This window comes from Pontibacillus sp. ALD_SL1, assembly GCF_017355605.1.
In genome coordinates this window covers 3,052,659-3,110,329 of record NZ_CP062974.1, presented here as the reverse complement: position 1 = coordinate 3,110,329, position 57,671 = coordinate 3,052,659, and the positions used below count along the sequence as shown (strand labels likewise).

59 protein-coding genes and 1 other RNA gene (1 of these 60 only partly in view) are annotated in these 57,671 nt (G+C 40.2%); 31 read left to right on the top strand and 29 right to left on the bottom strand.

Annotation, left to right across the window (positions count from 1 at the left end; all coding sequences use genetic code 11):
* Nucleotides 1–1,126 carry the 5' portion of an alanine dehydrogenase gene (ald, locus tag IMZ31_RS15790; RefSeq protein ID WP_207528236.1) on the bottom strand. 5 nt of this gene lie to the left of the window's left edge, so the window shows 1,126 of its 1,131 coding nt (coding positions 1–1,126); it begins with the start codon at nt 1,124–1,126; its stop codon lies beyond the left edge, outside the window.
* Between the two features lie 122 nt (nt 1,127–1,248).
* Entirely contained in the window at nt 1,249–2,487 is a 1,239-nt protein-coding gene (locus IMZ31_RS15785; protein ID WP_207528235.1) for a PucR family transcriptional regulator, read from the bottom strand.
* A gap of 298 nt (nt 2,488–2,785) precedes the next feature.
* Between IMZ31_RS15785 and IMZ31_RS15780 the strand changes: the two genes are divergently transcribed.
* Nucleotides 2,786–4,201 (top strand): alanine/glycine:cation symporter family protein, encoded by a 1,416-nt coding sequence (locus IMZ31_RS15780; protein ID WP_207528234.1) that lies wholly within the window; start codon nt 2,786–2,788, stop codon nt 4,199–4,201.
* A 96-nt stretch (nt 4,202–4,297) separates the two neighbouring features.
* On the opposite strand, the gene IMZ31_RS15775 is transcribed toward IMZ31_RS15780, so the two are convergent.
* Entirely contained in the window at nt 4,298–5,233 is a 936-nt protein-coding gene (locus IMZ31_RS15775) for a YndJ family protein (protein WP_207528233.1), read from the bottom strand.
* Between the two features lie 63 nt (nt 5,234–5,296).
* Here IMZ31_RS15775 and IMZ31_RS15770 point away from each other — a divergent pair, with 63 nt between their 5' ends.
* Nucleotides 5,297–6,202: a TIGR01777 family oxidoreductase gene (locus tag IMZ31_RS15770; RefSeq protein WP_207528232.1), complete on the top strand. Its 906-nt coding sequence runs from the start codon at nt 5,297–5,299 to the stop codon at nt 6,200–6,202.
* 162 nt (nt 6,203–6,364) lie between these two features.
* Nucleotides 6,365–7,300 (top strand): type I pantothenate kinase, encoded by a 936-nt coding sequence (gene coaA, locus IMZ31_RS15765; protein ID WP_036782344.1) that lies wholly within the window; start codon nt 6,365–6,367, stop codon nt 7,298–7,300.
* Nucleotides 7,301–7,609: 309 nt separating this feature from the next.
* Here the strand turns inward: coaA and IMZ31_RS15760 are convergent, their stop codons facing one another.
* From IMZ31_RS15760 to IMZ31_RS15730, 7 genes are all read right to left on the bottom strand, one after another.
* Nucleotides 7,610–8,374: a LysM peptidoglycan-binding and 3D domain-containing protein gene (locus tag IMZ31_RS15760; RefSeq protein WP_207528231.1), complete on the bottom strand. Its 765-nt coding sequence runs from the start codon at nt 8,372–8,374 to the stop codon at nt 7,610–7,612.
* A 372-nt stretch (nt 8,375–8,746) separates the two neighbouring features.
* Nucleotides 8,747–9,529 (bottom strand): 3D domain-containing protein, encoded by a 783-nt coding sequence (locus IMZ31_RS15755; protein WP_207528230.1) that lies wholly within the window; start codon nt 9,527–9,529, stop codon nt 8,747–8,749.
* A 228-nt stretch (nt 9,530–9,757) separates the two neighbouring features.
* Complete coding sequence (gene ptsP, locus IMZ31_RS15750; RefSeq protein WP_207528229.1) at nt 9,758–11,479, bottom strand: phosphoenolpyruvate--protein phosphotransferase; 1,722 nt, start codon at nt 11,477–11,479, stop codon at nt 9,758–9,760.
* A gap of 3 nt (nt 11,480–11,482) precedes the next feature.
* Nucleotides 11,483–11,749, bottom strand: a complete 267-nt coding sequence (locus IMZ31_RS15745) for a phosphocarrier protein HPr (protein WP_207528228.1) — start codon at nt 11,747–11,749, stop codon at nt 11,483–11,485.
* Nucleotides 11,750–11,804: 55 nt separating this feature from the next.
* Nucleotides 11,805–13,754 carry a PTS fructose transporter subunit IIABC gene (locus IMZ31_RS15740; protein ID WP_207528227.1) on the bottom strand — a complete coding sequence of 650 codons (1,950 nt, stop codon included), beginning with the start codon at nt 13,752–13,754 and terminating at the stop codon, nt 11,805–11,807.
* A 15-nt stretch (nt 13,755–13,769) separates the two neighbouring features.
* Entirely contained in the window at nt 13,770–14,684 is a 915-nt protein-coding gene (gene pfkB, locus IMZ31_RS15735) for a 1-phosphofructokinase (RefSeq protein ID WP_207528226.1), read from the bottom strand.
* Nucleotides 14,681–15,433, bottom strand: a complete 753-nt coding sequence (locus IMZ31_RS15730; protein WP_207528225.1) for a DeoR/GlpR family DNA-binding transcription regulator — start codon at nt 15,431–15,433, stop codon at nt 14,681–14,683. The genes pfkB and IMZ31_RS15730 overlap by 4 nt, the downstream gene beginning before the upstream one ends.
* 301 nt (nt 15,434–15,734) lie before the next feature.
* Here IMZ31_RS15730 and secG point away from each other — a divergent pair, with 301 nt between their 5' ends.
* From secG to rnr, 4 genes are all read left to right on the top strand, one after another.
* Nucleotides 15,735–15,971, top strand: a complete 237-nt coding sequence (gene secG / locus IMZ31_RS15725; RefSeq protein WP_188652114.1) for a preprotein translocase subunit SecG — start codon at nt 15,735–15,737, stop codon at nt 15,969–15,971.
* A gap of 98 nt (nt 15,972–16,069) precedes the next feature.
* Complete coding sequence (locus IMZ31_RS15720) at nt 16,070–16,240, top strand: hypothetical protein (protein WP_207528224.1); 171 nt, start codon at nt 16,070–16,072, stop codon at nt 16,238–16,240.
* Between the two features lie 233 nt (nt 16,241–16,473).
* Nucleotides 16,474–17,223 (top strand): alpha/beta hydrolase, encoded by a 750-nt coding sequence (locus IMZ31_RS15715; RefSeq protein WP_207528223.1) that lies wholly within the window; start codon nt 16,474–16,476, stop codon nt 17,221–17,223.
* 47 nt (nt 17,224–17,270) lie between these two features.
* Nucleotides 17,271–19,619: a ribonuclease R gene (gene rnr, locus IMZ31_RS15710; protein ID WP_207528222.1), complete on the top strand. Its 2,349-nt coding sequence runs from the start codon at nt 17,271–17,273 to the stop codon at nt 19,617–19,619.
* A gap of 42 nt (nt 19,620–19,661) precedes the next feature.
* Here the strand turns inward: rnr and IMZ31_RS15705 are convergent, their stop codons facing one another.
* Nucleotides 19,662–20,519, bottom strand: a complete 858-nt coding sequence (locus IMZ31_RS15705; protein WP_207528221.1) for a GNAT family N-acetyltransferase — start codon at nt 20,517–20,519, stop codon at nt 19,662–19,664.
* Between the two features lie 156 nt (nt 20,520–20,675).
* Between IMZ31_RS15705 and smpB the strand changes: the two genes are divergently transcribed.
* The 6 genes from smpB to IMZ31_RS15675 all read left to right on the top strand — a co-directional run bounded on the left by smpB (nt 20,676) and on the right by IMZ31_RS15675 (nt 24,123).
* On the top strand, nt 20,676–21,140 hold the full coding sequence (smpB, locus tag IMZ31_RS15700) for an SsrA-binding protein SmpB (RefSeq protein WP_036782375.1): 465 nt from the start codon (nt 20,676–20,678) through the stop codon (nt 21,138–21,140).
* Between the two features lie 135 nt (nt 21,141–21,275).
* Nucleotides 21,276–21,634, top strand: a transfer-messenger RNA (tmRNA) gene (ssrA, locus tag IMZ31_RS15695).
* A 293-nt stretch (nt 21,635–21,927) separates the two neighbouring features.
* Entirely contained in the window at nt 21,928–22,377 is a 450-nt protein-coding gene (locus tag IMZ31_RS15690; protein ID WP_207528220.1) for an SgcJ/EcaC family oxidoreductase, read from the top strand.
* 49 nt (nt 22,378–22,426) lie between these two features.
* Nucleotides 22,427–23,068: an NAD(P)-dependent oxidoreductase gene (locus tag IMZ31_RS15685; RefSeq protein WP_207528219.1), complete on the top strand. Its 642-nt coding sequence runs from the start codon at nt 22,427–22,429 to the stop codon at nt 23,066–23,068.
* A gap of 167 nt (nt 23,069–23,235) precedes the next feature.
* Nucleotides 23,236–23,529: a DUF3817 domain-containing protein gene (locus tag IMZ31_RS15680; protein ID WP_207528218.1), complete on the top strand. Its 294-nt coding sequence runs from the start codon at nt 23,236–23,238 to the stop codon at nt 23,527–23,529.
* A gap of 30 nt (nt 23,530–23,559) precedes the next feature.
* On the top strand, nt 23,560–24,123 hold the full coding sequence (locus tag IMZ31_RS15675) for a DUF4256 domain-containing protein (RefSeq protein ID WP_207528217.1): 564 nt from the start codon (nt 23,560–23,562) through the stop codon (nt 24,121–24,123).
* Between the two features lie 109 nt (nt 24,124–24,232).
* Here IMZ31_RS15675 and IMZ31_RS15670 read toward each other — a convergent pair whose 3' ends face one another.
* On the bottom strand, nt 24,233–25,858 hold the full coding sequence (locus IMZ31_RS15670) for an FAD-dependent monooxygenase (RefSeq protein ID WP_207528216.1): 1,626 nt from the start codon (nt 25,856–25,858) through the stop codon (nt 24,233–24,235).
* A 500-nt stretch (nt 25,859–26,358) separates the two neighbouring features.
* Between IMZ31_RS15670 and IMZ31_RS15665 the strand changes: the two genes are divergently transcribed.
* Entirely contained in the window at nt 26,359–28,515 is a 2,157-nt protein-coding gene (locus tag IMZ31_RS15665; RefSeq protein ID WP_207528215.1) for an MMPL family transporter, read from the top strand.
* A 376-nt stretch (nt 28,516–28,891) separates the two neighbouring features.
* On the top strand, nt 28,892–30,124 hold the full coding sequence (locus IMZ31_RS15660; protein ID WP_207528214.1) for a dicarboxylate/amino acid:cation symporter: 1,233 nt from the start codon (nt 28,892–28,894) through the stop codon (nt 30,122–30,124).
* Between the two features lie 45 nt (nt 30,125–30,169).
* Here IMZ31_RS15660 and IMZ31_RS15655 read toward each other — a convergent pair whose 3' ends face one another.
* Nucleotides 30,170–31,114 carry an arginine deiminase family protein gene (locus IMZ31_RS15655; protein ID WP_207528213.1) on the bottom strand — a complete coding sequence of 315 codons (945 nt, stop codon included), beginning with the start codon at nt 31,112–31,114 and terminating at the stop codon, nt 30,170–30,172.
* A gap of 133 nt (nt 31,115–31,247) precedes the next feature.
* Here IMZ31_RS15655 and IMZ31_RS15650 point away from each other — a divergent pair, with 133 nt between their 5' ends.
* On the top strand, nt 31,248–32,552 hold the full coding sequence (locus tag IMZ31_RS15650; protein WP_256438010.1) for an amino acid permease: 1,305 nt from the start codon (nt 31,248–31,250) through the stop codon (nt 32,550–32,552).
* Nucleotides 32,553–32,683: 131 nt separating this feature from the next.
* Here IMZ31_RS15650 and IMZ31_RS15645 read toward each other — a convergent pair whose 3' ends face one another.
* Both IMZ31_RS15645 and IMZ31_RS15640 read right to left on the bottom strand, forming a co-directional pair.
* Entirely contained in the window at nt 32,684–33,442 is a 759-nt protein-coding gene (locus IMZ31_RS15645; protein WP_242705584.1) for a YqcI/YcgG family protein, read from the bottom strand.
* A 70-nt stretch (nt 33,443–33,512) separates the two neighbouring features.
* Entirely contained in the window at nt 33,513–34,145 is a 633-nt protein-coding gene (locus IMZ31_RS15640) for a LysE family translocator (RefSeq protein ID WP_207528212.1), read from the bottom strand.
* A 194-nt stretch (nt 34,146–34,339) separates the two neighbouring features.
* Between IMZ31_RS15640 and IMZ31_RS15635 the strand changes: the two genes are divergently transcribed.
* Nucleotides 34,340–34,690 carry a VOC family protein gene (locus IMZ31_RS15635; RefSeq protein ID WP_207528211.1) on the top strand — a complete coding sequence of 117 codons (351 nt, stop codon included), beginning with the start codon at nt 34,340–34,342 and terminating at the stop codon, nt 34,688–34,690.
* Nucleotides 34,691–34,736: 46 nt separating this feature from the next.
* Here IMZ31_RS15635 and IMZ31_RS15630 read toward each other — a convergent pair whose 3' ends face one another.
* Nucleotides 34,737–36,440: a M3 family oligoendopeptidase gene (locus IMZ31_RS15630; RefSeq protein WP_207528210.1), complete on the bottom strand. Its 1,704-nt coding sequence runs from the start codon at nt 36,438–36,440 to the stop codon at nt 34,737–34,739.
* 289 nt (nt 36,441–36,729) lie between these two features.
* Here IMZ31_RS15630 and IMZ31_RS15625 point away from each other — a divergent pair, with 289 nt between their 5' ends.
* The 3 genes from IMZ31_RS15625 to IMZ31_RS15615 are packed head-to-tail and all read left to right on the top strand — an operon-like array spanning nt 36,730 to nt 38,896.
* Complete coding sequence (locus IMZ31_RS15625; protein ID WP_207528209.1) at nt 36,730–37,521, top strand: transporter substrate-binding domain-containing protein; 792 nt, start codon at nt 36,730–36,732, stop codon at nt 37,519–37,521.
* An 18-nt stretch (nt 37,522–37,539) separates the two neighbouring features.
* Nucleotides 37,540–38,187 carry an amino acid ABC transporter permease gene (locus IMZ31_RS15620; protein WP_188652087.1) on the top strand — a complete coding sequence of 216 codons (648 nt, stop codon included), beginning with the start codon at nt 37,540–37,542 and terminating at the stop codon, nt 38,185–38,187.
* Entirely contained in the window at nt 38,180–38,896 is a 717-nt protein-coding gene (locus IMZ31_RS15615; RefSeq protein WP_207528208.1) for an amino acid ABC transporter ATP-binding protein, read from the top strand. The genes IMZ31_RS15620 and IMZ31_RS15615 overlap by 8 nt, the downstream gene beginning before the upstream one ends.
* Nucleotides 38,897–38,973: 77 nt before the next feature.
* On the opposite strand, the gene spxA is transcribed toward IMZ31_RS15615, so the two are convergent.
* Nucleotides 38,974–39,369 carry a transcriptional regulator SpxA gene (spxA, locus tag IMZ31_RS15610; RefSeq protein WP_207528207.1) on the bottom strand — a complete coding sequence of 132 codons (396 nt, stop codon included), beginning with the start codon at nt 39,367–39,369 and terminating at the stop codon, nt 38,974–38,976.
* Between the two features lie 760 nt (nt 39,370–40,129).
* Between spxA and IMZ31_RS15605 the strand changes: the two genes are divergently transcribed.
* Both IMZ31_RS15605 and pruA read left to right on the top strand, forming a co-directional pair.
* Nucleotides 40,130–41,047: a proline dehydrogenase family protein gene (locus IMZ31_RS15605; RefSeq protein ID WP_305849394.1), complete on the top strand. Its 918-nt coding sequence runs from the start codon at nt 40,130–40,132 to the stop codon at nt 41,045–41,047.
* Nucleotides 41,048–41,090: 43 nt separating this feature from the next.
* Nucleotides 41,091–42,638, top strand: a complete 1,548-nt coding sequence (pruA, locus tag IMZ31_RS15600; RefSeq protein ID WP_207528206.1) for an L-glutamate gamma-semialdehyde dehydrogenase — start codon at nt 41,091–41,093, stop codon at nt 42,636–42,638.
* A 39-nt stretch (nt 42,639–42,677) separates the two neighbouring features.
* On the opposite strand, the gene IMZ31_RS15595 is transcribed toward pruA, so the two are convergent.
* Nucleotides 42,678–43,094, bottom strand: a complete 417-nt coding sequence (locus tag IMZ31_RS15595) for a VOC family protein (protein ID WP_207528205.1) — start codon at nt 43,092–43,094, stop codon at nt 42,678–42,680.
* Between the two features lie 221 nt (nt 43,095–43,315).
* On the opposite strand from IMZ31_RS15595, the gene IMZ31_RS15590 reads away from it, so the two are divergent.
* The gene (locus IMZ31_RS15590) at nt 43,316–44,596 is read left to right on the top strand and encodes a PucR family transcriptional regulator (RefSeq protein WP_207528204.1); all 1,281 of its coding nucleotides are present in this window, start codon (nt 43,316–43,318) and stop codon (nt 44,594–44,596) included.
* Between the two features lie 55 nt (nt 44,597–44,651).
* On the opposite strand, the gene IMZ31_RS15585 is transcribed toward IMZ31_RS15590, so the two are convergent.
* Entirely contained in the window at nt 44,652–45,197 is a 546-nt protein-coding gene (locus tag IMZ31_RS15585; protein WP_207528203.1) for a PadR family transcriptional regulator, read from the bottom strand.
* Between the two features lie 146 nt (nt 45,198–45,343).
* Between IMZ31_RS15585 and IMZ31_RS15580 the strand changes: the two genes are divergently transcribed.
* The 3 genes from IMZ31_RS15580 (at nt 45,344) to IMZ31_RS15570 (ending at nt 47,498) form a co-directional block, all read left to right on the top strand.
* The gene (locus IMZ31_RS15580; protein ID WP_207528202.1) at nt 45,344–45,583 is read left to right on the top strand and encodes a hypothetical protein; all 240 of its coding nucleotides are present in this window, start codon (nt 45,344–45,346) and stop codon (nt 45,581–45,583) included.
* 105 nt (nt 45,584–45,688) lie between these two features.
* A complete protein-coding gene (locus IMZ31_RS15575; RefSeq protein WP_207528201.1) occupies nt 45,689–46,399 on the top strand; it encodes a GntR family transcriptional regulator in 711 nt (236 codons plus the stop codon).
* A gap of 208 nt (nt 46,400–46,607) precedes the next feature.
* Nucleotides 46,608–47,498, top strand: coding sequence for a glycine betaine ABC transporter substrate-binding protein (locus tag IMZ31_RS15570; RefSeq protein WP_207528200.1), 891 nt, complete (start codon nt 46,608–46,610; stop codon nt 47,496–47,498).
* Between the two features lie 48 nt (nt 47,499–47,546).
* Here IMZ31_RS15570 and IMZ31_RS15565 read toward each other — a convergent pair whose 3' ends face one another.
* A complete protein-coding gene (locus IMZ31_RS15565; RefSeq protein WP_207528199.1) occupies nt 47,547–47,732 on the bottom strand; it encodes a YqaE/Pmp3 family membrane protein in 186 nt (61 codons plus the stop codon).
* A 179-nt stretch (nt 47,733–47,911) separates the two neighbouring features.
* Between IMZ31_RS15565 and IMZ31_RS15560 the strand changes: the two genes are divergently transcribed.
* The 5 genes from IMZ31_RS15560 (at nt 47,912) to IMZ31_RS15540 (ending at nt 50,947) form a co-directional block, all read left to right on the top strand.
* Nucleotides 47,912–48,715: a VLRF1 family aeRF1-type release factor gene (locus IMZ31_RS15560; RefSeq protein WP_207528198.1), complete on the top strand. Its 804-nt coding sequence runs from the start codon at nt 47,912–47,914 to the stop codon at nt 48,713–48,715.
* Nucleotides 48,716–48,884: 169 nt separating this feature from the next.
* Nucleotides 48,885–49,190 (top strand): antibiotic biosynthesis monooxygenase family protein, encoded by a 306-nt coding sequence (locus IMZ31_RS15555; RefSeq protein ID WP_036782451.1) that lies wholly within the window; start codon nt 48,885–48,887, stop codon nt 49,188–49,190.
* Entirely contained in the window at nt 49,187–49,546 is a 360-nt protein-coding gene (locus IMZ31_RS15550; protein ID WP_207528197.1) for a hypothetical protein, read from the top strand. The genes IMZ31_RS15555 and IMZ31_RS15550 overlap by 4 nt, the downstream gene beginning before the upstream one ends.
* Nucleotides 49,547–49,557: 11 nt before the next feature.
* Entirely contained in the window at nt 49,558–50,205 is a 648-nt protein-coding gene (locus tag IMZ31_RS15545) for a cobalamin B12-binding domain-containing protein (protein ID WP_207528196.1), read from the top strand.
* Nucleotides 50,177–50,947 carry an STAS domain-containing protein gene (locus tag IMZ31_RS15540; RefSeq protein WP_207528195.1) on the top strand — a complete coding sequence of 257 codons (771 nt, stop codon included), beginning with the start codon at nt 50,177–50,179 and terminating at the stop codon, nt 50,945–50,947. Before IMZ31_RS15545 ends, IMZ31_RS15540 begins: the two co-directional genes overlap by 29 nt.
* A gap of 124 nt (nt 50,948–51,071) precedes the next feature.
* Here the strand turns inward: IMZ31_RS15540 and crcB (IMZ31_RS15535) are convergent, their stop codons facing one another.
* From crcB (IMZ31_RS15535) to IMZ31_RS15495, 9 genes are all read right to left on the bottom strand, one after another.
* Nucleotides 51,072–51,428: a fluoride efflux transporter CrcB gene (gene crcB / locus IMZ31_RS15535; RefSeq protein WP_242705583.1), complete on the bottom strand. Its 357-nt coding sequence runs from the start codon at nt 51,426–51,428 to the stop codon at nt 51,072–51,074.
* Nucleotides 51,425–51,808 carry a fluoride efflux transporter CrcB gene (gene crcB / locus IMZ31_RS15530; RefSeq protein WP_207528194.1) on the bottom strand — a complete coding sequence of 128 codons (384 nt, stop codon included), beginning with the start codon at nt 51,806–51,808 and terminating at the stop codon, nt 51,425–51,427. Before crcB (IMZ31_RS15530) ends, crcB (IMZ31_RS15535) begins: the two co-directional genes overlap by 4 nt.
* A gap of 59 nt (nt 51,809–51,867) precedes the next feature.
* The gene (locus IMZ31_RS15525; RefSeq protein ID WP_207528193.1) at nt 51,868–52,275 is read right to left on the bottom strand and encodes a Fur family transcriptional regulator; all 408 of its coding nucleotides are present in this window, start codon (nt 52,273–52,275) and stop codon (nt 51,868–51,870) included.
* A complete protein-coding gene (locus IMZ31_RS15520; RefSeq protein ID WP_207528192.1) occupies nt 52,272–53,123 on the bottom strand; it encodes a metal ABC transporter permease in 852 nt (283 codons plus the stop codon). Before IMZ31_RS15520 ends, IMZ31_RS15525 begins: the two co-directional genes overlap by 4 nt.
* A gap of 13 nt (nt 53,124–53,136) precedes the next feature.
* A complete protein-coding gene (locus tag IMZ31_RS15515) occupies nt 53,137–53,892 on the bottom strand; it encodes a metal ABC transporter ATP-binding protein (RefSeq protein WP_207528191.1) in 756 nt (251 codons plus the stop codon).
* A gap of 16 nt (nt 53,893–53,908) precedes the next feature.
* On the bottom strand, nt 53,909–54,859 hold the full coding sequence (locus IMZ31_RS15510; protein WP_242705582.1) for a metal ABC transporter solute-binding protein, Zn/Mn family: 951 nt from the start codon (nt 54,857–54,859) through the stop codon (nt 53,909–53,911).
* Between the two features lie 515 nt (nt 54,860–55,374).
* Complete coding sequence (locus tag IMZ31_RS15505; RefSeq protein WP_207528189.1) at nt 55,375–55,545, bottom strand: hypothetical protein; 171 nt, start codon at nt 55,543–55,545, stop codon at nt 55,375–55,377.
* Between the two features lie 16 nt (nt 55,546–55,561).
* Complete coding sequence (locus IMZ31_RS15500; protein ID WP_207528188.1) at nt 55,562–55,939, bottom strand: permease; 378 nt, start codon at nt 55,937–55,939, stop codon at nt 55,562–55,564.
* A gap of 160 nt (nt 55,940–56,099) precedes the next feature.
* Nucleotides 56,100–57,653, bottom strand: coding sequence for an MFS transporter (locus IMZ31_RS15495; protein ID WP_207528187.1), 1,554 nt, complete (start codon nt 57,651–57,653; stop codon nt 56,100–56,102).
* Nucleotides 57,654–57,671: the final 18 nt, after the last annotated feature.

Sequence of the window (57,671 nt, the reverse complement as noted above, 5' to 3'; positions counted from 1 at the left end):
TTGAAAAGAAGACGGCGTTTAATGCTTCATGAGCTGGTGTGTATGAATATCCAAGGTCCTTGGCAACAGCTTCATAAGTGACGTGTCCATTCGCTGTATTTAAGCCTTTCTGTAAAGCCTGGTTATCTTCAATGGCTTTAGCAACACCTTTGTTAGCGATTTGAAGAGCGTATGGAATCGTAACGTTCGTTAAGGCGATTGTAGAAGTACGTGGAACAGCTCCTGGCATGTTGGCCACCGCATAATGAACAACACCGTGCTTCACGTACGTTGGGTCATCGTGTGTTGTAATATGATCCACTGTTTCAATAATACCACCTTGGTCAATGGCTACGTCAACTAGAACAGATCCTTGCTTCATTTCTTTCACCATATCTTCTGTAACAAGTTTCGGTGCTTTCGCTCCAGGTATTAGAACAGCTCCGATGACTAGATCTGATTCTTTTACTGCTTCAGCGATGTTTAGAGGGTTTGACATCATTGTGTTGATCTCGTTTCCAAAGATATCATCAAGCTGGCGCAGACGCTCAGGGCTAAGGTCAATCATCGTTACGTCAGCACCAAGTCCAACAGCGATCTTAGCTGCGTTTGTACCTACAACACCGCCGCCGATGATGGTGACTTTTCCACGTTTCACTCCAGGTACCCCGCCAAGAAGAATCCCAAGGCCGCCTTTTGGTTTTTCAAGGAACTGAGCTCCGATTTGAGCTGACATGCGTCCAGCTACTTCACTCATTGGTGTTAAAAGTGGTAGTGTGCGATTTGTTTCAACCGTTTCATATGCAAGAGAAATAACGCCTTTTTCAGTTAGAGCTTGTGCTAACTCAGGTTCGGCTGCAAGGTGCAAGTACGTAAATAAAATCAAGCCTTCGCGGAAGTAGCCGTATTCAGATGGCAGTGGTTCTTTTACCTTCATCACCATTTCTTTCTCCCATGCTTCAGCTGCTGCACTTACAATGGTCGCTCCGGCATCTTTGTAGTCCTGGTCTTCGAAACCGCTTCCAATTCCGGCAGTCGTTTCAACAAATACATGATGACCTGCATTTACAAGATTTAAAACCCCGGCTGGTGTGATCGCAACCCGATTTTCGTTATTTTTTATCTCTTTTGGAATCCCGATGAACAATTCCCTCATCCCCTTTGCCTGTAATCGATTTTGTACTTCCGATTATAGATGGGGGATGAACGGATTGCATTGTGTAAAATAGAAAAACTCAGATTCATCTTTTGTAGAAATCAACAATGGCCTTATTGTTTCAGGCGTTCAATCATTAAATCTAGGTATAGTGTAATTTTTTGGTTCGGATCTTTAAAATTAAATCCTGTTAGATTCGTAACTCGCTTTAAGCGATAGTTCAGTGTGTTGGCGTGAACGTGCAAAGCTTTCGATGCTTCGTTGACGTTACTATCGCATCGCAAGAATTCGCTTACGGTTTCAAGTAGGTCTGTTCGATGCTTCTGATCATACTCGCGGAGGGTTTCAATATATTGATTGGTGTAATGATCACGTATGCGCTTTTCGTATAAGAAATCGATAAATTGATAGATTCCGAGCTCTTGATAGCTGTAAATGCCTTCAACTTCATTAGGAAAACGGTCTTTAATGGATAAGACGTGTAACGCTTCTTTGTAGCTGTCTTGGATGTGGACAGGGTTTTTGTACAATGTACCTGCAGCTCCTTTTAGGAACTCTACGTTGACACGGTCTTGTATTTTATCAACAAACGTTTTAACGAAATCATTAATCTCCTTGCCTGGTGCTTCGCTTGAATGTGGGCGAACGAGGAGGATTAATTGGTTGGAATCAATCGCGCTACATACAATACCGACTTGTCTTGATGCTTCGATATAGTAGTGGATATGCCTTTCTAAAGATTGATGGATATCTTCCTCAAACTCAAAAACGACAATCGCTAAGGATCCTTCTAATTGTATGTGATATTTGCGTGCTTGGCTTTGAATCGTTTCAAGATCAGTTAAGTGCTCGGTCAGTAGTTGCCAGAAGAACTCTTTATGATCTTCTTCTGATTTGCGCTTTTTAATTTGAAGCTGCAACATTTGGTTTTTTACTACTTTGGCAGCTTTCTTAAAAAGATCGAGATCTTCATCGGTTACATCCCAGTGCACTTGAGCCCAAATAAACCCAAGGATTTCGTTATTTTTCCGAACGGATATGGCTACTCGTTTCCCTAAGCCAACTTCTTCGATAGCTGGAATGATAACAGGCTCTTCGCTTTCAAATAGTTGGGGGATGACTCCGTTCTTCCATAGTGTTTTTATAACGTTTTCTGGAACTTTTCTTCTCATAATTGTTGCAATTCTGGCTGGGTCAACGTTCTCATCGTGAGTGCTATATGCCAATATGCGGTGATTTGAATCTTCTATTGTAACTGGACAATGCAACAGATCGCTAATCCGATCGGCCAGCTCTTCTAAAGAGCGAAATGGTCCTTTAAATGGATCTTGGCTCCCGTAATGCGTTCCCAAGGCAACCTCACCTTCTTTCTGTTTAAGCTCTGTATCTATCCTTATGTTAGGAATTATATAGGTATTGAAAATCAAATCCCCTGGTACATTTTAAGCCACATTCATATGGAAAATCTATAAGAATTTGTGGTATTTCCTAAAGCTTACTCAATCCAATTGTTGTTTTCAACAATTGAAAGCGCTTAAAATTTTACGATTTCACAAATACCTCTTCAAAAATGAGTGATAAAGTTTATAATGGGATAATGTTAACGCCCAAAACTCACAAAAAGGATACATCGAGAGCAGGGGGGAAATGATGTTAGACGTATTAAATCAAATCAACGATGTACTATGGGGAACGCCTAGCTTAATTCTCTTATTTGGGACAGGTTTATTTCTAACCATTATGTTAAGAGGGTTACAGTTTAGGAAGCTAATGTATGCATTTAAACTGGCTTTTACGAAAGAAGAAAAGTCAGAATCTTCATCCAATGCTGAAGGGGATATCAGCAACTTTAAGACGCTTATGACGGCTTTGTCCGCTACAATTGGGAACGGGAATATTGCCGGAGTAGCTACCGCTTTAACGCTTGGAGGCCCTGGTGCTATTTTTTGGATGTGGATTGTAGGACTACTAGGGATGGCAACAAAATATGCAGAGGCCCTGCTTGCTATGAAGTACCGGGTGAAAAATGAGAACGGAGAATATTCCGGAGGTCCTATGTACTATGTAGAACGAGGTCTCGGGAAGAAATGGAAAGGGCTTGCGATTGCATTTGCTTTCTTTGGTGCTTTTGCAGCTTTAGGGATTGGGAACAGTGTTCAATCAAATACCATATCAGATGTAATGGATGAGAGCTTTCATATTAATGGTTGGGTAACAGGAGCTGTGCTGGCTGTATTAACAGGTCTGATTATTTTTGGCGGAATTCAGCGAATTAGTACGGTTGCTGGGTTCTTTGTTCCGGTTATGGCCTTTCTGTACATAGGCGGATCCATGCTCATCATCATTATGAATTATGAAGCGATCGTGCCTGCGTTTGAAATGATCTTTAACTACGCATTTAGTCCTGTATCCGCAGCGGGTGGTTTTGCGGGAGTTGTGGTAATGGAAGCCGTTCGAAGCGGGGTTTCACGAGGAATCTTCTCCAATGAAGCAGGTCTTGGTACTGCAGCTCTGATTGCCGGAAACGCAAAGACAGATCATCCGGTTAAACAAGCTCTTGTAGCTATGACAGGCACCTTTATCGTAACGATTATTGTGTGTACGATGACGGGCCTTGTTCTTATTATGACAGGATTCTGGGATCCTTCTGGTGGTTCCATTTCGGGTGTAGAGCATGCGGCAGATCTTGATGGAGGTGCATTAACGAGTGCAGCCTTCGGACATGCTTTAGGAGCAATAGGAGAGTACATTGTAGCTTTCTCTGTTATCTTCTTTGGCTTCTCGACCATTGTAGGGTGGTATATGTACGGAGAGAAATGCTTTGAATACTTACTAGGTCTTCGTTACATTATCCCGTACCGCTTTATTTACATTTCAGCAACCTTTATGGGAGCTGTGATGAAGCTTGATCTTGTATGGGCATTTGCTAATATGGCCAATGCACTTATGATGATTCCAAACTTAATCGCTTTATTGCTTCTATATAAAGTTATCGTTAGTGAAACGAATTCCTACTTTAACGACTATTTGCATAAGAATCGTAACGCTTACCGAAAAGCAAGCTAATGGAATGCTAGACGGAAGTTGAATAATGACTTTAATATCGTCTCTTTTGAAGAGATTCACTACAAAAATAACCTGCCCCTTTTGGCAGGTTATTTTTTATGTCATTTTTTCATGCCATAAACCAAGAATCATAAATAAAGAGAAACCAAAGCTATTAACAAATCCGTGCACAAATACCATAAGAGGAATATCAAGTACTGAAATCTCACTTATATGGCCATATCCATAAAGGAAAGCAAAGCTCATGGATACAAAAAGGGAAAAGAAAGCGATTATGAAAGAAACTCTGGCTTTTGGTTTCTTTACGTTTGGTACGATGAAACCTAAACTTAAGAGTGCAAACAGAGCTATGGGCACCACAAATTCAACCACCGACAAGAATTCAATTAGAGGGGACACAGGAGAAAATGTAATCCCTAAGGCTACAAAGATCGGGCCCAAAAGTAAAAACGCTCCTAGGCCGTTATAAACCCTTCTCACCAAGCGTTGCCTGGAACGAATCAACCTTCCCATTAAACCGAACGATATAATTGTAATAAAAGCTGCATAATGGAAGTGGATAGACGTTAATAAAATAAGAATATCTTGAAAATGTAGAACGTCTATATTTAATCGATGTAACGAAAGCCAAGCTCCCCCAATGACGATATAGATCATACCAGCATGGATAAGAAGCTCTTGCATCGATTTCCATGCCTTTGTTTTGAAAAAGGAAACGAGTCCGTAAATCGTAATGAATGCCGTGAATCCAAACCAAGGAAGTGATAGGATGAAAGATAAAGAGCCTCTTTCTAGCAAAAAACTAATACACGCCAACACAAAGCTGAACGGGTGTATGTTTAGTAAGGCGCGGTAAAGGTTTGTTTGCTCTGTTTTAGCAAGAGCAAGCATCAAAGGTATAAGCGTTCCGTAAGCAAACACAAGTAATAGTTGCACATATTGTTCAGTATGGATACTGGTAAAGGCCATCTGTAAGACTATGAAAATAATAAAAATCGTAAAACCGAATAGGGAGCGTTTTTTCTCTATCATGGGATCACCTCATTTAAATCTTAAACGAAAAGTCATTATGGGAAAAGAAGAGAGGGAGAGAGGTTGAACATATTAATTAGTGGAGGAACAGGGTTCATAGGTAGTCATATTGTAAATTATTTCGAACAGAAGGGCCATAAGCTATTGATCCTTACACGTGGGAGCACAAGAAAAGTGGGACCAAGAGAATACATACAATGGCTAACCGATCAAAAAGATGAAATAGACCACTTGTCTAATGTAAAAGTAGACGTAGTTATAAACTTAGCGGGGGATCCGATTGATCAAGGTCGATGGTCAAGCGAGAAGAAAGAGCGAATTCTAAACAGCCGTATAAACGCAACAAAGCGAATGATAGAAATTGTGAACCATCTCGAGGAGAAGCCTGAGGTCTTTATTCAAGGCTCAGCGATTGGCTATTATGGATACTCGGAGGATGACAAGTTTACAGATCGAAGTCTATCGTTAATTAATAGTTTTCCAAGTGAAGTGTGTGATGTGTGGGAAAACACTCTTCATCATTTAAACCACTCAGACATTCGAAAGGTTATAGCTCGTATTGGGATTGTTCTTCATCCTCGTGAGGGAGCGTTGTCTAAGCTTCTCATTCCTTACCGGTTATGGGCAGGAGGAAAGGTTGCTTCTGGAAGTCAGTACGTCTCTTGGATTCATTTGGAGGACCTTATGCGTATTATTGATTATCTAATAGCTGATCAGACAATTTCAGGCCCTGTAAATTTAACTGCCCCCCATCCGGTTACTATGGATGACTTTGGGCGCACAATCGCTTCTGTGATCAGTCGGCCATACTGGTTCCCTCTTACAGAATGGATGTTAAAGGTTGCTTTTGGAGAGAAGAGTATTATTTTAATGAAGGGAAGTAAGGTCCTTCCAGAACGACTACTTAATTCTACTTTTTCCTTTAAGTATCCTACAGTGAGGAAAGCGCTATCAAATCTTCTGGAATAATTTTTGATACTACTAGAAAGCTTTCGTATCAAGGGTTCAAGGCTTGCTGGAAGATGGTACGTGATGCTCGACATAATTCGATACGGTGGTACAATTAGAAACGCTGTGGTAAATTATGAATATTATAGTTCTTAAAATGTAGACAAAGGTATGTGAAACAGTATGAGTAGTTATTCACCGTATTGGATGTTCCAAAAAAACGAATGGGCGAAGCTTCGAGCTAATGTACCGATGACCCTGTCTCCCATACAAATTGAAAATGTAAAAGGAATTAATGAAAAGCTCGACATAGAAGAAGTTTCAAATGTTTATCTTCCATTAAGTAGATTACTTAATTTATATACGAAAGCTTCTCATGAGCTTCATTCGGTAACAGACCGTTTCATGGGCCAAAAAACGAAACAGGTTCCATTCATTATTGGTGTCGCAGGTAGTGTTGCTGTCGGAAAGAGTACGATCTCAAGGATTATGCGTGAACTGCTCTCTGAGTGGGATGAACATCCTAGTGTAGACATCTTAACCACGGATGGCTTTTTATTCCCTAATGAAGTATTAGAGGAGAAGGGAATCATGAATAGGAAAGGGTTTCCGGAGAGTTATGATATAAAGAAATTGATTGACGTTTTGGCAGATTTGAAGTCAGGTCGACCAGACGTAGAAGCACCTGTCTATTCACATTTAACGTATAATATCTTACCAGATGAAGTTCAAGTATTAGACCAGCCGGATATCGTCATAGTAGAAGGAGTAAATGTATTGCAAACTCCAAAAACGCGAGGTGCCGATCCTGGTACATACGTTTCTGATTTCTTTGACTTTAGTATTTACGTAGATGCAAATGAAGATGATTTATTGAAATGGTATACAGAACGTTTTATGAAGCTAAGAGATACGGCTTTCCAGGATGAGCGCTCTTATTTCCATAATTACTCTGGTTTATCTAATGATGAAGCCATTGCCATGGCAGAAGATATATGGCGAAGGATTAACTTAAGGAATCTTCATGAAAATATTCAGCCGACACGTAACAGAGCGGATCTTATTCTTCATAAAGATCGTGATCATTTAATTGATTCGATTATGCTTAGGAAGGCATGATTTTATATGAAGGTGCAAAATCGTTTGGGCGATTTTGCGCCTTCTTTTATGTGGGTAGGGCCGTTATGTTATTGAGAGCGGGGGGGGGCTGGGAAACGACTCGCTTTCCGCGGGAGCGCGGTGAGCCTCCTCGAGCTTCGCTCTGTGGGGTCTCACCCTGCCCTCTTGTCCCGCAGGAGTCTCGCCGTTTCCCAGCCCCCCCTGGCTAGATTTTGGTTAACGGCCCCACTTAATGTAGTGACTAGAACATATAAAAAAGCCCAAAGCTGCTTTCAGCTTTGGGCTTGTAAATTTAAATATGGGAAGGAATTAGTCTAAGATTGTTACGTCTACTGATTTACGACCCCAGTTTAGTGCTTCTGATTGGGATGGGATGAAGACGTCGATTCTGTTTCCTTGGATGTCTCCGCCGATGTCACCAGCTACTGCTTTTCCGTATCCTTCTACATATACTTCAGTGCCTAGTGGGATTACGTTAGGGTCAACTGCGATTACTTTACGATCTGGGTTTTCAAGAAGGTTGATGCCTGTTTTAGTGATGCCTGAGCAGCCAACGCAGTTTGCTGTATAGGCTGTTGATTCCATTGTGATCGTCTTTTGTTCTTGTTGCTCTGTTTGAACTTGTTTTTCTTCTGTTTTAGGTTGTGCAGGTTGTGTGCTTGCTACAGTTGCTTTTTCTTTTGTAGCTACGTTTCCACCGTTTACATTCAGGGTATTACCTGAATAAATCGTATTTGAGCTTAAGTTATTCCATTGTTTTAGTTCATTCACACTTACATTATATTGTTGACCGATGGCGAATAGTGTATCGCCAGGTTTAATGGTATAAACACTGCTATCAGCAGTTACTTTACTTTCTCCGTTGCGGTTCACTGTTAGTTTTTGGTTCGGAAAGATTAAGTTTGATGTTAGATTATTTTGTTGTTTTATTTGTTCAACGGACACATCGTAATCCTGAGAGATACCCCATAATGTGTCGCCGCTCTTGACGTCTACTTCTTCTGCGCTTGCTGTGATCGCTGTTGTTGTAGAAATCGTTGCTACAGCAGCTAGGGATAGAAATAGTTTTTTCATTTTGTTGACCTCCTAGGAATTACAATAGCCTTGAGCTGTTGAAATTCACAATTTATTGAGTAACGAATTAACTCTATGGACAACTATAACAAGTTCATGGGAAAAGCCCAACAACAGAATGACAACAATGTGATTGCAATTCTAACAAGGATGTTACATGCATTTTACAATGTGGGAAAAATAGAGAAAAGGGCCCTTTTAGAGGATCTTTTTCTCTATTTTTCTGCAATGAAGCTGAGTGAGTGTTTCCGTTGACGTTAGTGCTGGGTAGGTGGGCCGGGAAACTACTCGCTTTAGCTGTCGGGTGCTTATAAAAAAGCCCAAAGCTACATTTAGCTTTGGGCTTGTATCATTTATCTATGATGAGTTTCATTAGTTTAAGATCGTTACGTCTACTGTTCTGCGGCCCCAGTTTAGAGCTTCTGAGCGAGATGGGATGAAGACGTCAATTTTGTTTCCTTTTATGGCTCCGCCTGTGTCACCGGCAATAGCTCTTCCGTATCCTTCTACATAGACTTCAGTGCCTAGTGGAATTACGTTAGGGTCAACTGCGATTACTTTCTGATCTGGGTTTTGAATAAGGTTGATCCCTGTTCTTGTGATGCCAGAGCAACCTGTGCAGTATGCTGTATAGGCTGTTGATTCCATTGTGATGGTCTTCTGTTCTTTTTGTTGTGTCTGAACTTGTTTCTCTTGTGTTTTAGGTTGTGATGGCTGTGTGCTTGCTACAGTTGCTTTTTTCTTTGTTGCTACGTTTGCGCCATTCACGTTAAGGGTATCGCCTGAGTAAATCATATTCGAGCTTAAGTTATTCCAGTGTTTTAATTCATTTACGCTTACATTATATTGTTGACCAATGCCCCAAAGTGTATCACCAGGTTTAATCGTGTAAACACTGCTGTTCGATGGTGCCGTTGTTTTTTGAGCAACTTGACTGTCTTCGCTGCGGGTCACTGTTAGGTTTTGGTTCGGGAAGATTAAGTTAGACGTTAGGTTATTCAGTTGTTTGATTTGTTCAACGGACACATCGTAATCCTGAGAGATTCCCCATAACGTGTCGCCGCGCTTCACGACTACTTCTTCTGCACTTGCTGAGATTGCCGTTGTTGAAGAAATCGTTGCTACAGCCGCCAGGGATAGAAATAGTTTTTTCATTTTGTTAACCTCCTGGGAATTATAATAGCCATGAGCTGTTGAAATTCGCTTTTTTTTGAGTAACGAGTTAACTCTATGGACTACTATACCAAGCTAATCGCAAAACCCCAACAACAGAACGGCTACAATATGATTGCAATTCTAACAAGCATGTTACATACATTTTACAATGTCGGAAAAATAGAGAAAAGGACCCTTTTAAAAGGGTCCTTTTTAGTATCTAAACTACTATTTTTGTCCTGTTTTTGCTTTAACGAACTCAACAACGTCTTCAGCTGTATCCATAGAAAGGATTTCTTCTTTGTAAGAAGTCATTTCTTCCTGAGACAAGCTTAAGATCTGTGTACGAGCTGGAAGGATAGATGTTGCGCTCATAGAGAACTCATCTAATCCTAGTCCAAGAAGGATAGGGATTGCAATCTCATCTCCTGCCATTTCGCCACACATGCCAGCCCATTTGCCTTCAGCATGAGCTGCTTCAATTACGTTATTAATTAGGTTAAGGATCGCAGGGTTGTATGGCTGGTAAAGGTATGAAACGCGTTCGTTCATACGATCTGCTGCCATTGTGTATTGGATCAGGTCGTTTGTACCAATACTAAAGAAGTCCACTTCTTTAGCAAACTGTTTCGCGATAACAGCTGTTGCTGGGATTTCCACCATCATACCAACTTCAATTGCTTCAGATACTTCTGTACCTTCATTTTGAAGCTTTTCTTTCTCTTCAAGAAGAATCGCTTTCGCTTGGCGGAATTCACCTAGCGTTGCAATCATTGGGAACATGATTTTTAAGTTGCCGTAGACGCTCGCGCGAAGAAGGGCGCGTAGCTGAGTACGGAAGATATCGTCACGCTCTAGGCATAAACGGATTGCACGGAATCCAAGGAATGGGTTCATTTCATCAGGAAGATCCAAGTAGTCTAACTCTTTGTCTCCACCGATATCAAGTGTACGTACAACAACCGGTTTATCAGATCCTACGCCTTCAAGTACTGCTTTGTAGGCTTCAAACTGTTCTTCTTCTGTTGGTAGCTGGTTTTTACCCATGTATAAGAACTCAGTACGGTAAAGCCCAACTCCTTCGCCGCCGTTGTTTATAACGCCGTCGACATCGTCAGGGGTACCGATGTTTGCTACAAGCTCAACGTGCTTATCGTCAGCTGTTACAGTAGGCTCATCTTTAAGCTTCGCCCATTCTTGTTTCTTTTCTTCGTACTGAGCTTGCTTTCCTTTATACGCTTCAACCTGTTCATCCGTAGGGTGAACGATTACTTCACCAGCAATACCATCAACAATGACCATATCGTCTTTATTAATTGTTGCTGTTACTTCTTTCGTTCCTACAACAGCAGGAATCTCAAGAGAACGAGCCATGATGGCAGAGTGAGACGTACGACCACCGATATCAGTCGTGAAACCTTTAACGAACTGCTTATTTAACTGAGCTGTATCAGAAGGTGTTAAATCTTCAGCGATAATCACAACTTCTTCATCAATAAGAGCAGGGTCTGGGAACGTTACGTTTAATAAGTGTGCCATAACACGCTTTGTTACGTCCTGGATATCCGCTGCACGTTCGCGCATGTATTCGTTGTCCATATTTTTAAACAGGTCGATGAACATATTAGCTGTCTCATTAAGAGCTGCTTCAGCGTTCACGTTTTCTGTTTTAATCTTATCTTCGATTGGTTGGATCAGTTCAGGGTCACTAAGAACAAGAAGGTGAGCAGAGAAGATCTCAGCTTTTTCTTCGCCTAATGTTTTAAGGGCATGATCCTTAATTTTCTCAAGCTCATTTTTAGAAGTCGCAAGAGCGGATTGGAAACGTTCCACTTCTTGTTCAGGGCTTTCAATGTCTTTCTTCTCAAAAGAAAGATCTGGTGCTTCCATGCGGTAAGCTTTTGCAATCGCAATACCGTTAGAAGCGGCAATACCTTTAATGCTCGTCATGAATTATTCCCCCAGGTTTTCTTTTTTCATTGCGTTAGCAACGCCATTTAAAGCTTCTTCTTCGTCAGTTCCTTCTGCTGTTATTTTTACTTCAGCACCAGATGGGATGCCTAAAGACATAATTCCCATGATGGATTTAAGGTTAACGGACTTACCATTGTACTCTAAGTTAACGTCAGCTTTATATTGACCAGCCGTCTGGACTAGAACAGTGGCAGGGCGTGCATGGACGCCATCATCTGATGTAATCTTCATAGTTTGTTCAACCATTGAGATTCCTCCTGATCTTTTTCTAAAAATTTTTATATGAACACATTACTCTACTTTACCCTTTTTGCACAGGTTTTTTCAAGACACCAGCAATAATTGCTGTAACAATTGCACCAATTAATACTGCGGCGATGTATAAAACAGCACCTAGGAGAGCATTTCCGGCTTCTCCACCTGTTTTAACAGCACCGGTCAGGATAACAATAATTCCTCCGTGAGGGGCTAGAAGGTTCAAGTTGAATAGGTAAACAAGCCCACCTGTAATCGTTGAACCGATTACAGAAGCTGGGATGACACGTCCTGGGTCAGCCGCTGCGAATGGAATAACACCCTCTGTAATGAACGTCGCGCCCATCGCATACGCTGTTTTACCCGTTTCTCTTTCTTGCGCTGTAAATTTGTTTCTAAAGAATGTTGTTGCTAAAGCAAGACCTAATGGTGGAACCATACCGCCTGCCATTGCAGCTGCGATTGGCATTGTGTTTCCAGCGTCTAGCATAGCAATTCCGAATGTATAAGCTGCTTTGTTTACAGGGCCGCCCATATCGACAGCCATCATACCACCAATAATTAAACCTACAACAATACCGAATGAACCAAGGCTATCCAATCCATCTCTTAAAGCAGTATAAATGGATACAAGGAACGGATTTACAAGTAACATAATGATACCTGTAAAGAACAGGCCGAGCACCGGGTAAAGAAGAACGGGCTTTAAGCCATCTAATACGTCAGGTAATACTTTCAAACCTTTTTGAATGAGCAACATTAAATAACCAGCTAAGAAACCAGCAAGCAGTCCGCCTAAGAAGCCAGAACCGCCATCAGCAGCACCTGTCGTTGTTGCAATTAAACCACCAACCATACCAGGAGCAAGTCCAGGACGACCGGCAATACTTTGAGCAATGAAACCAGCCAGTACAGGTACTAATAGGTAAAAGGCTTTGCCGCCACCAATGATGCTTAACATTTCAGCAAAACGGTTATATTGATCGCTGTCTGGATTAGCAGCGTTAATTCCGAATAGGAAGGATAAAGCAATTAAAATACCGCCGCCGACTACGAATGGAAGCATGTTGGAAACACCGTTCATCAAGTGCTTATAGATTCCTGTTTTTTCTCCGCTTCCTTCGCCATCTTCATTTGAGGATTGACCGCTTCCTTGGTATTCAGGAGCGTCTCCTTCTTTTGCTTTCGTAATTAGTTCTTTTGGTTCGTGAATCCCTTTTGCTACTGGGACCATCACAACTGGTTTTCCTTTAAATCGATCCGTTTCAACTTCGATATCTGCAGCAACAATGACGCCACTAGCACGCTCGATATCTTCTTTCGTTAAAGCATTTTTCACACCACTTGAGCCGTTGGTCTCAACTTTAATCTTAACGCCCATCTCTTTAGCGGTTTCTTTAAGTTTGTCTGCAGCCATGTAAGTATGCGCAATTCCTGTAGGGCAAGCCGTTACAGCGATCACATATGGCTCTTCTTCTGATGAAGCATCTTGACTTTCGTTTTCGCTTGCCTCTTGTTCAGCTTCTTCTTCGTCACTATTCGCTTTTTCTTTTGCGTCGATTAGATCTACGATTTCATCTCTTGTTTCAGCGTTTAAAAGCTTTTGACGAAATTCAGTATCCATTAGTAAAGAAGAAAGACTAGAAAGTGTCTCTAAGTGAGCTTGGTTTGCTCCTTCAGAAGCAGCAATCATAAAGAATAAGTGTGTCGGCTGTCCGTCAAGTGACTCGTAGTCAGCTCCTTCTTGTGAACGAGCAAATGCAATTGCTGGTTCTTTAACTGCAGCTGTTTTGGCGTGAGGTATTGCTACGCCTTCGCCAATCCCAGTTGTACTCTGTTCTTCACGAGCTAATATCGCTTGTTTGAATTCTTCCTTGTCATTTAATCGACCAGCTTCATCTAGTTTGGAAACTAGCTCATCAATGACATCAGCTTTCGAACTTGATTCAAGTTCTAAAATCATTGTGTCTTGTTTTAACAAGTCTGTAATTTTCACGTTGATGCCCTCCCCTTAGTTTAAATCCTCAATCGTAATCTCTTTTCGAAGTTCCTCTACAAGATCTCGGGTTGCCAAGTCGTCGCTAAATGCCGTTGCACTTCCACAAGCCACACCATTTGCGAAGGCTTCTGTTAAGCTATTTGTTTTTACGTAACCAGCTATAAAACCTGATACAACGGAATCACCCGCTCCAACGGAATTCTTGACTTCACCTTTTGGAACGTTTGCATAATAAGCATGGTCTTTATTAACCAGAATTGCGCCATCTCCGCCCATTGAAACAATGACGTTGGTAGCGCCCTTGGTTACTAGTTGCTTAGCGAAGGTAATGGCCTTTAATGGTGAATCAATTGTAGTATCAAATAACTCCCCTAATTCATGGTGGTTTGGCTTAAGTAAGAAAGTAGGGGTGCCAACTAGTTCTTCTAACGCCTTCCCGGAAGTATCCGCTATAAAATGAGCTCCCCGTTCTCCGCATCGCTTGGCCATTTCATTGTAAAAGTCGGCAGGTATCGTTTTGGGGATGCTTCCTGCTACCACTAAATAATCGTCTTTCTCTAATCTGTTGACTTGATTAAGTAGTTGTTGCTGCTGCTCTTCAGTAATAGAAGGTCCGGGACCATTTATCTCAGACTCTTCGTTTGATTTTAGTTTCACATTAATGCGGGTATATTGATCTGTTTCAATGAATTGGTGTTGGACTTTTTCTGACTCAAGAAAGTTTTGGATGAATTGTCCAGTGAAGCCCCCAATAAATCCTAGTGCGGTGTTGGAAACATCCAATCTTTTTAATACACGGGATACATTGATGCCTTTCCCGCCTGGGTAGTAGTAAGTCGTATTGGCACGGTTTAAACCACCTTCATTGAATTCATCTACATGCATGATGTAATCAATGGAAGGATTTAAAGTGACTGTATAAATCATGATGACACAACCTTTACATTTGTTTTCTCTTGATAAGGTGATAATCGTTCTGGATCATTCTCATTTGTGATCAGAGTTGCATCCTGCAGAGAAGCAATGCTTGAAAAAGATAACTCATTTAATTTAGAAGCATCCCCAAGAACAAAAGCTTCTTGTGAAAGAGTCAAAACCGTTTGCTTAACAAGTGCTTCTTCTGGGTCAGGAGTTGTGTATCCGTGAGAAGGATGAACCCCGTTTACTCCAAGAAAGCACTTATCAAATCTGTATTGTTGCAGGCTGTGAGTAGCGCCTCGTCCGATCAATGCTCTCGTTTTATGTTTTACAAAACCGCCAGTTAAATACGTGGGTACCTGATTTTCAGTTAGTTCTTCAAGCAAGGTAACCCCATTCGTTACAACAGTAAGATTACGTCCCTTTAAAAAGGGGATCATTTGGTATGTCGTTGTTCCGGCGTCTAAGAATATGCAATCTCCATCTCGTATGAGGGAAGCGGCTTCCTTAGCGATCGCCACCTTTTCATTTAGATTTTGATCTGATTTCTCTCGTATGCTTAACTCTTCACTTGTCTGATGTAAACAAGAGGCACCACCGTGAACCCGTTTTAGTTTGTTGGCGTTTTCAAGTTGGCTTAAATCACGTCGGATGGTTGATTCTGAAGCTCCTGTTTCGTTAACAAGATCTTGGATTTTAACCGTTTGGTAACGCTCAAGCTGTTCTAATATAATTTCATGTCGTGCTGGTGTAAGCATAAATGTAAACCTCCGAAACTAATGTAAAATGTATTCCTACTATTAATATAAAGGAAGCCCTTTCATAAATGCAATCAAAAACATTCAAAATCAATCAAAATATATCAAAAACAATCACAACCTTCAATGAAAATTTACCTACATAGGAATAAATCTTTAGGATAAGGGGGGCTTTAGGGGAGTAAAGGGTGTCTGGCACCCTTCACTCCCCTAAAGCAAATCTGTTAATAAAAGGTTGCCGTTGAAGGGGTTTTGTGCTACATTATCCTTAGGTATTAGAGCGTTTTAGGAGGTGGATCAGATGTACACGGTAACATTGGTATTACTTGCGATTGATGCTATAGCAATGATCGTATTAGTTCTTCTTCAATCAGGTAAAAGCGCTGGTCTTTCAGGAGCGATCTCTGGAGGGGCTGAACAATTATTTGGTAAGCAAAAAGCACGCGGTGTTGATGCTTTTATGCATAAAGCTACAATTGTAACGGCTGTTCTATTCTTTGTTCTTACATTTTTACTTGGGTATATTCTTAATCAATAAGTAACGGGAGCTCCCGTTGCTTATTTTTTTTGTTCAATGAGGGGGAGAGTTGTTTGGAGTGACCGAAGTGGGGGGGAGTGCTGAAAGGTGTGTGCGGAGTGACGAAAGCGGTGCCCGAATTGACGAAAGAGGCACCCGAATTGACGAAAGCGGCGCTCGAAGTGATGAAAGCGGCACCCGAATTGACGAAAGCGGCACCCGAAGTGACGAAAGAAGCGCCCGAATTGACGAAAGAGGCTCTCGAATTGACCAAAACCTCCAAGATGTAACCACAGAGTCTTAGACATACATAATTTTGATAACGAGAGTTGGTTTTTAAGGAAAATTTTAAGGGAATTGACCTTTAGGCTTCCCGGCATATGGACTTTGTTTATGCTAAATGAGTCATTTCGTGATACCATGAAATCATTCTCATTCCCACTAACTATTTCCTCTGTTGAATTAGTGCAACGGGTAAAACTAATCATACTACAACATGAGCTAGAAGGAGCTGTCTTTAAAGATGCAAATCAAACTACCAGAACCATTTACGTTTGAAGCGGGAAATCGTGCGGTATTGTTACTACATGGATTTACAGGCCACTCTGCGGATGTGCGCATGCTTGGTCGTTTTTTGGAAAAGAAAGGATACACAACCCATGCACCGATCTACAAAGGTCATGGCCAGCCACCAGAAGAGTTAGTGAAAACGACTCCGGAAGACTGGTGGAAGAGTGCAAAAGAAGGTTTCCAACATCTTAAGGACCTTGGTTATGAAGAGATTGCAATCGCTGGATTATCTCTTGGTGGTGTGCTGGGTCTAAAATTGACGTATACGAATCAAGTGAAGGGTATTACAACGATGTGTACACCGATGTTCTTTGATAATGAAGAACAGCTGACGAAGAGTTTTAAGCAATTCATCAAAGAGTTTAAACAGTTAGAGAAGAAATCAGAAGAAACAATTGAACAAGAAATGAACGAGTTACTAGAAGATTCCACGGAAACATTCAATCAACTAGGCAAGTTAATAAAAGAAGTACACGATGAAGTTGATACGATTTACGCACCGACGTTAGTGATTCAGGCTGAGCAAGACGAGGTCATTAACACGGATAGCGCCAATTATATTTATGAGCAGGTAGAAGCTGATCATAAAGATATTAAATGGTATAAAGAGTCTGGACATGCAATAACGCTTGGTCAAGAGCGTGACCAACTTCACGAAGATATTTACAACTTCTTAGAATCACTTGATTGGACAGTGGAATAATAGATAACACTAATAAGAATAAGGATTCAAGAAGGACGGTGGATATAATGAGTGACCAGTTAAAGAAACAGGTACTCGAATACTTCCATGAACATGACTCAAAGCCTTTATCCGTACAGGAAATTGAAGAATTAATTGAGCATGGAAGTGCAGAAGATTTTACAACATTAATGAAAGCTTTGAACCAATTAGAAGAAGAAGGAGAACTCGTGCGAACACGCAAAAATCGTTACGGGCTTCCTGAAAAAATGAACTTGATCCGCGGTAAGATTCAGATGCATGCGAAAGGGTTCGCCTTTTTAATTCCAGATGAAGATGACAAGGATGATGTATACATTCACCATTCTGATCTTCAGTCTGCGATGAACAATGACCGCGTTTTAGTGCGAGTGGATTCAAGAGGAGAAGAAGGCAAACGTCCAGAAGGAATTGTCATTCGCATCTTGGAAAGAAGTACACAAGAGATCGTCGGTACATACGACGATAATGGCTATTTTGGTTTCGTTATTGCAGATGACAAGCGTATTCCTAATGATATCTTTGTTCCAAAGACAGCTAACAATGGAGCGGTTGATGGACATAAAGTTATTGTACGCTTAACGAAGTATCCAGAAGGCCGAATGAGTGCAGAAGGGGAAGTCATCCAGATTCTTGGGCATAAAAATGATCCTGGAATTGATATTTTAGCGATCATTCATAAACACGGCATTCAGTCAGACTTCCCTCAAGAAGTCATTGAACAAGCTACAAATACACCGGATGAAATTGATCCTGCAGAGATTAAGAATCGTCGCGACTTGCGTGATGAACAAATTGTTACCATTGATGGAGCAGATGCGAAAGACTTAGATGATGCTATTTCTTGTCGCAAGCTTGATAACGGAAACTATCACTTAGGAGTTCACATTGCGGATGTAAGTTACTACGTTGAAGAAGGTTCTCCAATTGATAAAGAAGCTCGTGATCGAGGAACAAGTACGTACCTTGTTGACCGAGTAATTCCGATGATTCCTCATCGCTTATCAAATGGAATTTGTTCTTTAAATCCGCAGGTGGATCGCTTAACTCTTTCTTGTGAGATGGAGATTGATGCTAATGGTGAAGTCGTAAACCATGAGATCTTCCAGAGTGTGATTAAGACAGATGAGCGTATGACATACGCTGACGTAAAAAGTATCTTAATCGATGATGATGAAGAACTGAAAGAACGCTATGAGCCACTCGTTCCAATGTTTAAGGATATGGAAAACCTAGCATCAATCTTGCGTAAAAAACGTATGGAGCGCGGTGCAATCGACTTTGATTTTAAAGAAGCGAAAGTTCTAGTCGATGATGAAGGAAAAGCAGAAGATGTGGTTCTGCGTGAGCGTTCTGTAGCTGAACGATTAATCGAAGAGTTTATGCTAGCAGCAAACGAAACCGTTGATGAGCACTTCCACTGGATGGATGTTCCGTTCATTCACCGTGTTCACGAAGAACCCGATGAGTCTAAACTGCAGCATTTCTTTGAGTTTATTACGAACTTTGGTTATAACGTTAAGGGCGTTTCGAATGATGTTCATCCAAAGGCACTGCAAAATCTTCTTGAATCCGTAAAAGGTACACAAGAAGATATGGTGATCTCAAAACTGATGCTTCGCTCGATGCAGCAAGCCCGTTATGATGAGAATAACCTTGGACACTTTGGGTTATCAACACCATTCTATACCCACTTCACATCGCCAATCCGTCGTTACCCTGACTTAATTGTTCACCGATTAATCCGTACGTACATTATTGAAGGGAAGCTGGATCAACAGACACGAAAACACTGGAAAGAAGAAATTCCAGAGATTGCTCGTCACTCTTCTGATCGTGAACGTCGTTCCGTTGATGCGGAACGCGAAACGGATGATCTTAAGAAAGCAGAGTTCATGCAGGATAAGATCGGAGAAGAATTTGAAGGTGTCGTAAGTTCTGTAACTGGATTTGGGTTGTTTGTGGAATTGCCAAATACAGTAGAAGGGCTTGTGCATGTCAGTTATCTAACGGATGACTATTACCACTTTGATGAGCGCTCTTACGCTATGATTGGAGAGCGTACTGGTAAGGTATTCCGTATTGGTGATGAAGTGACCGTTCGAGTTGAGAAAGTGGACCTTGATGAACGTGTCGTTGACTTTGAACTTGTAGGAATGAAACCGCCTGAGAAGAATCGTTCTACGCGCCCGGATCGCCCTAAGGTGATTCATGCGAAGCGAACGGATAAGCCAAATGGCCCTAAGAAGCAAAAGCGTCAAGGCGAAGGCCGTGGCCAGGGTGATAAGAAGGAATCCAAAGGCAAGAAAGGCAAGCCTTTCTACCAAAACAAAGGTGTCCCAAACGGTAAGAAAAAGAGTAAGAAACGCGGAAGATAAATAAAAACAGGTAACTGCATAGTCGCAGTTACCTGTTTTACATTAGGATAACTTGAATCCATATAAGAGCCATGGATCTTGTGTTTCAAAAGCATCGGATGAAAACGTATGGGCCGCTTCAGATGAAACGTCCATCCAAGCTCCGTATACATCCGCGTGCTTAGACCATTCATGTTGAATGGTTTCGAATAGTCCTGGTTGCTCAAAATGATCATTCCAGAAATATTTTGAGTTGAGATACAGATTGCCTTTTTGATCCACTTTACAAAATAAGAAACGTGTTCGGTCTGAATTCACATAAAACGTACCGTCTTTCAGATAATCATCTGTAAATAGGGATTCATCAAACGGAAGAGGATAATAAGCTTCATAAGGAAAAGCGCCAAGAGCATTTCCTTTTAGCGATTGAAGGAAGTTTCGTTTTTCTTCTACTGTATTAACCGTATCCCACACTTCACCTGGCGTGCTCTTCACAAGATGTGGATCTTTTAGAATGAAGGGATGTAAGGTAGTTAAGTGCGGCAAGTCTAATTTCGTCAGGGCTTTACGAGCTGAGTAGTTATGAAGTTGTGTGTTTGCGCTGACGAATTCGATGGAAGGAATCGTTCTCAGTTCCTCTATTATAGCGCGTAGAATTTCGGTGCCGAATCCTTTGCCTCTATACCTTTTATCCGTTCGAAGGCGTCCGAGCATGGCGAATTTATTAGAGAATAGTGTATAGCCTGAAACAGCAATCATTCGATCTTTATCGAAAAGTCCATACATGACATTGTTCTCTCGTTCGAGAAGGTTATGAAAGATGCGCACAACATAGTCATTTTCTAAACCCGTCTGCATGTTTATTAAAGCGTCATAATCATTTTCTGTTAATTTTCGAAGCGTTACGAGTTCTGTTTCCATAAGTCCCCCACTTCCGATGTTCAATTTTCCAATTGTAATATTCTCACAAGGACATATTCTTTGTCTATTAGAAAGCCTGATGCGCCCTTTATAATTGGAATTCTGGTCTTTTTTTGATACAATATTGTTTACGCAAGTTGAGGAGGATATACGCTTATGCCTAAAGGTAAAGGAAATGCAATCGCACAAAATAGAAAAGCCAGTCATGATTTCTTTATAGAAGATACATTTGAAGCGGGCATTGTTCTGAAAGGAACGGAGATCAAATCAATCCGTGCCGGCAGAGTGAATATGAAAGACAGTTTCGCACGTGTGAGTAAAGGAGAAGTGTTCCTTCATAATATGCATATCTCTCCTTATGAACAGGGAAACCAGTTCAACCATGAACCAACGAGAATGCGGAAGCTACTTCTTCATCGTAAAGAAATTAACCGTTTAATTGGTGAAACACAGCAGCAAGGTTACTCGCTTGTACCTTTAAAGATGTACATTAAAAATGGTGTAGCCAAGGTTTTAATCGGTCTAGGTAAGGGTAAAAAGAAATATGATAAGCGTGAAGACTTGAAACGCAAGCAAGCGAAGCGTGACATCGATCGTGCTATCAAAAACAGTGGTTATTAATTTACAAAAGATACCAGTTCGTATCCATTGCTAAAAATGCATTTTATGTTATACTAAGTATTGTCGTTGAAACGATACGGCATATAAATGATGAAGCCTTTTGAGCTCATCTTCCGTTAAAGGAACCATTTACATGGGGACGTTACGGATTCGACAGGGATAGGTCGTGCTCTAGTAGCGGGCCGATTGGCGACTCGTAAAGCGCCATGCCAATAATAACTGGCAAAGAAAACAATTTCTCTCTAGCAGCTGCATAAGCTGATCTAGAGGATCCTTCCTGCCATCGCCCATGTGGTAGATTGAAGGGTCTCAAACTTAAGTGGGCTACGCGTTCATTCGCCACCTTAGGATGAACGAAGAGACCAATAAGGTTAGCTGCAAGGAAGCCTGTCAGTAGGTCGAATTGTATGCGAAATATAATATGCTGACTACGCTCGTAGAAGCTATTGTAACGATATCTCTGGACGTGGGTTCGACTCCCACCGTCTCCACCAATACATAATTGGTGGTTTTTTTATGTCTTAAAACTTGAATTTCAACTTGCTATGGAATATCAGTGATGAGCTTCCAAAGGTATAGATAGAATATAATGTAAAAGCACAAGCTTACCTTTTAGTAAGTCTGTGCTTTTTTTAATTCTTGATAAAACAATGAACGAAAGACTTAACTCTACACGTAGATCCCTTTGAGTTACTTGCTAAAAAGCCAGATTAGCTGAAAGTACTTATGTATTGCTTTAAAATATAATTATACCTAATTTGAATATTAAGCCTAAAGGAGTAATTACATGACAAATCCTAACGAAGTGATTGAAGATACGGTTAAGGCACTTAATGATGCTTGGAATGCGAAAAAACCTAAAAGCTTTGCTAGCGTTTTTACGGAGGATGCTATTTTTACCAATGTGTTGGGAGATGTAGCTGAAGGGCGAAAAGCAATCGAAGAGATGCATGTTTATCCATTTCAAAATCCGCTAAAAGATGCTTTTTTGGAATATAGCATTCAGCACATAAAATGGATTCATGACGATGCAGCAATTGTTGATTTCCGTTGGGTTTCCTATAATCAGAAGGTTCCAAATACTGAACAAGTGCTGCCACAGAGAAATGGATTGCTCAATATGGTGGTCATTCTTAATGGGAATAAGGGCGAAATTAAGGCAGGTTATAATACTGATTATACAGCTACTTATCAGAGAAATGGTGATCAAGAGGATGATATCATAACAAAGGGATAATGGAGCTTTATATTGACTCATGAGGAAATACGTAAAGGGGGAGAGTTGCTTGAATATTATTGTTTTTGGGGCAACAGGTGGTACAGGAAAACTAGTGGTAAAACAATTATTAGAAGAGGGACATGAAGTTACTGTTGTTGTTCGGGATGAAAGGCGATTGAAATTAAATGATCATAATCTAACAATCGTTCAGGGAGATGTTTTGGAACCATCCTCATTTGAAGATGCTATGGAAGGAAAGGAAGCTGTTATTTCAGCACTTGGGGTCAGTCATCGAAAGCCAACTACTGTTTACTCAGAAGGAACTGAAAATATACTAAACGTAATGGAAGCCCATGGGATAAGTAGAATGATATGCTTATCATCAGGCACTATTGCACTACCGCCAGACACTCCATTTCTTGCTAAAACATTTATCAACCTAACCATTAAACAAATTTACAGAAACCTCTATAAGGATATGGAACGCATGGAACGTATTGTAAGTGGTTCAAATGTTGATTGGACAATCATAAGGCCTCCACGACTAACAGATGGAACAAAGACTCTGGAATATAGAGTAACGATTAATGAGCCTATGAAAAATGCAAAGGGGATTAAGGGAATTTCACGTGCTGATTTAGCCGACTGTATGGTGAAGCAATTGAATAATCCACCTTCATATAAAGGATTTATCGATATATCCTATTAGTATTGCGCTTAAAGTATTATAAGCTACATGGGTAAGAAGATTTTCGAACATTCGTGAGAGTGCACTTCAAAATATATATAGGTTATGCCGAGCTATTAATGAAATCATGTTAAACTTACTGTAGTAGATATGTATATACTATGAGAATGTAATTAGGAGTGAAAAGTATGTTAAGCTCCCCGATTAATAAATTTAGATTAATGGGCTTTTTAGAAGGTTTATCCCTTCTTATTTTGTTATTTATCGCTATGCCGCTTAAGTACATAGTAGGCTATCCGGAAGCGGTAACCTATGTAGGTTCTCTTCATGGTGTGCTCTTTATTATGTATTTGGCTACTATTGCATATGTCACGCTTAAAATTAGATGGTCATTTATATGGATTAGCTCAGCTATTGCTGTTGCGTTTGTTCCTTTTGGCAATTTAGTACTTGATAAAAAAGTACGCAAGCTTCATAACTGATTAAACATTATTTTTGAGGGAGGCTACTACATGACTGAGTCCAGAGGGTTATCGCAAGAACAGAAAGAAGAGCTACTCGTAGTGTTGAAAGAACGTTTCGAGAAGAATATGAACCGCCACAATGGAATGAGCTGGACTGAAGTGCACACAAAACTTGAGGCTCATGATGAAAGAGTATGGTCGCTCCATGAGATGGAGAGGACAGGCGGTGAGCCGGATGTTGTCGGCTATGAGGAAGAGAAAGGGAAGTACGTCTTCTTTGATTGTTCAGCAGAAAGTCCTAAAGGTCGCAGAAGTGTGTGTTATGACCGTGAAGCGCTAGAATCAAGAAAAAAGCATAAGCCTGAAACGAGCGCAATAGATATGGCAACCTCTATGGGAATCGAGCTTTTAAGTGAAGAACAATATCGGAAATTACAGACACTTGGTGACTTTGACAAGAAAACATCAAGCTGGGTGCAAACTCCTGAAGATATAAGAGAACGAGGTGGTGCACTATTTTGTGATTTCCGCTATGGACATGTCTTCGTGTATCATAACGGAGCTGAGTCCTATTATGCTGCGAGGGGCTTTCGTGGTGTGGTAAGGATATAAAAAGAGGGAAAGATGAAAGAGTTACCCCAGTCTTCACCCCTTCTGCAGTTCCATCCGTATATTAATAAAATTAACCCTCTCCTTTTTTCTTGGAGAGGGTTTTTCCCGTTTAACTAAAAAATCGCTTCATTTTCGCCAATGTATTTTCTGAATTTGTAGTGGTCTCATGAAATGCAACATGACCATCTGGCCGTATGAAGAGAGTGTGGCCATTTCTCATGCCAACATGCTTTTGTAAATCGTGGTGAACATCATAAATAATCGGCAATTCGTGGTCAGGGTCTGAAGAAACCGTTCCACCTCTAGCTACAAGGTACACTGTTATAAGACCTGAGTACTTTTCATTGACCTTTGAAACGAAATCATACGCGTAATCAATGACCGCTTCATCTTGAGCATCGTCAATGTAAATCAGGCATAGATGGCCGTGCCTTCGAATGAAAGGATATAACCGTTCATCTGTTGTTCCGTCAAAGAAGAGTAAATAGTCTGGCACCCTATCGCCAGCTTTAAGTGCCTTTTTAGGAAGGGAAGGATCCCGTAACGAACGGTTTTGCTCTGTTTTATCATAGTCATTGTATACATGTGACATATGGTTGGCTACTCTTTGTTGCACCCAGTTCTGGGTTAATGCCCATTTGCCGGCCCAGTTTCGAACCTTTCCTATCGTTCCATCTAGTAAAACAATTCTAAGCATAGCTGACGTTTCCCTGAGGACATCTTTTCCTATAGGGTATCGTTCATGATGGTAGCTGTTTAGGAACGAGTCAGTGGCATGCCCTTTTAAGACAGCATCGATTTTCCAAGCCAGATTTACTGCATCTTGAAGACCTAGGTTCATCCCTTGCCCTCCAATTGGATTGTGGATGTGAGCTGCGTCTCCTACGAAAAAGATGCGGTCTTTACGGTAGGTATCTACTTGTCTGTGTGCAGTTCCAAAGTAGGTAAGCCATTTCGGATTTTTGACTTGAAGCGGTTCAGGCAGAATGGTATCCAAACTTCCTTGCAGGTCCTCTAAAGCTAGCTCATCTTGCCTGGGCTGTCCTTGTTTAGAACGGTCTAAGCCCACAACACGGTAACTTCCATCTTTATAAGGGAAGAAAGCTGCAGCTCCTCGGTCGTTTAGAAATACATTGATATAGATGTCGTTAAATTCAGGCACATCTACATCTCCAAGGAAAAATGTAAACCCATCGTCTTTTCCTTCAAACTCAACATCTAAAGCTTCCCGAACTTTACTGTGTGCCCCATCGCAAGCCAGAAGATATTTTGCCTTATATTCGCGAATTTCTCCATTATAATCCGCTTTAACATGAACACAGTCTGAGGTTTGCGTGACTTCGATGACATTATGCTCTCTATTTATGGACTTATCAGATTGAGTTAATTGCTCTTCTAAAATTTCTTCTGTCTCACTTTGTGGAATAATAAGAATGTAAGGATAGCGGCTCTGTATATGATACAACTCCTCCGTGGACGGAGTTGTGTCTCCAAGGTGCAGCTTCGTGCCAGGCCCCGGGTACCCCCGTTCTAAGAAGGGTTTATGAACATTTAGTAGCTCAAACATTTCAAGTGTACGTGCTTGGATGCCTAGGGCTTTCGACAGCGTAGAGGGTTCAGATCTTTTTTCTAAGCAAATCCAGTCCACACCTTGATTTTCTAAAGCATTAGCAGCCATAAGCCCGGCTGGTCCAGCCCCGATAATGAGGACGTCTGTATGAGTAACGGAAGTCATGCAATAAGCTCCTTTCTTAAAATGGCGATATAATGAGTCTTCTATTGTATAGTCTACCCGTTTGTGCAAGATAAAGTTACTTATGATGGGCTCTTGTTGAAAAGTGTAGTGATTATGGTGATTAAACATTCGAAATGGTTTAGTTTGCGATAGATGGAGAGACGTTTCCTTTAGCTTTGGTGAGGTGGAAGGTGGTCTGGGAAACAGCTCCCTTTCCGCGGGCGAGCTGTCGAGCCTCCTTGGGCAAAAAAGCGTGTCCTCTGGGGTCTCGTCTAACTCTTCTTCCCGCAGGAAAGCGAGTTGTCCCCTAGCATGCCCAAGCCCCGCATTGTAATGGCCCCATTCACACTAAAGTGTCTCATTTTTGTCCATTAAGGACTTAGGAGGTAGTGCGAGTGAATGTATAATGAATACCCCTTTAAAATTCTCAATCAGGTGCAAACAGTATACAATAAGGTAAGAAGTACTATTTTACATACGAGTATAAAGGAGCAGGTGTTATGAATTCGATTGCCTCTGCCATTGTAAAAGCAAATAAGAAATTGCTTTTCTTTTGGTTAGCTATTGTTGTTGTGTTTGGTTATTTTGCGTTGGATCTTCCTTCAAAGCTTGAGGGGGATGGATTTCGTACTGCCGGTGAGTATGAAGAAGTAGAAGAGACGTTGAATGACCAATTTGGCTTTCCGAAATCTTCTATACTGTTATTGTTCGAGAATGAAGAGGGAGGGGATTTTCAGGAAAGGATTACTGATGTATTAAAGGAAATGGAAGATGTTGCAGCAGTTACATCAATGTCTTCACCATTAGATGATGAATCCATGTTTAAGGAAAACGTGGCTTATGCGTCATTGAATATGGATGAAGAGCCTGAAGATATGAAGGCTGTTATTAAAGAAGTGCGTTCCATCGCTAGTGATTATAAAGGGGTGTCGGTGACTGGGGCGCCTGTCATCTCTGAAGATATTAATAAAGCTAGCCAGGAAGATTTGAAGACGGCAGAACTTATCGGGATTCCGGTTGCTCTTGTTATATTATTGTTCGCTTTTGGTAGTGTTGTTGCTTCTATTGTTCCAGTCATTGTTGGTGCCGTAACAGTCATTTTAGCATTTGGTGTTCTTACACTAATCGGTGAAAGTGTTAATTTATCTGTGTTTCTTCTCAACGTCGTTCCGATGGTTGGGTTGGCTTTAAGTATTGATTTTGCCTTGTTATTCATCAATCGGTATCGCGAGGAGCTTGAATCAAAGGAGCCGGCTGGGGCGATCCGGACAACGATTTTAACGGCAGGACGATCTATTCTATTCTCAGCTATGTGTGTGTTCATTGGTCTTGGTGCTATGATGGTGATTCAAATTGATATTTTCCTAACAATTGCTTTAGGAGGAATGGTAGTTGTTTCTATTGCTGTCTTAACCGCTTTGACCCTTCTTCCTGCTATTCTATTTCTGATTGGCCATAACATTAACAAGTGGAAAGTGATACGTGTTGGTCAATCGTCTGTAGAGCGTTGGCGCACGTTTGCTAGGTGGGTCATGAAACGTCCGATTATCTTGACCCTTGTTGCACTAGGGATATTAGTCCTTGGGATCTTGCCGATTCAAAATATGAACCTTTCCATTCCTACCATAGAATCGTTGCCTGAGAGCTATGAGTCAAGAGCGGCTTACGAAAGTATTGAAGAAGAATTTCTGAACCCGAATCAAAGTCAAGTATATCTCGTGGCGAAGAGTGATAGAGATTGGTTAAGCGAGGAAGGATTAGAAACTTGGCAACAATTGAAAGAGGAAGTAGCTGATGAGGGACTTGTTGAATCCGTTTCTACGTTGTTTAGTGTGAGCGAAATAGGTACAAGTGATGAACTCTACCAGGCTTTGCAGCAAGAAGAGGTGCAGAGTCAACTAGAACCCGCTATTAACCGTTTCGTTCAAGATGAACAACTCCTTATGCCTATTGTCTTAGATACAGAAGCAGACACAGGCAAAGCTCAACAATTAATGAGGGAGTGGAATGAAAAGGATTGGGATGTGGAGGTTCAAATCGGAGGACAGCCAAAATTCAATCAGGAAATTTATGATGAAATTTACGACAAAGTGGGTATTAGTGTTGCGATTATTCTAGGATCTACCTTCACCATTTTAATGCTAGCCTTCAAGTCGATCTTGATCCCCCTTAAGGCGATCTTCATGAATGTAATTGGCCTGACCTCAACATTCGGCGTGCTTGTTCTCCTTTTCCAAAATGGCTTGTTCGGTCTTGAGGAAGCGGATATTGCTCTGGTTCTTCCTGTACTCGTCTTTAGCCTCGTTTTCGGTTTGAGTATGGACTATGAAGTGTTTCTCATTTCAAGAATTCATGAGTTCTACCAGGAAACAAAGGATAATCATTATTCTACAGTAGAAGGACTTGCGAATACGAGTAAAATTATTACCTCTGCTGCTCTAATTATGATTGTAATTACTGGAGCTTTTGCTTTTACAAATGTAATGCCGGTCAAACAAATCGGAATCGGAATTGCCATCGCTATATTTATTGATGCTACGATTATCCGGCTGTTGCTGGTTCCAAGTCTAATGAAGCTACTTGGAGAATTAAACTGGTGGTTCCCATTTAAAAAGGGACGTTCAAAGAAAGTGAAAAGAGAAGGTCATTCTAATTAAAATAGTAAAAGGGATTCACCATCGTCCTTACCTCACTCATTTGAATAACTTGTATTCATAATTGTAGAAAAGGCACAAGTCTCTAATTGGAGAACTTGTGCCTTTCGTCATGGATGAATGAATATAAAAATAAGTAGGTCGATTAATCAAGATAAAGGTATGCGTAAATTTAGAATTCAAGATGTATGTATTCTAAGCATTTAAATTTAACTTTCATGAATGAGTTGCTACACTAAGGCTGTTGTTGGGAACATTAAACATCAGCTATATGGAAAAACAAACCTTTGACAATTCTGAAGAAATCTAGTAATTTTAATAACCGTTAAAGCCGATTAAAATGATAGGAATAATAATAAATAAAAAGAGGAGGAAGCATATGAGTCGATTATTTAAAGGGTATGTAAACGCATCTCTAATTTTAAAAATAACTGTAGCACTTATAGTAGGTATTACCGTAGGCTTGATCTTTGGTGAACAAACATCTGTATTGGCACCACTTGGCGATTTATTAATGCGTTTATTAAAATTTATCATCATTCCGCTCATATTCTTTACATTAATTGTAGGAGTGAACCAAACGCGGGTAGGAAACCTAGGACGCATGGGAGGGAAGATGTTCCTTTACTATGTAGCAACGTCTGCATTAGCAATCACAGTCGGACTGCTTGTAGCCAGTTTATTTGACCCTGGTTCTGGTTTGTCTGTTGATACCAATGAGACGATCGAGGCTAACGAGCACCCAGGTGTGGCTAGCGTGTTATTGAACATTATTCCAACGAATATAGTAACAGCATTCTCTGAAATGAACTTACTTGGTATCATATTTACTTCACTTGTATTTGGAATTGCGATCTCAGCACTTCGTAACTCAGAGGAACATGGAGAACTTGGAGAGAATGTGTATAAGCTGTTCAATGGTTTGAATGAAGCAACATTTAAGGTTATGAATGTAATTCTTCAGTATATTCCAATTGGAATCTTTGCGATTATTGCTCAGACCGTCGGAAACCAAGGATTAGATACAATCCTTTCGCTTGGAAATATGGTCCTTGTTCTGTATGTTGCTATTCTTGTACAAATTGTCCTTTATACGATTTTAATGGTTGTATTCAAAATGAGTCCAAAAGAGTTCTTCTCTCAGGCTCGAACGCCAATGATTACCGCGTTTGTAACACAAAGTAGTTCAGGTACGTTACCCGTTACCTTAAATGCAGCCAACCGTTTAGGGTTATCGAAGAGCCTTTATGGTTTCAGTCTCCCTCTAGGAGCTACCATTAACATGGACGGTGCTGCGATTCGTATTGCTGTATCAGCAGTATTTGCAGCAAACTATACGGATACTACACTTGGATTTACTGGTATGCTTATGATTGTCATTGTTGGTACCCTTGCCTCAATTGGTACAGCAGGTGTTCCGGGCGCTGGTATTGTTATGATCGCCACTGTGTTCACCCAAGTTGGGTTACCGATGGAAGCTGTAGCGGTTCTAGCCTCCATTGATGTTCTTGTAGGTATGGGTGCGACTGCACTTAACGTAACAGGTGACCTAGTCGGAACATCTATAATTAATCAAACAGAGAAGAAGCATGAAAGTGAAGCTTCTGCTTAACGAATAGAAGAAGCCAGGTTCTCTTTATAGGAGAGCCTGGCTTTTTTATGACTTTCTTTCAAATGGCAAGGTCATACATCTTATGCCCCCACCACCTTTTTCCAATTCATCGACCTCAATTTTAACGAGCTTTTTCTTTTTTAATGTTGGATGGTTTTTAAGAATCTTTTTGTTCGCTTTTGTGCTAATTAGGATCGTTTCTGGATCAAGGTTAAGAAAATTAATATCAGCAACCGTATGTTTTACATCATTGGTCCACTCTACATCATATCCGTGTCGGTTTAAGAATTCCTGCATCATTTGATAACTAGAATGTTTATCGGTTAACACTTGAACCGGCAAATACCTCATATAGCTTTTTGCAATAAGTACGTCCTTAGCTGCTACATTGCTATTCATGTCTAAATGAAGGGTATCGGGTCTTCTTGGGAGATCAATGATTCCAATTTCAGAAAAGCCAGCTTTGAATAGGTGGTGCTTCATCGCTTGTATCGTTTCATAGCTTGTGCGAAGACCAGTATTAATAAATATGGCGTCTTTGTTCAAGATCATGACATCTCCATATTCTAAAGCATTTCCCTTGTTATTAGCTTGTATCTTGAAACGATCAGGGCCAAACCAGTCAAGGAAAAGGAAATGAGACTGCACATACTCAGGACGTCTCATAGAGGTGCCAGCTTCACCGGGGATGATGATGTTTCCAAATACGCACGCTAGATCACGAACAAAGAAGCGATTGATTAGTTGTTGACTAAGTTGCGCGTCTTGTCGAGATAAATAACTTGAATAATCTATTACTCTGATGTCGTGACTCTCCATAGCATGAACCAGGTTATGAAAATGTTCGTGTGCTTTCTTTTGATCGACAGGCTTTTCCCATTGCACATCTGTAGCTGTTTGGGAGTCTGGCACGTCCAATGCAGAAGGAGAACAAACGAGAACAGTCTTTAACTCGTCGTACTCATTCCAGCAGTTAGGCTTAATATCCATATGCTACCCCTTCCATTATGTGAGTATTTCTGCTTCTTACTATTGCCATAATAGTCAATTTCATTCCCGAGACACATATTCTCAGTTGTTTATCTAAAACTAAAACGATCTCGTATGAGTAAGGGGTGAAAATGTGAGGAAAGAAGATAAGGAAGGGCATTTAACCTGGTGGCAAATGTCGCTAATCGGTGTTGGGTGTATCATAGGTACAGGCTATTTTTTAGGTGCAAGTATTAGCATACTGAAAGCAGGTTGGTCCGTTTTAGTAGCTTACCTTTTAGCTGGTATGGCCACCTATATTGTATTTCAATCCTTGGCAAAGTTAACGGCTCATCACCCTGAGAAGGGCTCTTTTCGTACATATGCAAAGCAAGCATACGGAAGCTGGGCAGGATTTAGTAACGGTTGGGTCTATTGGTCTTCAGAAATGCTTATTATGGGGAGTCAGCTAACGGCTCTTGGAATTTTTGCTCAGTTTTGGTTTCCCTTCGTACCATTATGGGTCTTTTCAGCTGTTTTTTCAGGACTTGGTCTTTTCGTTATTCTGCTTGGGATAGAGAAGGTTGAGAAGATGGAGAACGTATTTGGAGTCATGAAAGTAGCTGCGATCGTGATGTTTGTAATTATAGCCGGAGCTGCTTTGTTTGGTCTGATTGAAATGAGTGAACCCATTGATAAGTCCGGGAAAAAGTCCTTGTTTGCAAACGGTGCTACAGGGTTATGGATAGCGCTAGTCTATGCTTTTTATGCTTTTGGTGGGATTGAAGTAATGGGGTTAATGGCAAAGGAAATGAAAGATCCAAAAGATGCTCCAAAATCGGGGAAGATTATGTTGGCATCATTAACGGGGCTCTATGTCTTATCCATATTCTTAGTATTAAAGCTTACTCCACTATCATCTGTTAACGCCGATGAAAGTCCTTTCTTAACATCACTCGCTCGTTATGATTTGCCGTTTGTATCTCATGCGTTTAATGCAGTTCTTATTATAGCCGGCTTTTCAACGATGGTAGCTTCTCTTTATGCTGTCACAACGATGCTCGTTACGCTAGCAGAAGAAGGAGATGCCCCCAAGGTGTTTGCGAAAGAAGGGAAGTGGAATGTACCATTGCCGGCTTTTGCATTGATTACGCTTGTTGTGATTGCCTCTATTATCATCGCATTACTGATGCCTGAGAAGTTATTTGAGTATGTGACTACCGCTGCTGGACTCATGCTTTTGTATACGTGGATTTTCATCTTGTTTTCGTATAGAAAGTTAATGGCCAAAGGGGTAAAGGATACGATTTTATTTATATTTTCTTTCGTGCTTATATTAGGAGCTATTACGGGCACATTATGGGATCCTGTAAGCCGGAAAGGTTTTATTGTCAGTCTTCTTTTTTTATTTTTAATCGCAAGTGCTACATGGTTGAAGGAAAGAAGGAGGGAGTCATGAATGGGAGATTTGTAATTAGTGGTGAAAGGGGGAGAGAACATTTGAGCAAAATACTAAGGGAAGTTCTAAATAACGGACATCGTTTACGTGAAATCCCCCCTTTTCACCAAAGGTTATGGAGTTAAAGGTAGCTAATGACGTATGCTTTTTAACTTGTTCTTCATCCTCATAAACGGGCATTTTGATGGGGTTGTGTCATCATCACGAAGGAAGTATTGTTTCCATTCGTAATTCTCTTCCTCACCGTACCACATTAGACTAGGGTGCGCTTCCATTTCATCGTAATCCACAAGACGTTTTCGAATCACTTTCTTTAACTTTTGACCAAGTGTCGTAGAGGCATTGATTTGATCGAAAACCCACCTTGGTTGAAAAGCTAGTAAAAAGTAGGGGGAATGTCTGCTTTTTCTGGAAGTATGAGCAGGTGTTGCACAAAACGCGAAATAGGGTTCTCCATTAAAACAAAATTCCCAAGCCGAGTGATGAGGGTCTTTTGGAATGCCTTCAGGCCATGGTGATTCGTCGACCTTGTGTACATCGCTAAGTAGTGTCCAGAAAATTTCTTCATACTCTTCAACGGAAGTAAGGCTACGTTCTAGGTTTCTAGAATCGCATAGAATTACGAGGGATGCGTACATTCCTGTGTCTCTTGAAATGGTTCCGTATTCTTTCAGCAGATTAGCAATATGAATGGCGGACTCTTTACTTTTGATGTCTTTAATAAAGCCAAAGCGCAACATGTCACCCACAAACCCTTGTTTTCCAGGGACGCAAGGGTATGGTTTTTCCTCGTTCAGAAGCATTGAAGAGAAGTCAAGATAGGCGTCTTGTTGCCATTTTTCTAGTTCTTTAGTGTTTCTCTCTATCCAGCTCTTTGTATATAAATTCACTTCTATAAACAACCTCTCCTTAAGGATTTACACGGTTATCCTATTAAGGAAAGGGAGAATGGGTGTCTGTCTATACTCCAAACATAAGACGAAACGCCTGTACTCCGAAGTAAAGACCGAATCCGATTAATACGACACCAGAAACTATGGATATAACACGTTGAACCCCCGAACTCACAAGACGACGTGTGCCTGTTGCAAGACCTGCCATCGTTACATCCCAAATGGTAATGCCGAGGAAAATGCCAAGGCTATAAATGAGCAGTTGATAAGGACCATATTGATCTGTTGTCTGGGCTAATATAGAACCGTAAATCCCGAGCCAGAACAAAATACTTAATGGGTTAGAGATCGCCATCAAGAAGCCAGTCCGAAACGACTTTCCAAGCGTTTCTCCTCGTGTTTCTTGACGTTCAACAGAAGGCGCTTTGGATTTCAAGATACTTTCAATACCTGTATAACAAAGGACAAAAAATCCAAATGACCACAAAAATGCTCTTAAGAGGGGCGTATCAATGAATTGAGCCACTCCAAAATAAATAAGCAGCATAAATACTCCATCTGCAATCATGCCCCCGACTCCCACAAGCCAGGCATGCCAAAAACCATATCGGATTCCCTTATCTAGCTGAGCTGCATTGATGGGCCCCATAGGTGCAGATAAAGAAAGTCCGAGTAATATGTAACTAAAAAAGATATTCATAATGTCCCACCTTGTCCACATAGTCGTACTAGTATATTCGACAGAGTGACGCTGATATACCTTTGATTACGTCCTTTTTACTTAGAAGAGATTAAGAATTTGTTACTTGTACCGGCTCTATTTTACAATCCGGCTTAAATGGGGAGTATAACCTTAAATGAACGAGATTTTATAAATGAAAAGGTGGATTCTACATGAAGGTACTAGGGTTTCGGTATGTGGATGTATCAGAAAAAAGTGATGAGATGGTGGTTTTTTTGCAACATAAACTTGGAATGGAGAATTCGTGGAGTGATACTGAGGACTACCGTGGGGGGATTTTTAAGGCAGGGGGGAGCTGGCTTGAATTTTGGCATAAAAATGAGTGTATGAATGCTTTAACAATGCTTCAAATAGTAGTTGATGAGGCGGATGAATTTGCATCTTTCGCAAAAGAACAAGGTGTAGAAATTCATGGCCCAATTGAAGAACATGGGGAGAAGATCTATTCGTTACATGCTCCGAACGGGATGCCGGTAACGATTATTTCTACGATTCAAACGTAAAGTAAAGCCCATTCCTTTATAAAGGAATGGGCTTTTTATTCTTTACCTACGCGTGTGAGGACTCCAACGCTTTAAGTTCGTCACTAATAAAAGTCATTAACTCTTGTATCATTTCTGCTGAGAAATCAAATGAGATACCAGCTGCTTTATATACTTCGTTTAGTGATTTCGTATTTCCTAGAGACAAAGCATATTTGTAGTTCTCAAGTGCTTGTTTCGGATTCTCTTTGTACTGTTTGTACATTTGGACAGCGCCAAGTTGGGCAATGACATATTCCACATAGTAGAATGGAACTTCAAATATGTGAAGGACTTTCAGCCAGTTATTCTCTAATATCTCCTCATTTTCTGTCCAGTCTACTTGCTGGCCACCGAATGATTGTTTCAGTTCTTTAAATTTTTCGTTACGCTCTTGAGCGGTGTGGTTAGGGTTCTCGTACAACCAATGCTGGAACTGATCAATCACAATACCGATAGGGAGAAAGTGAATGATCCCTTCTAATTGCTCGCGCTTCGCACGTAGCAAATCTTCTTGATTGTCATAGAAGTGATTCCAGTAATCCATCGTTAGAAGTTCCATGGTCATACTTGCAAGCTCAGCACTTTCCATCGGAGCTTCACGATAAGAAGGAATCTGGATATCCTGACTTCGGCTATTATGGATACAATGTCCCATTTCATGTAGAAGGGTAATCATATCATCATGGGATGTATCAGCATTCATAAAGATAAACGAGATTCTAGATAGTGGAAGGAAGTCGCAAAATCCACCTGGTGCTTTCCCTTTGCGTGTATCAAGATCAAGCGTTCCTTCTTGGTTCATTTCTGTTAGTAAATGGGCAAATGACGTATCTAGCTTGGAGAAGATCGATGAAGATTTGTTTATGAGTTCGTCAGTCTTCTGAAAAGGTTTAAGAGGGTTCTGGCCTGATGGTGATGCGTTTAAATCCCATGGCTTCAACGTGTCCACTTTGAGGCGATCCTTTTCTTTATTCATTAGTTCATTCTTTAAAGGAACAACATGCTCCTGAATCGATCTTGCTAGTTCTTTACAATCTTCAGGAGTGTAATCAAATCGCTCATATTCTTTAAACATATACTCAGTGAACGTGTTTAAATCAGCATTTTTTGCTTTTTTCTCCCGTAGTGCAATAAGCTGATCCATAATTCCCTGCAGTTGATCTTTATGCTGGAGTCTTGCTTCGTTTATAAGTGTGAAAGCTTCTTTCCTGATCTCTCTATTAGGATCTTGTAAATAAGGACTCATCTGACTAAGTGTCTTTTCTTCCCCGTGCCATTTCACTGTGATGCTTCCAGTAATCTCAAAGTATTGATTCGTTAATCGGTCTTCTTCGACTTCAATATCAATGTTCTCTTCTCGGAATAATTCCAACGCATTTTCCTTCATCTTTATAAATCTACCGTATGTAACAGGGTCTAGTTCCTTTTTGTGAGGGGTGTCAACGAATTTTTGGTCTAGTAATGCTCGGTATCGTTTAAGGAGTGGTTCTATCTTCTCCTGGTCCCGTTCAATGGCCCGTTTCGCTTCAGGGCTATCACTGTGACATTGAAAATCAATGTAGTGACCTCTCAGTCCTTCATCAATTGCATCAAAGACTTGGGCTTGAGTGAGTATCCACGATTCTAATTTCTCTACTGAATCGATGGGTTCTTCTACGAGTCTATTTAGTTCAGACTCGATTGTTTCTGGTTGTGAAAAATCATATCGTTCTTGATAAAAATTCGACATTCTCAGTTCCTCCTTTAGTGACTCATTTTGTATTTTATCATGAAACAGAATATTCCAAAAATAGGAACCTACTCTTTACAGCTTTAGTTTGATTCTGAACGCTAATTTACCTCTATACAAGTCGGGGAAGCGTGCTCTTTTGAGTATTGAAAGGGCTCTCGCAGACTCCTCAGTGCATACTTGATGCAAGTTTTTGTATAAAAATTAATAAAAAGGGTATTTATTTCGCTTTGTTGTGTGTTATTATACATAATATCTAATAAACATACATTAACAGGGGGCGGCAAAAATGAAGAAATTTGCACTTATTTTATCTATTGTGGCAATGATGGTTGTTCTTGCAGCGTGTGGCAGTTCTGAAGCGGCAAATGGTGAAGGAGAAGACGGAAAGAAAACATTAGTTATGGGAACATCGGCTGACTATAAACCTTTTGAGTTTATCGATACAGCTAATAGTGATGAAATTGTCGGGTTCGATATTGATATAGCCAAACACATCACAGAGGAACTAGGTTATGAATTGAAGATTGAAAACATGGATTTTAGTGGGTTGATTGCAGCTCTTAATAGTAACAAAGTAGATTTCGTGTTTGCTGGTATGTCTCCAAATGAAAAACGTGAGAAGCAAGTCGATTTCTCGGATATCTATTACGAAGCGCATAATGCAGTGATTTCAATGGAAGATGCTTCTATTAACGAATTAGGTGATTTAGAAGGAAAGAAAATTGGTGTACAACTTGGATCGATTCAAGAAGGTAAAGCCAAAGAACTTCAAGAGGAATACGAAGGTATTGAAGTCATTCAACGTGACTTAATTCCTCAACTAGTAGAAGAGCTGAAGACAGGACGTATAGACGCAGCCATCATTGAAGATAGTGTCACAAGCGGGTATCTAGAAAAAAATGAAAAGTTAAAACAGTTCATCCTTGATCCAAACACTTCAAAGGGTTCTGCGGCAGCATTCCCTGAAGACAGTGAGCTAGTTGAAGAATTTAATAAAGAAATCGAAAAGATGAAAGAAAGCGGCAAAATGGATGAGCTTATTAAGAAATGGTTTGAAAACGGAGGAAAGTCCGAATAAGGCAAGGAGTGGAACGATATGGAAGAGATTATCCCATCAATCCCCTTTATTTTAGAGGGGATTCTCATAACATTAAAATTCGTCTTACTATCTGGAGTTATAGGGTTCATACTAGGAATCGGAGTGGCTCTTGCGAAGCTTGGAAAAAGTAAAGCATTAGGGAAAATCGCAGGTGCCTATACAGCATTCTTCCGAGGGACTCCTCTTATCCTGCAACTTGTCTATATCTATTACGTCATTCCGCAAGTAACACCTTGGAATATTGAGCCGTTCGTGGCAGGTGTGATCGCATTTTCATTGAACTCTGCAGCCTACATTTCTGAAATCATCAGAGCTGGTATTCAATCCGTTGATAAAGGACAATTTGAAGCAGCTAAAGCTCTCAATATCCCGTATTTCAAGGCAATGCGAAAAATTATTTTGCCACAGGCTATTAAACACATTTTACCTGCCTTAATGAATGAAGGCATTATGTTACTAAAAGAATCGGCTGTTATTTCTGTTATTGGTGTATCGGATATCATGCGCAGAGGACAAATTGTAGCAGCGGATACGTACAACTATATTGGAGCCTTAACAATCCCGTTAATCTTATATTTCCTTATGGTTCGGGTGCTAGAAATGTACGGATCTAGGGTAGAAAGAAGGTTGAGTTACAGTGATTAAAGTGAATCAATTATCTAAAACATTTAAGAAGACGCCTGTTCTGAATAATATTACGACAGAAATTAACAAGAAGGAAGTAGTTGCAGTGATTGGACCATCTGGGTCTGGTAAATCAACCTTTCTCCGTTGTTTAAATGGATTAGAACAACCAACAGAAGGTCAAGTTTATATCGATGGGACACAACTCAATGAACAAAACGTGACTCAAATTCGTGAGAAAACAGGCATGGTGTTTCAGCACTTTCATCTCTTCCCTCATATGACCGTGCTTCAGAATATCACCTTTGCTCCTATGGAGACACATGGAAAGAGCAAAAAAGAGGCTGAAGAGAATGCCATGAAGCTACTTGAAACTGTGGGGTTATCCGGTAAAGCAAATAGTTACCCGAATCAACTATCAGGTGGCCAGAAACAAAGGGTTGCTATTGCTAGAGCCCTTGCTATGCATCCAGAGATTATGCTTTTTGACGAGCCTACATCAGCGCTCGATCCAGAAATGGTAAAAGAGGTCTTGGATGTTATGAAGCAACTTGCAAGCACGGGGATGACAATGGTTATTGTGACCCATGAAATGGCTTTTGCACGTGAAGTAGCCGATCGGATTATCTTCCTCGATCAGGGAGCAGTAGTTGAAGAAACAACACCTATTCAATTCTTTAATACTCCTTCAACGGAAAGAGCACAGTCTTTCTTACAGAAAGTTCTTTAATCATAAGTAAAGCCCTCTATTTTAAATAGAGGGCTTTTTAGTGTTATCCAATACAAAGGCGGAACCAATTCGGAGAATTAGTTAGCACTTTGTAATGCTTCTTCAAGCTGATATGTGCGAACTTTTCGTGGAAGGAAACTGCGAATCTCGTCTTCGTTAAAGCCAACTTGCAGGCGCTTCTCATCAAGCATAATCGGACGCTTCAGAATGCTTGGATTCTGCTCAATTAGCTCGTAAAGTTCACGCATTGTTAAATCATCTAAATCTACATCTAACTCTTTAAAGACCTTTGAACGTTCAGAAATAATTTCTTTCGTTCCGTCTTCTGTCATACGGACGATTTCTTTAACTTCTTCTGCTGATAAAGGTTCAGAGAAAATGTTGCGTTCTGTGTACTCTAAGTTATGTTCCTCAAACCACGCTTTCGCTTTACGGCAAGATGTACAACTTGGAGATAAATAAAGTGTAATCATGCAATGAACCTCCTAATGGTCAGTTGAATGTTACCTTACTTTTCTTACTTTACATCGTATGGAACATGAATGATGTAAGCTACCTTACATTCCCTAGTATACCACTTGGTATGGAAGTGGGCAAAATGATAATTCTCCCAAAATTAAGGGAATTCGTTCCTCATCTATTGATGTGAAAATATGATAAAGTCATAGGCTATTTTCCTCGCATATGCTTGTCCAATACCCTTTATTTGATAAAGGTATGCATTAATGGCACACCCGGCTGTTATAGCCATGATTTGATTGTAACATAAATATCTTTAATTTGAGATAGTTTTTTATCAATAATGATCCAATATTCTACTTTTCCTGGTAAGCTCCCTTATGTGGAAGACTTGAAGCTGAGACATTTTAGTATGGAAAGGCCGTTACGATTATGAGTGCTTGCCCCCGAGCAAGCTGTCGCTCTCAGCTTCGAGTCTTCATGATTACTGCCCATATCTGAATGAGAAAGAGCCGGTTGAGGTATTGTCTGAATAATTCGGAAACTTATGTTTATCTATAGTGAATCAGGGTACACATCATAGGTGGTGAAGCGCTTTCAGTTGCGGTTGTGCATAAACCACAAAATTTTTGGCTGAAGTTTGTGGCATGGGCACGTTGTGGTATAGGTACTATAAAAGTTATAATTTTCTTAATAGAAAAACATTTAGCACAATAAATGTATCTCTTTAATCTAAAGAAATCGTTACATCAACGATGAAGGGGTGTGGTGGTCGTGGAAGCGTTAAGTAAGAATTTCTTCTTATTATTATCCAATAGTTCAGTACTCGACAAGATGGCCAAAAAATGGGGGCCGCGTCTGGGAGCGGATAAGATTGTGGGGGGAGAGTCGTTTGACCAGGCCATTCCATTAATCCAACAGTTGAATAGTCAAGGGCTGCACGTAACGGTGGATCATCTCGGTGAATACGTAAACTCAGAGGCGGAAGCTAGAGAGCGTGCCGAAGAATGCATAAGTACGATTCAAGCTATTCATAATCACCAGTTGAACACGCAGCTAAGTTTGAAGTTGACCTCACTTGGTCTCGATATCAGCCACGAACTTGTCTATGAGAATATGACACGCATATTAGATACAGCGAAGCAATATGATGTGGTTGTAACAATTGATATGGAGGATTCATCTCGTACTGAGAAGACGCTTGAATTGTATAAATACTTCAAGAAAGACTATGACAATCTTGGTACTGTCATTCAATCGTATCTATTCCGTTCAAACCAGGACGTCGATGAATTAAGCGACTATAACGCATACTTGCGTCTTGTGAAAGGTGCTTACAAAGAGTCTGGGAAAGTAGCTTTTACGGAAAAATCGATGGTAGATGATAACTTAAAAAAGTTAATTGCCAAGCATTTGTTAAATGGAAATTACACAGCGATTGCCTCACATGATGAGGCTATGATTGAGTTTACAAAGGACTTTGTAGAGAAGAACAACATTCCAAAAGATCAATTTGAATTTCAAATGCTTTACGGCATGAGAAATCAAATGCAGCTAGATCTCCTGCAGGAAGGATACAAAGTTCGTGTCTATCTCCCTTATGGAGAAGACTGGTATGGATATTTCATGAGAAGGTTAGCAGAGCGCCCGGCGAACATCGCTTTTGCGGTGAAAGGGCTCTTTAGTAAATAAATTAGCTACTGCTTAAATAACGAAGAGGAAGGGGAAATGATTGATGGTACAACCGTACAAACACGAACCATTCACAGATTTCACAGTTAAAGAAAATAAGAAGGCTTTTGAGGATGCTTTGCAGCAGGTAAAAGGCCAGCTTGGCCAGGATCACCATTTACTTGTGGACGGAGAACGCATCTTAACGGATAATCACATCGTTTCCACAAACCCTGCAAATACAGAACAAGTAGTTGGACGTGTATCAAAGGCTACTCAGGAGCTTGCTGAAAAAGCGATGCAAGCTGCTTCTAACTCCTTTGAATCTTGGAGAAAATGGTCAGCTGAAGCGCGTGCAGGACTTTTACTTCGTGCCTCCGCTATTATGCGCCGACGCAAACATGAACTTTCCGCTTATCTTGTTTATGAAGTAGGTAAGCCATGGAAAGAAGCAGATGCGGATACAGCAGAAGCCATTGACTTTCTTGAATATTATGCACGACAAATGCTTGAAATCGATAAAGGGAAGCACGTTGAAAGCCGTCCAGGCGAACGCAATCGCTATGTCTATCAGCCAATTGGTGTAACGGTAGTAATCCCGCCTTGGAACTTGGCACTTGCGATTATGGCTGGTACAACTGTGGCTCCACTTGTAGCAGGTAACACTGTAGTGATGAAGCCGGCTAGTAACAGCCCGGTAATCGCAGCGAAATTTGTTGAAATTTTAGAAGAAGCAGGTCTTCCTAAAGGTGTTCTTAACTTTGTACCAGGAAGCGGTGGAGAAGTTGGAGATTATCTTATTGAGCATCCGAAGACAGCTCTAATTTCCTTCACAGGTTCTCGTGACGTTGGCCTTCGTATTATGGAGAAAGCCTCCGTACGCCAAAATGGTCAAAACCATCTGAAGCAAGTCATTGCTGAAATGGGTGGTAAGGATACAGTTGTCGTTGACAGTGAAGCAAACATTGATACGGCTGTAGAGGCAATCATTGTTTCAGCGTTTGGATTCTCAGGACAGAAATGTTCTTCTGGTTCCCGTGCCGTCGTACACCAAGATGTCTACGATGAAGTGTTAGAGCGTGTTGTAGCTCGTACAAAAGAACTCTCAGTAGGTAACGCAGCAGAGTCAAACGTATACATGGGGCCAGTTGTAGACCAATCTGCATATGACAAGATTATGTCCTATATGGAAGTAGGGAAAGAAGAAGGGCGTTTAATGACAGGTGGTAAAGGCGATGATTCCAAAGGTTACTTTATTGAACCAACCATTTTCGCAGACCTTGCGCCTAATTCTCGTATGCAACAAGAGGAGATCTTCGGACCAGTTGTTTGCTTCACAAAAGCGAAAGACTTCGACGAAGCGATCGAGATTGCGAACAATACGGAATACGGCTTAACAGGAGCGGTAATCTCTGATAACCGCCAGCACTTAGAAATCGCAGCTCGCGACTTCCATGTGGGTAACCTTTACTTTAATCGTAACTGTACTGGTGCCATTGTTGGCTATCAGCCGTTCGGTGGATTCAAGATGTCTGGTACGGACTCTAAAGCAGGCGGACCAGATTATATCGCTCTCCACATGCAAGCTAAAACAATTTCTGAAATGTATTAATAAAGAAAAAGCTTCTCACTTAAGTGAGAAGCTTTTTCTTTATTGGTTTGGATAGTCGCAGTACTCCACAATCGTTCCTTCTGTATCCGCTGGGTTAACGTAAATTAATCGTCTCCCATGCTTGTTGGTGCGTAAGCTTCCTTCTAAAATGCGAATGCCTTTGGCTTCTAGTTCTTTCATGGCTTCGTCCAGGTCATCTACTTGATAAGCCACATGATGAACGCCTTTTCCTTTTTGTTTAATGAACCGGGCAATAGGTGAAGTCGTATTATTCGTTGGCATTAAAAGCTCGGTACGAAATCCGTTTACATCCATAATGGCGATCTCACTTTCAACTCCGATTGCTTCACTGCGATAACGGTCAATCATTGTTGCACCTAACACGTTTTCATAAAAATGAATACTTTCTTCTATGTTGCGAACGGCTACGCCGATATGATCCAAATGTTTCTCCATATCAATTCTCCTCGTCTCATTAGTGGAACCATTGTATCATAATGTCCCTATATACTGTTCTTAAAGTATTTTCATACACCATGATTTCAGAAAATATAAACTGAATATTAAAAAGACTAGTAATACTATGCAACATTGCCTTTCCCTTTTGTGTGAAAAATCGCTATAATGAACATTAGGTTTTCTTGTTCGACGCTGCTTTGAAAGGTAAGGGATGAACTATGGATCAAAAGGAGCTCATTTTTCAGACTGAGGATATACATAAAGCGACTGAGTTTATTAGTTCGAAGCTTGATAAACCAGTCATTGTTGAAAGTAAAAACTTTGAATTAATCGCATATAGTTCTTCATTTGAAGAATTTGACCAAACTCAACAAAAGACGATTTTGTCTAAGAAATGTCCTGTTTTTATTATTGATCGGTTGAAGAAAGAGGGAATCGTCCAAAAAGTAGAAAGTAAACCAGAGCCTATTCGCATAGAACCTATTGAGGAGCTTGGCTTTTACCAGCGGATTGTAATTGCTGCAAAACATTTAGGTCACACGATGGGGTACATTTGGGTGCAAGAGTCCACGTCTTTATTAAAAGAAGAAGACCTGGTGTTTTTAGAGGAAATTACATCACATATCGGAAAACTCATTTACGATGCTTATTCACGAGTAAACGTAAAAGAAGGGCGTAAGGATGAATTATTGTGGAAGCTTATACATCATGAATATGGTAGCGAAACGCAATTCAGGCATGATTCAAAACAAGTGAAGCTAAAGTTGCCTGAGAGGTGTGCGGTATTAATCTTCTCCATAACTGATCCGCAACACAATGAACTGTTAGGAACGTTAAAGGATTTAGTGATCCACTCTCCTTTGAGACAAGATATCCAGTTCTTAAGAACGGAGTTTCAAATTGTAATGTTTGTTCATGGGAGAGCGAATGACCCGTTTAGTGCCACGGATACAGGGAGGGCGTTTATTGAAGAAGTGAAACAGTCTCTCGATGGGGACCCTTTCTATTACTTCATGATCGGACTTGGAAAAGAATATACGAAGTTAATGGATGTTAGGAAAAGTTTCTTAGAAGCCCTTGAGGTTATTGAAACGGCTAACTTTATTGAACCAAGGCCAGAAACCATGCCAAGAGAATTTGCTAAGTTAGGGGTTTACCGGTACTTGGCCACTCTGTATGAGAAGAATAGTTCTGAGGATTATTTCAGTGAAGACCTTCTTATATTAATGAAAAAAGATACCGAGGGACAGACAAACTTATTGGAAACTCTTGAGGTGTACTTGGCTAATAATGGGAAAGGGAAGCAGACAGCAGCAGAATTATTTATCCACCCAAATACGTTGAACTATCGATTAAAGCAGATATTAGATTTAACCAATATCAACTTACAAGACTTCAACATGAAAAGCTATTTATACACAGAACTGCTTCTTTTGAATAATGTGCCTGGTTACTATAAACGATACCGGGAAGCCATTTCGGTTCATTTGAAAGAATAAAAAGCGGATGCAAATAAGCATCCGCTTCTTTAATGGACCTCGAGGATCTGACTAATTAGGTGCGGTATGACTCTAGCAATTCTAAGGTCCATTCGCACCATTCCACATACATTCTTGCGTACCTCTTCCCAAATTCTGACGTTAAATAGCTCCCAATTTCAAGGTAACTAGGATGAGCGTCTTCGCCGTAATGTTCTAGCTGCCATTGAGACGTTCCAGCTAATATGGCTTTTTCTCTCTCTAGTATTCTTTGTAATAGGGTGATGGCTTCTTCAACTGAGATCGCTTGAAAAGCGGAAACACGAAGAAGAAATTCATCTTTAATCTTGGCTGGTTTGATGGCTTCTTCCATCATCCATTCAATTAAGCGCTTCTCCCCTTTATGGGTAATCGTATATAGTTTCTTGTTCGGGCTTCCTTCTTGGACAATCGTTTCATATGTGACGAGCTCCTCATCACGCATCTTATTTAATTCTTGGTACACCTGAGAGTGTGTAGAATTCCAAAAATAAATGTGCTGTGTCTTAAATGTGCTATGTAAGTCATAGCCTGAATGCGGACCTTTAGTCAACAATCCGAGAAGGGCATATCGTATAGCCACAGTCTACATCTCCCTTTGCTCAACTTGCTAGCTTTATTATACGCTACATTGCTAAAAGGGAAAACGGAAGCATGTGCTATAGATGTTTATCATTGCCAATTAAGAGGGAATGGGAGTACCAGTAATAAACAAAAGGAGGAATAAGAATGGCTGAAAAACGATTAAGTGAACTAGTACAAGGAGAAAACTATTCCGCACAGGAGTTAGATAGCTTTGTGTCAACGACAGATGCTGTACTTCTGTCAACAAATGAGAATCAACTATTCACAGAACCGGAGCGGGAATATAAGGTGACTGGTGAATTCGCAGGCTTCTTTGAGCATTCCTCTGATGATGGGGAGAAGTACTTCCGTAATAAAAAAGCATACATTGTTGAAAAAGTATAAAAAAGATAATAGAAACGAATGATAAAAAGGACTTAATCTATTCAGGTTAAGTCCTTTTTTAGGTATAATAGATCTTCCGATTATATTAGTAAGGGAGGTAGCAGGATGGCCGGGAGACAGAATCGAGTTCCTTACTATCTTCAAGTGAAGCACAGTATTATTGAGAATATTAAGAACCAACGTTGGAAACCTGGAGAAAAGATTCCATCAGAGAATCAGCTCATGCAACAACATCAAGTAAGTCGCTCTACTATTCGTCAAGCGATTAGTCAGTTAGCTCAGGAAGGAATACTTGAAACAAAACGAGGAAAGTCGACAACTGTTAAGAAGAAACCTTCCGATCACGTTAAGAACCCAGGAGTTATTCAAACAGAGAAAGGCTCCGAGTTTAGTGTTCATTTAATAAGAACTGTACACGGTAAGAAAATGGAGTTCGCGAAGAAGATGTTAGGTTTAACAGAAGAACAGGCGGTATATATGTACGAGCGTCTTCGTTTAGCTGATGGCATTCCAATTGCCATTCAACAATTATTCATTCCAGAACACATTGTTGAGGCACTCACAGATGAGGACTTATTGGTATTTGACTTCCACTCCCATCTAGAAGAAATAGGGGTGATTGCGAGTTATTCTAAAGATTACGTATCTGCTTCTCTTGCGAATACATATGAGGCTGACTTCTTAGGTGTAGTAGCAGGGGACCCCTTAGTTGACCTGACAAGAATTACACTTGGAATTGATCAGTCTCCTCTTGAGTATTGTAGAACCAAGTATTTGCCTTCTTATTTTGATTTTACTGTAGAAACGAGAGGATAACACTTTAGTCATCAAGGCTAAAGTGTTTTTTTATGACATAAAATTTTCGAATGTTTGTGTGAAAGGAAGAGAATGGATAAAACTTGCATGACATTTACGTTACATGTTAGTATAAGTTTTGTGGTTATACGAACATGTATGCTTTTTTTACATACTATTCGCATGCATATCTAGTAAACTATTAAAATAAACTTGGGGGAATAGACGCATGAAAGCATTAAAAAGAATCCTACCGGCACTTTTTATCGGAATGTTACTTGTTCTGGCCGGGTGTGGAGATAGTTCTAGTTCTGGTTCTGAAGAGGGATCTGACGAATCGAGTAAAACAATTGAGCTTGGTTTAAATAACTGGGCAGAGAACGTGGCTGTATCAAACATGTGGAAAGTCATTTTAGAAGATGAAGGCTATACAGTTAACTTAAATATGACGGAAAAAGGTCCTTTATACCAAGCTTTAAAATCAGATGACTTGGATGTTGCTCTAGAGGTTTGGTTGCCACATACAGATAAGCCGTTCTATGAAGACTTTAAAAACGATGTAGATTTTCATAAAGATCAGACGTGGTTTGAAGGTACAATTTTAGGTCTTGCTGTACCTAGTTATGTAGATGTAAATAGTATTGAAGAGTTGAATGAGAACAAAGAAATGTTTGAAGATGGTAAAATTTACGGAATTGATGCAGGTTCAAGTCTTATGGGCTTAACTGAAGATGTTATTAAAGAGTACGATTTAGATTATTCTACTGCAGCTTCTTCTGGTCCTGCAATGACGACTCAGCTTGGAGAGTCTATTCGTAAAGAAGAACCGATTCTTGTAACACTTTGGAAGCCTCACTGGGTATTTGCAGAATATGATGTTAAATTCTTAGAAGACCCGAAAAACGTTTATGGGGATGAAGAGAACATCAGCTGGATGTCTCGTCAAGGTTTCACAGAAGACTACCCTGAAGTAACAGAGTATATTAATACGTGGAAGATGAATGACGAACAATTAGGTAGCTTAATGAACATGGTGAAAGAAGCTGAAGCTCCTGCTGATGGTGCTCAGAAGTGGGTAGATGAAAATGAAGATCTTATCAACGAATGGTTAGGGAAATAGGTAAATATAAAAAAAGGACTTTCCAAGAGGGAAAGTCCTTTTTTATGCTTATACAACAGTGCCATATTTTTTGGCACGCTTGTCATCCTTATGATCTTTTACGACGAGGACCGCATGTATTGCACCTGGTATAACACCAAGTATGGTTAGTAGTAAGTTAATCAATGCTTGAAAAGGTTTGCCAACTAATAGTACCGCAACTGGCGGTAATAGAATAGCTAGTAGGTATAACATGATTCACCCTCCTGATGGATTGTCTTGCAATTTATATGTATATTACCCGCTATCCACAAAGTTAATCTAACCAGTTTGCGAATAGAACTTGTCATTTTATAGGTTTTAACCTTCTTCTTTACGGTTACATAAATAGTACGCAGCAACTCAAGTAGTCCGATAAGGAGTGAAGTTTAATTATGACATTACAAAAAGATTTAAAGAAACTAGAGAATTTCTACACAGAAAAACCTCACCGAGTACTAACGATGTACTTAAATACAGACTTAGCCGACCAAGATCAACAAGGTGGCGAATGGAAAATCCATTTCAAAAATGGAATGAATAACTTTGAACACTATCTTCAGGAGAGCGGAGATAAAGATGAATTGAAAAACTTCCGCAGTCTAAAAGAACAGTTAGAAACTTACGTAACAGATTATGAGCGAAATCTTTCTAAAAGCTTAATTGTATTCGCATCAACGGATGGCCAACTTTGGCACGCTCAACCTATTCAAATGCCAGTAAAAACAGAGTTTTTCTGGGAAGAAGCACCTGTATTGGATCAGCTGAAAGAACTAAACAATGAATTTCCTAAAACAGGCGTAGTGCTAGTTCAGCAAAATGATGTAAAAGTTATTGAAGCAGAACTAGGAGCTGTAGATGACGTTAAGTACTATGAACTAGATCTTAATACCGAAGACTGGCGCTTACACACTGGTCCACACCAGGCTCAAGCCTCTATGGGATCAGGTGGTAAGAACCCAGGTAAAGAGAAGTTTGAGGACCGATATCGTGCGAACCAACAACGTTGGTATAAGAGTCTTGCCCCAACGCTAGACAAATTAGCTAAAGATGGCCAATGGCAACGTATTTATCTAGTCGGAAACCAAGATGAAACAGACGAGATTCAAGCTCATATGAATAAACCAATTGATGAGCATGTTCCAAAGAACCTATTAGAACATGAAGAAACACAAGTTCTTAACGAAGTGGTTTTATAAAATGAGGGGAAACTCTGCAACATTGAGTTGCAGAGTTTTTCTTTTTTCTATACATAATAATAACCAGAAGCAGTGGTGTTTCTAATAATAGGAACCAGCACGTTTCTTAAATAAATCTCGAAAATATGATAAAATAATAATTATAAATTTGAGCTTTAAGGAGAATAAGATGTATATCGTTGACTCTACTGTAGTTGTTCCTGAGGAAAAAGCAGATGAATTAATTGAAATCTATCAAAACCGTTCAAGAAGCGTCGATCAATGGGAAGGTTTTCGCTCTTTTCAACTTCTCCAAAACGACAAAAAGCCTGGTGAATTAACTGTTCATATGGAATGGGAATCGAAGGCTCATTATATGAAGTGGGCAACAAGTGAAGAATTTCAAAAAATTCACGAGCTCGAGAAAAATTATCCTGACAAAGCACTCGCAAATATTCCTCCTAAAGTTAAGAAATTCAAAGTGGTGGCAGAATGAAGGCTTCAGAGAGAGAGAGAATCGTTGAGCAAGTCGTTAATGAAATATATGAAGCATATCCGTTCTTATGGGAACGTTTCGGTGAAAATGGACATAAGCGAACAACAGAAGATAATTATCACCATTTAGACCACCTTTCTACAACTTATAACATGGGAGAGGAACAGTTCTTTATGGATTATACGAAGTGGCTACAAACGGTTTTAACGAGCCGTAATGTAGGAACAGAGCTTATTATTGATAATTATGAACGTTTATATCGACATTTGGATAAGCTTGAGGATCAAGAAGAAAGCAATGCGTATCAGAACTATTTAACGAGTGGTATTGAATTTTTAAAAGCAACAAATGAGTAAGGGGTGAGGAGATGGACGATTTTTCTAAGCTTGCAAAGTTATTTCTTGAAGGAAATGAAGATGATGCCATTCATTATTTGTCTCAGATGAGGCCAACTCCTAATCGTCTTCATTTGTATGAGCAATTCCTTACTCCAACTATGTACCATATAGGAGAACTATGGGAGCGAAACGAAATTTCAGTTGCTGATGAGCACTTAGCTACAGCAGTATGTGATTTTGTTTTGTCTCAATTGGACAGTATGGAAAAACGGAAGGTTGAAAAAGGCACTAGTAAAGCGCTATTATTTGGTATTGAAGAGGAACAACATTATTTAGGCTTAAAGATGGTAGCTTCTACGTTCAGAGTGTATGGATGGGATGTACGATACCTCGGCCCTAACTTGCCATTAGATCACGCGCTTACTCAGGTGAATCGATATAAACCCGATGTCATTGGAGTATCTGCTGCTTTGTCATACCGCCTTCCTATCTTGAAAGATGTTATTGAACATCTGATTCAACTCGATTGGTCCCCAACGGTGTTAATAGGGGGGAGAATGGCGAAGGAGTACGATTTACGTTCATTTGCTTCAGATCGGGTTATTATAGTGAAGGACTTACACCAGTTAGAAGCATGGATAGAGGGGAATGAAGAAGACATTAATGCGACAAGTTAACAATCAATTTCCAGCTCCCTGTCTAACCATAAACAAAAAATACACGATTCTTGAATATACACAAGAAGTGAGTGAGATGTTTCATCTGACTCCTTCTTTATGGGGAATTATAGAGGAAGGCAGTCATACCAAAGTAAAAGAGTGGGTAGTTCCTTCTCAGCCTAAGTCTAAAGTAGAGATTAATATGATTACAGCTTCTAAACAAGTTGTACTGGTTGACCTTTATGTTAAATGGAATAATGATTTACAAGCAGAAATTATGATTTTCCCTAAAGAAGGACAGAATCAGCACGTAACAAAAATGTTAGACCGATTACAAACTCGATTAAATGAAACGAATTTTGAATTGTTGCAAGAAAAGGAAAAACTAGAGGATGCCATTCAGCAGAATAATAAACTATCCGCTCCGTTTATCCAACTCACTGATGAAACGTCCTTAATCCCTTTGTTTGGTGACATATCAGAAGAAAAACTTTTAACGATTAAAGATCAAATTCTCCTAAATGCTCATACACATGAGTCGGACTGTTTGTTATTTGATTTTACAGCGGTAGGTGAAATGCACCAAGAAGGTGTCTACGTCTTAAAAGACATCTTCACTAGTCTGCTTTACATGGGGAAAGAAATCGTGATTGTGGGAGTAAAACCTAAACAAGCTCAACGTTTGCATCACTTAAAAATCCGTTTTAATTTATCCTTCGTTACTTCATTACAAGAAGCGCTTCATCGATTTGGTGCATGAAGAAAGCCTTTTTTCTATCTAAGAAAAAAGGCTATTTATATAATAAGTCCAATAGAGAGCGAGTTGTTTAATAGAAAAGCGCCCTTTCCTAACAGAGCTTATTAGGAAAGGGCGCTTTTTAGCATTATATGAATAGAGCAAATATGATCCAAACAAGGCTAATACTGATAAGAAGGCTAGAAGCTACATAGGTTAGCGCTTCTTTCAATTGGTTCTTTTGAAGAAGGATAATTGTTTCTTTACCAAAAGTAGAAAAGGTAGTAAAAGCTCCGCAAAATCCCACACCTGCTATTTGCCATAAGAATTCTGGAAGAACATGCTTCGTTCTGAGTACCACTAATCCGCCTAATAGTAATGAACCGACGATATTTGCAATCCAAGTTCCGTAGGGGATAGATCCTTTTGTGTTACCCATTTCGCTCACAAGAAATCGGGCTAAAGCTCCAAGCCCTCCGCCAACAGCTACGTAGGCAAACATCATTTCGCATGCCCCTTCCAGTTATTAGCCGTGAAAAAACCGAGCCAGCTCAAGACTAACCCTCCTGCTAGACTTGCTACAACATACAGGACAGCAAGTGTTTGTGAGGTATCGATCCACAGCTGAACTGTTTCCGTTGAAAATGTTGAGAAGGTGGTGAAAGCTCCTATTATTCCTGTACTTATCCCGACTTTTATAGCAGAAGGAATACCTTTCATAAACGTTGGGTGAGCGCTTAGATAGGTGAGTATAAAGCAACCGATGAGATTAACGAGGAGCGTTTCATATGGAAATACAGAAGCTTCTTCAATCCATAAGGAAATCATGAAACGACCTGAGGCTCCAAGAGCTCCTCCTATAAATATAGCAAGGTACACAGACATTGTTTCGTTGGTCACTCCCTTATTGGAAGAGAAGGGGCAGAAGTGGCCCCTTCAGTACGTTATTTACACGCAGGACATTTCCCGTAGATTTCAAATTTATGATTTTCTACAGCATAATCTTGTAGTTCCCCTGATACCTGCTGCATGGGGCAGGTGTGGATCTCCTTGGTTTTTCCGCAATCAAGACAGATAAAGTGATGATGGTGTTTTGACTCACACTTCATACGAAAGTGTTTCTCACCTTCTAATTCCGTTACTTCTAACAAGTCAAGATCCACAAACAAATGTAAGTTTCGGTAAATCGTATCGAAGCTAATACCAGGGTACTTATCTTCCATCATAATTTTTACATCACGTGCAGTTCGGTAGCCGTTTTGCTCATAGAAAAAGCGTAACAGATCTTCGCGCTTGTCTGTATACTTATGACCTTTTTCTTTTAATTCTTCAAGTGCTCGATGTAAATTCACGTTTTCACCCTCTTAGTACGTGAGCGTTGGATGACTTGCTTAACAAGAATTGTAACTAACAAGATTAAGATGGATGTTAAAACAATGGTACCTCCAGGCGGGATCTCGAAATAATAGCCAAATATAAGACCACTAATTACCGAAACTTCACCAAAGACAATGGACAAAAGAATGGCTTGCTTGAAACCACGAGCAATTCGAATGCTAGCCGCAACAGGTAGTGTCATAAGCGCTGATACAAGCAACACGCCAACGATGCGGATAGAAGCAGCAATGACAAGGGCAGTTAAAACAATAAACAAGAAGTGTATGCGTCTAGCATGAATTCCAGATACAACAGCGTGTTCTTCATCAAATGAGAGCATAAACAATTCTTTGTAGAATAGGGCAATGAGTGATGTGACAAGAACCGCAACGATTAGAATCGTCCATAAATCCTGTCGACTAACAGCTGTTACCGAACCAAATAAATAATTGAATAGGTCCGTATTAAATCCATCAGCCATAGAAATGAAAATTACACTAAGGCCAACGCCGCCGGATAAAATAATAGGGATGGCTAATTCCTGATAAGCTTTATAAACGCGGCGGAGTTGTTCGATAAATACTGATCCTATTACAGAGAAACTCATACCAGCGTAAAAAGGACTGATTCCTACACCAAATTTCTTATCAAGCATAAGGCCAAAGGCAATACCAGATAATGTAACGTGGGAAAGGGCATCTGCAATTAGAGATAGACGTCTTACAACGACGAATGTTCCAAGCAGGGGGCCGATAAAGCCGATAAGTAAACCAGTGTAAAGAGCATTTCTTAAAAATTCATATTGTATAAAGCTTGATAACATAATGATTCCTCCACTAATGGTCGTGGGTCACAGCATTAACAGGGTGACCGTAAATATTCGATAGATCTTGATCATTTAAATCGTTAAAGGATTCAGGATCACCGTGAAAATGAATCTGTTTATTTAAACAGGCGATATCGCTAGCATAGGCTGTCATGGTTCCTATGTCATGAGTAACCAGTAATAGCGTAATACCTTTATTTTTATTTAAGTCTCGAAGCATCTTATAAAAGCGATGTACGTTTTCTGTGTCCACACCAACAGTCGGTTCATCAAGAATCAGAAATTCTGGTTCGCTGACAAGAGCTCTGGCAATAAAGATCCGTTGTTGTTGTCCGCCTGATAGGTCTCCAATGTTTTGGTGAAGGTAATCAGACATTCCGACCAAGTCAACGGCTTCTTTAATCTTCTCCTCATGTTTCTTCTTAAAGAATCGAAAATAGCCGACTTTAGAGGTAAGCCCCATTGAGACAACCTCATACACTGTGGCTGGAAATCCACTATTAAAGCTGTTTGCCTTTTGAGAGACGAAACCAATTCGGTCCCACTCTTTGAATTTATCTATGGGCTTTCCAAATAAGCGGATATCTCCTCTTTTCTGGTGTAACAGGCCAAGTATGAGTTTAATTAAGGTGGTTTTCCCTGATCCATTTGGTCCGACAAGCCCTACAAAGCTTCCAGGTTGAATGGTAAAATCGATGTGCTCTAATACATCTTTTTGTTCGTATGAATAGCTTACATTTTCGATACTTAGTACGGGTGTAGTCAACGTGGTTAAACCTCCTTTAGTTATGATTTAATACCGTTTTAAGCACATCTAGGTTTTGACGCATTAAATCAAAGTAATCGTTCTCCGCATCTATATCCTCTCTCATACGGACTGAAAGGTTATGAATGGATAAAGCTTCTGCGCCAATTTCTTCTTGTACGATGGTTGCAATCTCGTTTGAAACATTTTTTTCAAAAACCATGTAGTCTATATTTTCTTTCTTACCAGTTTGGATTAAGCGTTCGATATCCTTCTGAGAAGGTTCGCTACTAGGGGAAATGCCGTTTACCGAGATTTGTTCAAGGCCATAACGTTCTTCCCAATATCCATATGCTCCGTGAGCAACTAGGAATTTGTTATGATCAGCCTTTTCTACAACACTTTGGAAATCTTCGTGTAGAGCGGTAAGGTCTTGGCTCAGCTTGTTGAAGTTTTCTTTATATAATTCTTTTTCTTCTGGGTTTAATTCTATTAATTCTTCTTTAATGTAGCTAGCCATTTCTTTTGCGCGAACGGGATCAAGCCATACGTGTGGGTCTTTGTCACCGTGGCTATGACCTTCATGATGATCTTCTTCGTGATCTTCCTCTTTATTCTCTACATGAGCAAATAAGGACTCATGTGTGCCTAGTTCTACAAGTGAAACACTCTCGTCATTTAAAGACTCAGCTGCACTTTCTGCGAAGCCTTCTAACCCAGCTCCCAGATAAAAAAACGCATCGCTCTCAGCTAATTGCGCCATCGTTTTAGCAGTGGGCTCAAATGTATGAGCATCTGCTCCTGGTGGATAAATGGACTCGACATCAACCGTTTCTCCACCAATTTCTTCTGTGAAGTATTCTATTGGATAAATGGATGTATAGATTGTCAGATCTTCTATAGATGAGTCATTATTATTATTGGATGAACAAGCGGAAGCTATGAGTAACACACTAGCCATAGCAAGACTTGTAATCAGTTTCTTCATTCTCATATTCTCTCCTTTGAACGGTTCGTTTACACAAAACCTTTGTTATTGTATCGTAACGATTCCGATTTGTAAATAAGAATGATTCCGATTTAATGCGCAAACCTGAGATAAGCTAATGAAGAGAGGGCCGTTGTTATATTTGGGATAGGGCTGTATGGGGGACAACTCGCTTTCCTGCGGGGAGCTGGCAAGCCTCCTCGTTCGCTATCGCTCTCTGTGGGGTCTTGCCTAGGCTCCTTACCCCGCGGGAGTCTCGCAGTCCCCCATTCATCCCTGTCGATAAGGTGAGGAACGGCCCTCTATGCTTTCATCCTTAACGAATCTAGTAGTTAAATATTATAAAGTAAAGTAATCAATGAAAGATTAACTTATCTACAGAAATTTAAATAAGCTAAGAGTGGTATCACTCTTAGCTTTAGTGTTCCGGTTTTACTATTCTAAGCGGGCTAGCTTATCAAGAAGAAATTAGAAATTAGCCCTCAGTATTATTATAGGTCTAATTAAAAGTAGCGTTAATTGCTCACATAGACTACGCCAAATGAAACAATAAATAAAACAATCATAAGTGCTATAAATTGATAAAATCCTTTTCTAGTTAATGAATAATTAACCGTTTCCTTTTTAATAAGTAAATAGGAAACAATTAAACCAACCACAAAAAGCACAGGGAAAAACCATTCCATTTTAATTCCCCCTTAGTTAATACCTTTTAGCTAATATCACCATTGTCAGAAACAGTGTAGATAAACTTAATGAAATTAATATGATCAGTGCATCAACCACGTTTAAGGAAATTACATTTAATTCGAGACCTAAGAGTAGTAGGCTGATGTATGCCATCATAGCAATAAAGGAATAACCAATAGCTTTTTGTCTAATTAACTTCATACGTTCATCTTTCTGTTTAAATTGTGGGTGTAGAAAGCTCATGCTAAAAGAAAGTACCGCCATGGAGAGAACCGTATAAGTTTGGGGGAGTAGTGCACTATTAGCTAATACCCCTACAACGATGAAAAAGGCTCCCATCACCCCGAAGAGTGAGCCCATTATAATGAAAGCTTTCGGATAATAATCCAAGTTTATCTCTCCTCTTTGTTAAATAATGTATGTTTATGGTATTGTAAAATCACCTCAACGTCAAGTTCGCTTTACTTTTTGTATTTTTTGAACTGTGTCAGCCTAACTTTTTATATACAAAAAGAAGAGGAGTTTAAGTCCTCCTCTTCCTAAAACAATCTTATTGATTTTTACGTAACCTGCGTAAATGAAGAGTTCCAAAAAGCGCAAAAGCACTAATGAGTAAGGATGAGATAAACAGTCCATTATAGCCACTGCCAACGACTTGATGCAGACTAGTAAGCATGGATTCACGTAACTTTTCATCCTGAATCAATTCAAACGTGCTCTTAATTGATTCAAAATCCTTCTCATCTAAATTTTCTCCTTCAGGTAAAAAGAGAGTTCCTCCTGCATGAGCTGGTATGGCTTCTTCTGAGAGATTGTTTGAGACCTTTTCTTCTACATTCGTAAGAGATCTCGCTAGAAATCCTGCATAGATCGTAGGGGCAATGGTCATACCTAGTTGGCGGAACAAGGAAGTTGTACCAAGTGCTACTCCTTTTTGTTCTGATGTGTTTTCTGTAGCCAGGACATTAATTGGAGCACCGAGCATCATCCCAAAACCTGCCCCTACAAATGAACTAGCGATAGTCATTTGCCAAAGCGTGTCGACCCATAGAGGAAATAGTAAGAATCCTATTATGGCTAACAAACTCGCGGTGATTAGTGTATAGATCGGTCCTTTCTTATCCACAAGCGTTCCGCCTCCCCCAGCACCTAATCCTGATGCAAGAGCAAGAGGAGTAAACCAAAAACCTGCTTGTTCACGAGGGATATCTAAATATTGCTCAATGTATCCGGGAATAAAGATCACAGAAGCGAGAATCATACCGGAGAATGAAGCTAGTAGTAATGTCCAGCGAAAGGTAGGTGTTTTAATCAAATTCAATGGAAGAATTGGATCACGATTAGGTCCGACACGTTTTTCAACTTGGAAAAGAACAACGAATAAGACAACAGACAATAAAAAGATCGTAAAAAATGTCGGCTTTAAAAGGCTAGTTAGCAAAGCTTCTCCTTCTAAAAGAGTTAAGCTGTACATAAGGGAGAGAACTGCTGTAGTCAGGAATAGAATGCCTGCCCAGTCCATTTTTTCTGTAACAGGCTCTTGTTCTTCTTCTTTAATAAAACTTCCTCCAAATAACAAGAGGAGAATCGAGATTGGAATATTAATAAGAAATAACCAGTGCCAGCTCCCGGTTGCTTGTAAAATTAGCGCACCCAGGTTTGGCCCAAGTATGGCGGCGATGCCGTTCATCCCACCGATCAACCCTAGTGCTCGACCTTGCTTGTCTTTTGGGAATGTGTTCAATACATAAGAGCTTGCAATGATGAAGATCCCCCCACCCCCTAATGATTGCAAGAATCTAGAAGCGAGAAAAAGAGGGAATGTAGGGCTTAAAGCAACACATAAAGAACCTACAGCGAAAAGTGTAACTTCAATCATAAACAGGCGCTTTCTGCCAAATTGATCTGATAACTTTCCTATAATAGGAACTGATATGGCTAAACCTAGTGTATATAATGTTATCGTCCACGAACCCCAGGTTGCACTTACATCGAAAGCGTATATGAGGGTCGTGAGTGAAGCGGTGATAATGCCATTATCTAATGCAGCCATAAAGACGCCGATTGCAAATACGAAAAGGGCCCCTTTTAATTGACGGTTCATGTAGTTCCTCCTAGTAAC

Bases quoted from the DNA above. Each gene is read 5' to 3' on its own strand.
- IMZ31_RS15780 (WP_207528234.1), top strand. From the start codon at position 2,786: ATGTTAGACGTATTAAATCAAATCAACGATGTACTATGGGGAACGCCT.
- IMZ31_RS15775 (WP_207528233.1), bottom strand. From the start codon at position 5,233: ATGATAGAGAAAAAACGCTCCCTATTCGGTTTTACGATTTTTATTATT.
- coaA (WP_036782344.1), top strand. From the start codon at position 6,365: ATGAGTAGTTATTCACCGTATTGGATGTTCCAAAAAAACGAATGGGCG.
- IMZ31_RS15760 (WP_207528231.1), bottom strand. From the start codon at position 8,374: ATGAAAAAACTATTTCTATCCCTAGCTGCTGTAGCAACGATTTCTACA.
- IMZ31_RS15755 (WP_207528230.1), bottom strand. From the start codon at position 9,529: ATGAAAAAACTATTTCTATCCCTGGCGGCTGTAGCAACGATTTCTTCA.
- ptsP (WP_207528229.1), bottom strand. From the start codon at position 11,479: ATGACGAGCATTAAAGGTATTGCCGCTTCTAACGGTATTGCGATTGCA.
- IMZ31_RS15745 (WP_207528228.1), bottom strand. From the start codon at position 11,749: ATGGTTGAACAAACTATGAAGATTACATCAGATGATGGCGTCCATGCA.
- pfkB (WP_207528226.1), bottom strand. From the start codon at position 14,684: ATGATTTATACAGTCACTTTAAATCCTTCCATTGATTACATCATGCAT.
- IMZ31_RS15730 (WP_207528225.1), bottom strand. From the start codon at position 15,433: ATGCTTACACCAGCACGACATGAAATTATATTAGAACAGCTTGAGCGT.
- secG (WP_188652114.1), top strand. From the start codon at position 15,735: ATGTACACGGTAACATTGGTATTACTTGCGATTGATGCTATAGCAATG.
- IMZ31_RS15715 (WP_207528223.1), top strand. From the start codon at position 16,474: ATGCAAATCAAACTACCAGAACCATTTACGTTTGAAGCGGGAAATCGT.
- rnr (WP_207528222.1), top strand. From the start codon at position 17,271: ATGAGTGACCAGTTAAAGAAACAGGTACTCGAATACTTCCATGAACAT.
- IMZ31_RS15705 (WP_207528221.1), bottom strand. From the start codon at position 20,519: ATGGAAACAGAACTCGTAACGCTTCGAAAATTAACAGAAAATGATTAT.
- smpB (WP_036782375.1), top strand. From the start codon at position 20,676: ATGCCTAAAGGTAAAGGAAATGCAATCGCACAAAATAGAAAAGCCAGT.
- IMZ31_RS15690 (WP_207528220.1), top strand. From the start codon at position 21,928: ATGACAAATCCTAACGAAGTGATTGAAGATACGGTTAAGGCACTTAAT.
- IMZ31_RS15680 (WP_207528218.1), top strand. From the start codon at position 23,236: ATGTTAAGCTCCCCGATTAATAAATTTAGATTAATGGGCTTTTTAGAA.
- IMZ31_RS15675 (WP_207528217.1), top strand. From the start codon at position 23,560: ATGACTGAGTCCAGAGGGTTATCGCAAGAACAGAAAGAAGAGCTACTC.
- IMZ31_RS15670 (WP_207528216.1), bottom strand. From the start codon at position 25,858: ATGACTTCCGTTACTCATACAGACGTCCTCATTATCGGGGCTGGACCA.
- IMZ31_RS15665 (WP_207528215.1), top strand. From the start codon at position 26,359: ATGAATTCGATTGCCTCTGCCATTGTAAAAGCAAATAAGAAATTGCTT.
- IMZ31_RS15660 (WP_207528214.1), top strand. From the start codon at position 28,892: ATGAGTCGATTATTTAAAGGGTATGTAAACGCATCTCTAATTTTAAAA.
- IMZ31_RS15655 (WP_207528213.1), bottom strand. From the start codon at position 31,114: ATGGATATTAAGCCTAACTGCTGGAATGAGTACGACGAGTTAAAGACT.
- IMZ31_RS15640 (WP_207528212.1), bottom strand. From the start codon at position 34,145: ATGAATATCTTTTTTAGTTACATATTACTCGGACTTTCTTTATCTGCA.
- IMZ31_RS15635 (WP_207528211.1), top strand. From the start codon at position 34,340: ATGAAGGTACTAGGGTTTCGGTATGTGGATGTATCAGAAAAAAGTGAT.
- IMZ31_RS15630 (WP_207528210.1), bottom strand. From the start codon at position 36,440: ATGTCGAATTTTTATCAAGAACGATATGATTTTTCACAACCAGAAACA.
- IMZ31_RS15625 (WP_207528209.1), top strand. From the start codon at position 36,730: ATGAAGAAATTTGCACTTATTTTATCTATTGTGGCAATGATGGTTGTT.
- IMZ31_RS15620 (WP_188652087.1), top strand. From the start codon at position 37,540: ATGGAAGAGATTATCCCATCAATCCCCTTTATTTTAGAGGGGATTCTC.
- spxA (WP_207528207.1), bottom strand. From the start codon at position 39,369: ATGATTACACTTTATTTATCTCCAAGTTGTACATCTTGCCGTAAAGCG.
- pruA (WP_207528206.1), top strand. From the start codon at position 41,091: ATGGTACAACCGTACAAACACGAACCATTCACAGATTTCACAGTTAAA.
- IMZ31_RS15595 (WP_207528205.1), bottom strand. From the start codon at position 43,094: ATGGAGAAACATTTGGATCATATCGGCGTAGCCGTTCGCAACATAGAA.
- IMZ31_RS15590 (WP_207528204.1), top strand. From the start codon at position 43,316: ATGGATCAAAAGGAGCTCATTTTTCAGACTGAGGATATACATAAAGCG.
- IMZ31_RS15580 (WP_207528202.1), top strand. From the start codon at position 45,344: ATGGCTGAAAAACGATTAAGTGAACTAGTACAAGGAGAAAACTATTCC.
- IMZ31_RS15575 (WP_207528201.1), top strand. From the start codon at position 45,689: ATGGCCGGGAGACAGAATCGAGTTCCTTACTATCTTCAAGTGAAGCAC.
- IMZ31_RS15570 (WP_207528200.1), top strand. From the start codon at position 46,608: ATGAAAGCATTAAAAAGAATCCTACCGGCACTTTTTATCGGAATGTTA.
- IMZ31_RS15565 (WP_207528199.1), bottom strand. From the start codon at position 47,732: ATGTTATACCTACTAGCTATTCTATTACCGCCAGTTGCGGTACTATTA.
- IMZ31_RS15560 (WP_207528198.1), top strand. From the start codon at position 47,912: ATGACATTACAAAAAGATTTAAAGAAACTAGAGAATTTCTACACAGAA.
- IMZ31_RS15555 (WP_036782451.1), top strand. From the start codon at position 48,885: ATGTATATCGTTGACTCTACTGTAGTTGTTCCTGAGGAAAAAGCAGAT.
- IMZ31_RS15550 (WP_207528197.1), top strand. From the start codon at position 49,187: ATGAAGGCTTCAGAGAGAGAGAGAATCGTTGAGCAAGTCGTTAATGAA.
- IMZ31_RS15545 (WP_207528196.1), top strand. From the start codon at position 49,558: ATGGACGATTTTTCTAAGCTTGCAAAGTTATTTCTTGAAGGAAATGAA.
- IMZ31_RS15540 (WP_207528195.1), top strand. From the start codon at position 50,177: ATGAAGAAGACATTAATGCGACAAGTTAACAATCAATTTCCAGCTCCC.
- crcB (WP_242705583.1), bottom strand. From the start codon at position 51,428: ATGATGTTTGCCTACGTAGCTGTTGGCGGAGGGCTTGGAGCTTTAGCC.
- crcB (WP_207528194.1), bottom strand. From the start codon at position 51,808: ATGTCTGTGTACCTTGCTATATTTATAGGAGGAGCTCTTGGAGCCTCA.
- IMZ31_RS15520 (WP_207528192.1), bottom strand. From the start codon at position 53,123: ATGTTATCAAGCTTTATACAATATGAATTTTTAAGAAATGCTCTTTAC.
- IMZ31_RS15510 (WP_242705582.1), bottom strand. From the start codon at position 54,859: ATGAAGAAACTGATTACAAGTCTTGCTATGGCTAGTGTGTTACTCATA.
- IMZ31_RS15505 (WP_207528189.1), bottom strand. From the start codon at position 55,545: ATGGAATGGTTTTTCCCTGTGCTTTTTGTGGTTGGTTTAATTGTTTCC.
- IMZ31_RS15495 (WP_207528187.1), bottom strand. From the start codon at position 57,653: ATGAACCGTCAATTAAAAGGGGCCCTTTTCGTATTTGCAATCGGCGTC.